General features: G+C 70.8%; 48 protein-coding genes, 1 rRNA gene, 4 pseudogenes and 1 riboswitch (1 of these 54 only partly in view). Of the genes and pseudogenes, 34 read left to right on the top strand and 19 right to left on the bottom strand.

Annotation, left to right across the window (positions count from 1 at the left end):
- The 11 genes from rrf to AC069T_RS23290 all read left to right on the top strand — a co-directional run.
- A 5S ribosomal RNA gene (rrf, locus tag AC069T_RS23240) occupies positions 1–95 on the top strand; the annotation flags it as partial.
- A gap of 150 nt (positions 96–245) precedes the next feature.
- A complete protein-coding gene (gene clsA, locus AC069T_RS23245) occupies positions 246–854 on the top strand; it encodes a cardiolipin synthase ClsA (protein ID WP_478784553.1) in 609 nt (202 codons plus the stop codon).
- A 110-nt stretch (positions 855–964) separates the two neighbouring features.
- Entirely contained in the window at positions 965–3,460 is a 2,496-nt protein-coding gene (locus AC069T_RS23250) for a mannose-1-phosphate guanyltransferase (RefSeq protein ID WP_358852767.1), read from the top strand.
- A 159-nt stretch (positions 3,461–3,619) separates the two neighbouring features.
- Positions 3,620–4,456, top strand: a complete 837-nt coding sequence (locus tag AC069T_RS23255) for a DUF881 domain-containing protein (RefSeq protein ID WP_478784554.1) — start codon at positions 3,620–3,622, stop codon at positions 4,454–4,456.
- Entirely contained in the window at positions 4,453–4,785 is a 333-nt protein-coding gene (locus AC069T_RS23260; RefSeq protein WP_003988855.1) for a small basic family protein, read from the top strand. The genes AC069T_RS23255 and AC069T_RS23260 overlap by 4 nt, the downstream gene beginning before the upstream one ends.
- 5 nt (positions 4,786–4,790) lie before the next feature.
- On the top strand, positions 4,791–5,666 hold the full coding sequence (locus tag AC069T_RS23265; protein ID WP_478784555.1) for a DUF881 domain-containing protein: 876 nt from the start codon (positions 4,791–4,793) through the stop codon (positions 5,664–5,666).
- Between the two features lie 61 nt (positions 5,667–5,727).
- On the top strand, positions 5,728–6,702 hold the full coding sequence (locus AC069T_RS23270; protein WP_478784556.1) for an FHA domain-containing protein: 975 nt from the start codon (positions 5,728–5,730) through the stop codon (positions 6,700–6,702).
- A 38-nt stretch (positions 6,703–6,740) separates the two neighbouring features.
- A complete protein-coding gene (ftsR, locus tag AC069T_RS23275) occupies positions 6,741–7,490 on the top strand; it encodes a transcriptional regulator FtsR (RefSeq protein WP_478784557.1) in 750 nt (249 codons plus the stop codon).
- 84 nt (positions 7,491–7,574) lie between these two features.
- The gene (locus tag AC069T_RS23280; RefSeq protein ID WP_006123076.1) at positions 7,575–8,048 is read left to right on the top strand and encodes a bifunctional nuclease family protein; all 474 of its coding nucleotides are present in this window, start codon (positions 7,575–7,577) and stop codon (positions 8,046–8,048) included.
- A gap of 218 nt (positions 8,049–8,266) precedes the next feature.
- Positions 8,267–8,899, top strand: coding sequence for a MerR family transcriptional regulator (locus AC069T_RS23285; RefSeq protein ID WP_478784558.1), 633 nt, complete (start codon positions 8,267–8,269; stop codon positions 8,897–8,899).
- A gap of 99 nt (positions 8,900–8,998) precedes the next feature.
- Positions 8,999–10,504: a DNA polymerase IV gene (locus tag AC069T_RS23290; protein WP_478784559.1), complete on the top strand. Its 1,506-nt coding sequence runs from the start codon at positions 8,999–9,001 to the stop codon at positions 10,502–10,504.
- On the opposite strand, the gene AC069T_RS23295 is transcribed toward AC069T_RS23290, so the two are convergent.
- A complete protein-coding gene (locus AC069T_RS23295) occupies positions 10,429–10,797 on the bottom strand; it encodes a PRC-barrel domain-containing protein (RefSeq protein WP_478784560.1) in 369 nt (122 codons plus the stop codon). The genes AC069T_RS23290 and AC069T_RS23295 overlap by 76 nt on opposite strands.
- A gap of 116 nt (positions 10,798–10,913) precedes the next feature.
- A riboswitch (glycine riboswitch) is annotated at positions 10,914–11,008 on the top strand.
- A gap of 180 nt (positions 11,009–11,188) precedes the next feature.
- Here AC069T_RS23295 and gcvP point away from each other — a divergent pair.
- Positions 11,189–14,074: an aminomethyl-transferring glycine dehydrogenase gene (gene gcvP, locus AC069T_RS23300; RefSeq protein WP_478784561.1), complete on the top strand. Its 2,886-nt coding sequence runs from the start codon at positions 11,189–11,191 to the stop codon at positions 14,072–14,074.
- Positions 14,075–14,172: 98 nt separating this feature from the next.
- On the opposite strand, the gene AC069T_RS23305 is transcribed toward gcvP, so the two are convergent.
- Positions 14,173–14,379, bottom strand: coding sequence for a DUF5999 family protein (locus tag AC069T_RS23305; RefSeq protein ID WP_358852776.1), 207 nt, complete (start codon positions 14,377–14,379; stop codon positions 14,173–14,175).
- A 404-nt stretch (positions 14,380–14,783) separates the two neighbouring features.
- Positions 14,784–15,368: a hypothetical protein gene (locus AC069T_RS23310; protein WP_478784562.1), complete on the bottom strand. Its 585-nt coding sequence runs from the start codon at positions 15,366–15,368 to the stop codon at positions 14,784–14,786.
- 490 nt (positions 15,369–15,858) lie between these two features.
- Here AC069T_RS23310 and AC069T_RS23315 point away from each other — a divergent pair, with 490 nt between their 5' ends.
- A complete protein-coding gene (locus AC069T_RS23315; RefSeq protein WP_478784563.1) occupies positions 15,859–17,376 on the top strand; it encodes a glutamate-cysteine ligase family protein in 1,518 nt (505 codons plus the stop codon).
- Between the two features lie 83 nt (positions 17,377–17,459).
- Here the strand turns inward: AC069T_RS23315 and AC069T_RS23320 are convergent, their stop codons facing one another.
- Entirely contained in the window at positions 17,460–19,223 is a 1,764-nt protein-coding gene (locus tag AC069T_RS23320; protein WP_478784564.1) for a substrate-binding and VWA domain-containing protein, read from the bottom strand.
- Positions 19,224–19,405: 182 nt separating this feature from the next.
- Here AC069T_RS23320 and AC069T_RS23325 point away from each other — a divergent pair, with 182 nt between their 5' ends.
- The gene (locus AC069T_RS23325) at positions 19,406–20,206 is read left to right on the top strand and encodes a CPBP family intramembrane glutamic endopeptidase (protein ID WP_478784645.1); all 801 of its coding nucleotides are present in this window, start codon (positions 19,406–19,408) and stop codon (positions 20,204–20,206) included.
- 146 nt (positions 20,207–20,352) lie between these two features.
- Here AC069T_RS23325 and AC069T_RS23330 read toward each other — a convergent pair.
- Positions 20,353–20,930 (bottom strand): annotated as a pseudogene (locus AC069T_RS23330) (TetR/AcrR family transcriptional regulator).
- Between AC069T_RS23330 and AC069T_RS23335 the strand changes: the two are divergent.
- A pseudogene (locus AC069T_RS23335) lies at positions 20,919–21,471 on the top strand (zinc-binding dehydrogenase); the annotation flags it as partial. The pseudogenes AC069T_RS23330 and AC069T_RS23335 sit on opposite strands and share 12 nt — an antisense overlap.
- Positions 21,472–21,524: 53 nt before the next feature.
- Here AC069T_RS23335 and AC069T_RS23340 read toward each other — a convergent pair.
- The 3 genes from AC069T_RS23340 to AC069T_RS23350 all read right to left on the bottom strand — a co-directional run bounded on the left by AC069T_RS23340 (position 21,525) and on the right by AC069T_RS23350 (position 23,635).
- Entirely contained in the window at positions 21,525–22,340 is an 816-nt protein-coding gene (locus tag AC069T_RS23340; RefSeq protein ID WP_478784565.1) for a PhzF family phenazine biosynthesis protein, read from the bottom strand.
- 144 nt (positions 22,341–22,484) lie between these two features.
- Positions 22,485–22,874, bottom strand: a complete 390-nt coding sequence (locus AC069T_RS23345; protein ID WP_478784646.1) for a VOC family protein — start codon at positions 22,872–22,874, stop codon at positions 22,485–22,487.
- 332 nt (positions 22,875–23,206) lie between these two features.
- Positions 23,207–23,635 carry a VOC family protein gene (locus tag AC069T_RS23350; RefSeq protein ID WP_478784566.1) on the bottom strand — a complete coding sequence of 143 codons (429 nt, stop codon included), beginning with the start codon at positions 23,633–23,635 and terminating at the stop codon, positions 23,207–23,209.
- A gap of 223 nt (positions 23,636–23,858) precedes the next feature.
- Here AC069T_RS23350 and AC069T_RS23355 point away from each other — a divergent pair, with 223 nt between their 5' ends.
- Entirely contained in the window at positions 23,859–24,497 is a 639-nt protein-coding gene (locus AC069T_RS23355) for a PadR family transcriptional regulator (RefSeq protein ID WP_478784567.1), read from the top strand.
- Between the two features lie 153 nt (positions 24,498–24,650).
- On the opposite strand, the gene AC069T_RS23360 is transcribed toward AC069T_RS23355, so the two are convergent.
- Complete coding sequence (locus AC069T_RS23360; RefSeq protein ID WP_478784568.1) at positions 24,651–25,079, bottom strand: type II toxin-antitoxin system Rv0910 family toxin; 429 nt, start codon at positions 25,077–25,079, stop codon at positions 24,651–24,653.
- Between the two features lie 181 nt (positions 25,080–25,260).
- On the opposite strand from AC069T_RS23360, the gene AC069T_RS23365 reads away from it, so the two are divergent.
- Entirely contained in the window at positions 25,261–26,271 is a 1,011-nt protein-coding gene (locus AC069T_RS23365; protein ID WP_478784569.1) for an EamA family transporter, read from the top strand.
- Positions 26,272–26,512: 241 nt separating this feature from the next.
- Positions 26,513–27,478: a DMT family transporter gene (locus AC069T_RS23370; RefSeq protein ID WP_478784570.1), complete on the top strand. Its 966-nt coding sequence runs from the start codon at positions 26,513–26,515 to the stop codon at positions 27,476–27,478.
- Positions 27,479–27,795: 317 nt separating this feature from the next.
- Here the strand turns inward: AC069T_RS23370 and AC069T_RS23375 are convergent, their stop codons facing one another.
- Positions 27,796–28,485, bottom strand: a complete 690-nt coding sequence (locus AC069T_RS23375) for a pyridoxamine 5'-phosphate oxidase family protein (RefSeq protein ID WP_478784571.1) — start codon at positions 28,483–28,485, stop codon at positions 27,796–27,798.
- Between the two features lie 36 nt (positions 28,486–28,521).
- Between AC069T_RS23375 and AC069T_RS23380 the strand changes: the two genes are divergently transcribed.
- Positions 28,522–29,853 (top strand): aminotransferase class I/II-fold pyridoxal phosphate-dependent enzyme, encoded by a 1,332-nt coding sequence (locus AC069T_RS23380; protein ID WP_478784572.1) that lies wholly within the window; start codon positions 28,522–28,524, stop codon positions 29,851–29,853.
- 12 nt (positions 29,854–29,865) lie between these two features.
- Here AC069T_RS23380 and AC069T_RS23385 read toward each other — a convergent pair whose 3' ends face one another.
- Complete coding sequence (locus tag AC069T_RS23385) at positions 29,866–30,846, bottom strand: DMT family transporter (protein ID WP_478784573.1); 981 nt, start codon at positions 30,844–30,846, stop codon at positions 29,866–29,868.
- A 74-nt stretch (positions 30,847–30,920) separates the two neighbouring features.
- Between AC069T_RS23385 and AC069T_RS23390 the strand changes: the two genes are divergently transcribed.
- Positions 30,921–31,826: a LysR substrate-binding domain-containing protein gene (locus tag AC069T_RS23390; RefSeq protein ID WP_478784574.1), complete on the top strand. Its 906-nt coding sequence runs from the start codon at positions 30,921–30,923 to the stop codon at positions 31,824–31,826.
- 30 nt (positions 31,827–31,856) lie between these two features.
- Here AC069T_RS23390 and AC069T_RS23395 read toward each other — a convergent pair whose 3' ends face one another.
- Positions 31,857–32,324: a pyridoxamine 5'-phosphate oxidase family protein gene (locus AC069T_RS23395; protein WP_478784575.1), complete on the bottom strand. Its 468-nt coding sequence runs from the start codon at positions 32,322–32,324 to the stop codon at positions 31,857–31,859.
- 135 nt (positions 32,325–32,459) lie between these two features.
- Between AC069T_RS23395 and AC069T_RS23400 the strand changes: the two genes are divergently transcribed.
- On the top strand, positions 32,460–33,110 hold the full coding sequence (locus AC069T_RS23400; protein WP_478784576.1) for a cysteine hydrolase family protein: 651 nt from the start codon (positions 32,460–32,462) through the stop codon (positions 33,108–33,110).
- A 35-nt stretch (positions 33,111–33,145) separates the two neighbouring features.
- On the opposite strand, the gene AC069T_RS23405 is transcribed toward AC069T_RS23400, so the two are convergent.
- Positions 33,146–33,616, bottom strand: a complete 471-nt coding sequence (locus AC069T_RS23405) for a Rieske (2Fe-2S) protein (protein ID WP_478784577.1) — start codon at positions 33,614–33,616, stop codon at positions 33,146–33,148.
- Positions 33,617–33,775: 159 nt separating this feature from the next.
- Between AC069T_RS23405 and AC069T_RS23410 the strand changes: the two genes are divergently transcribed.
- From AC069T_RS23410 to AC069T_RS23440, 7 genes and pseudogenes are all read left to right on the top strand, one after another.
- Positions 33,776–34,531 carry a HipA family kinase gene (locus AC069T_RS23410; RefSeq protein WP_478784578.1) on the top strand — a complete coding sequence of 252 codons (756 nt, stop codon included), beginning with the start codon at positions 33,776–33,778 and terminating at the stop codon, positions 34,529–34,531.
- Positions 34,528–34,911: a DUF3037 domain-containing protein gene (locus AC069T_RS23415; protein ID WP_478784579.1), complete on the top strand. Its 384-nt coding sequence runs from the start codon at positions 34,528–34,530 to the stop codon at positions 34,909–34,911. The genes AC069T_RS23410 and AC069T_RS23415 overlap by 4 nt, the downstream gene beginning before the upstream one ends.
- A 206-nt stretch (positions 34,912–35,117) precedes the next feature.
- Positions 35,118–35,879 (top strand): 3-oxoacyl-ACP reductase FabG, encoded by a 762-nt coding sequence (gene fabG / locus AC069T_RS23420; RefSeq protein WP_476755644.1) that lies wholly within the window; start codon positions 35,118–35,120, stop codon positions 35,877–35,879.
- A 17-nt stretch (positions 35,880–35,896) separates the two neighbouring features.
- A complete protein-coding gene (locus tag AC069T_RS23425) occupies positions 35,897–36,658 on the top strand; it encodes an SDR family oxidoreductase (protein WP_478784580.1) in 762 nt (253 codons plus the stop codon).
- Between the two features lie 186 nt (positions 36,659–36,844).
- Positions 36,845–38,428, top strand: a complete 1,584-nt coding sequence (locus tag AC069T_RS23430; RefSeq protein ID WP_478784581.1) for an ABC transporter substrate-binding protein — start codon at positions 36,845–36,847, stop codon at positions 38,426–38,428.
- Between the two features lie 104 nt (positions 38,429–38,532).
- A complete protein-coding gene (gene ung, locus AC069T_RS23435) occupies positions 38,533–39,216 on the top strand; it encodes a uracil-DNA glycosylase (protein WP_478784582.1) in 684 nt (227 codons plus the stop codon).
- Positions 39,217–39,360: 144 nt separating this feature from the next.
- Positions 39,361–39,879, top strand: a pseudogene (locus AC069T_RS23440) (hypothetical protein); the annotation flags it as partial.
- A gap of 1,005 nt (positions 39,880–40,884) precedes the next feature.
- Here AC069T_RS23440 and AC069T_RS23445 read toward each other — a convergent pair.
- Complete coding sequence (locus tag AC069T_RS23445) at positions 40,885–41,475, bottom strand: TetR/AcrR family transcriptional regulator (protein ID WP_478784583.1); 591 nt, start codon at positions 41,473–41,475, stop codon at positions 40,885–40,887.
- A 123-nt stretch (positions 41,476–41,598) separates the two neighbouring features.
- Here AC069T_RS23445 and AC069T_RS23450 point away from each other — a divergent pair, with 123 nt between their 5' ends.
- Both AC069T_RS23450 and AC069T_RS23455 read left to right on the top strand, forming a co-directional pair.
- Complete coding sequence (locus AC069T_RS23450) at positions 41,599–42,816, top strand: FAD-dependent oxidoreductase (protein ID WP_478784584.1); 1,218 nt, start codon at positions 41,599–41,601, stop codon at positions 42,814–42,816.
- Between the two features lie 29 nt (positions 42,817–42,845).
- Positions 42,846–43,751: a Gfo/Idh/MocA family protein gene (locus AC069T_RS23455; protein ID WP_478784585.1), complete on the top strand. Its 906-nt coding sequence runs from the start codon at positions 42,846–42,848 to the stop codon at positions 43,749–43,751.
- Here the strand turns inward: AC069T_RS23455 and lnt are convergent.
- Complete coding sequence (lnt, locus tag AC069T_RS23460) at positions 43,675–45,249, bottom strand: apolipoprotein N-acyltransferase (RefSeq protein WP_478784586.1); 1,575 nt, start codon at positions 45,247–45,249, stop codon at positions 43,675–43,677. The genes AC069T_RS23455 and lnt overlap by 77 nt on opposite strands.
- Positions 45,250–45,408: 159 nt before the next feature.
- Positions 45,409–45,990, bottom strand: a complete 582-nt coding sequence (locus tag AC069T_RS23465) for a nuclear transport factor 2 family protein (RefSeq protein WP_478784587.1) — start codon at positions 45,988–45,990, stop codon at positions 45,409–45,411.
- Between the two features lie 68 nt (positions 45,991–46,058).
- Here AC069T_RS23465 and AC069T_RS23470 point away from each other — a divergent pair, with 68 nt between their 5' ends.
- Positions 46,059–46,694, top strand: a complete 636-nt coding sequence (locus AC069T_RS23470) for a DUF4291 domain-containing protein (protein WP_478784588.1) — start codon at positions 46,059–46,061, stop codon at positions 46,692–46,694.
- A 50-nt stretch (positions 46,695–46,744) separates the two neighbouring features.
- Complete coding sequence (locus AC069T_RS23475; RefSeq protein ID WP_478784589.1) at positions 46,745–47,485, top strand: SDR family NAD(P)-dependent oxidoreductase; 741 nt, start codon at positions 46,745–46,747, stop codon at positions 47,483–47,485.
- 128 nt (positions 47,486–47,613) lie between these two features.
- Here AC069T_RS23475 and AC069T_RS23480 read toward each other — a convergent pair whose 3' ends face one another.
- Complete coding sequence (locus AC069T_RS23480) at positions 47,614–47,793, bottom strand: hypothetical protein (RefSeq protein ID WP_358852806.1); 180 nt, start codon at positions 47,791–47,793, stop codon at positions 47,614–47,616.
- 563 nt (positions 47,794–48,356) lie between these two features.
- Between AC069T_RS23480 and AC069T_RS23485 the strand changes: the two genes are divergently transcribed.
- Entirely contained in the window at positions 48,357–49,037 is a 681-nt protein-coding gene (locus tag AC069T_RS23485) for a carboxymuconolactone decarboxylase family protein (RefSeq protein ID WP_478784590.1), read from the top strand.
- A gap of 223 nt (positions 49,038–49,260) precedes the next feature.
- Positions 49,261–49,368, top strand: a pseudogene (locus tag AC069T_RS23490) (transposase); the annotation flags it as partial.
- A 585-nt stretch (positions 49,369–49,953) separates the two neighbouring features.
- Here the strand turns inward: AC069T_RS23490 and AC069T_RS23495 are convergent.
- Positions 49,954–55,875 (bottom strand): hypothetical protein, encoded by a 5,922-nt coding sequence (locus AC069T_RS23495; protein WP_478784591.1) that lies wholly within the window; start codon positions 55,873–55,875, stop codon positions 49,954–49,956.
- 48 nt (positions 55,876–55,923) lie between these two features.
- Positions 55,924–57,237: the 3' portion of a hypothetical protein gene (locus AC069T_RS23500; protein WP_478784592.1), read on the bottom strand. 852 nt of this gene lie beyond the right edge of the window; the window shows 1,314 of its 2,166 coding nt (coding positions 853–2,166); its start codon lies beyond the right edge, outside the window; the stop codon is at positions 55,924–55,926.

The following is a 57,237-nucleotide window of genomic DNA, read 5'->3' on the forward strand; positions in this document are numbered from 1 at the left end:
AAACGCCCGGTTACATTCCGAACCCGGAAGCTAAGCCTTACAGCGCCGATGGTACTGCAGGGGGGACCCTGTGGGAGAGTAGGACGCCGCCGAACTTCTTTTAGAGCTCCGGCTCTTGGGCATTTCGCCCAAGAGCCGGAGCTTTTTTGTTTCCCAGCGGCGCCCGCACCCCTCCGCTTCGCGGCATGAGAGCTGCGGGTAAGGTCAGGGAGCATCGTCGGCTCGTTCCCACAGGAGGCCCCCGGGTGGAGGTCCAGGAGACCCGCGTCCAGACAGACCGGGTCCTCACCATCCCGAACATCCTCAGCATGGCGCGTCTCGTTGGCGTGCCCGTCTTCCTGTGGCTGATCCTCTGGCCCGAGTTCGGGGGACCGAAGAGCGACGTATGGGCCCTCCTGGTGCTCATGTTCAGCGGTGTCAGCGACTACCTGGACGGAAAGCTCGCCAGGCGCTGGAACCAGATCAGCAGCCTCGGCCGGCTGCTCGACCCCGCGGCCGACCGGCTCTACATCCTGTCCACCCTGGTCGGCCTCACCTGGCGGGAAATTCTTCCCCTGTGGGTGACGGCCGTACTGCTGGCGCGCGAGCTGGTCCTGCTGGTCATGGTGGGCATCCTCAGGCGCCACGGCTATCCGCCGCCGCAGGTCAACTTTCTCGGGAAGGCGGCGACCTTCAACCTGATGTACGCCTTCCCGTTGCTGCTGCTCAGTGACGCAGACGGCTGGATCGCGTCACTCGGAGCTATTTTCGGATGGGCGTTCACCGGATGGGGTACAACCCTCTACTGGTGGGCAGGAGTCCTCTACGTGGTTCAGGTCCGCCGTCTTGTCACGGCGGACACCATGGCCGATTGAGCTCGCCCATTGCGCGGCTGAAGTGCTCGTTGGCCCGCCGACGGAATGTGCGGGACAATTTGGACGGGTGAAGTCGGCATGACCGTCTCTTCAAGGAGGACGCTTCCGACATGAAGGCCGTCGTGATGGCCGGAGGCGAAGGCACACGCCTTCGCCCTATGACCTCAAGCATGCCCAAGCCGCTCCTGCCCGTGGCGAACCGCCCGATCATGGAGCACGTGCTGCGGCTGCTCAAAAGGCATGGGCTCAGTGAGACCGTTGTTACCGTCCAGTTCCTGGCCTCGCTGGTCAAGAACTACTTCGGGGACGGCGAAGAGCTCGGGATGGAGCTCACCTATGCCAACGAGGAGAAGCCACTCGGTACCGCCGGGAGCGTCAAGAACGCCGAGGAAGCGCTGAAGGACGACACCTTCCTCGTCATCTCCGGCGATGCGCTGACCGACTTCGACCTCACCGACCTCATCAACTTCCACAAGGAGAAGGGCGGGCTGGTCACCGTCTGCCTGACCCGGGTGCCGAACCCGCTGGAGTTCGGCATCACCATCGTGGACGAGGAGGGCAAGGTCGAGCGCTTCCTCGAGAAGCCGACCTGGGGCCAGGTCTTCTCCGACACGGTGAACACGGGTATCTACGTCATGGAGCCCGAGGTCTTCGACTACGTCGAGGCCGACGTCTCCGTCGACTGGTCCGGTGACGTCTTCCCTCAGCTGATGAAGGAAGGCAAGCCCATCTACGGCTACATCGCCGAGGGCTACTGGGAGGACGTCGGCACCCACGAGAGCTATGTGAAGGCGCAGGCCGACGTCCTGGAGCGCAAGGTCGACGTCGAGATCGACGGCTTCGAGATCTCCCCGGGCGTGTGGGTGGCCGAGGGTGCCGAGGTGCATCCCGACGCCGTGCTCAGGGGCCCGCTCTACATCGGCGACTACGCCAAGGTGGAAGCGGACGCGGAGATCCGCGAGCACACCGTCGTCGGCTCCAACGTCGTCGTCAAGAGCGGCGCCTTCCTGCACAAGGCCGTCGTCCACGACAACGTGTACATCGGGCAGCACAGCAACCTGCGCGGCTGCGTGGTCGGGAAGAACACCGACATCATGCGCGCCGCGCGGATCGAGGACGGCGCAGTCATCGGTGACGAGTGCCTCGTCGGTGAAGAATCGATCATCCAGGGGAACGTACGCGTCTACCCCTTCAAGACGATCGAGGCCGGCGCCTTCGTCAACACCTCGGTGATCTGGGAGTCGCGCGGGCAGGCGCATCTGTTCGGCGCCCGCGGTGTCTCCGGCATCCTCAACGTGGAGATCACCCCGGAGCTCGCCGTGCGCCTTGCGGGGGCCTACGCGACGACTCTCAAGAAGGGCGCCACCGTCACCACGGCCCGTGACCACTCCCGTGGTGCGCGTGCGCTGAAGCGCGCGGTCATCTCAGCGCTGCAGGCCAGCGCCATCGACGTACGCGACCTGGAGAACGTACCGCTGCCGGTGGCCCGGCAGCAGACCGCCAGGGGCAGCGCCGGCGGGATCATGATCAGGACCACGCCCGGTGTACCGGACTCGGTCGACATCATGTTCCTCGACGGTGACGGCGCCGACCTCTCCCAGGCGAGCCAGCGGAAGCTGGACCGGGTGTTCGCACGGCAGGAGTACCGGCGTGCGTTCCCGGGCGAGATCGGCGATCTGCACTTCCCGGCCAGTGTCTACGACTCGTACACGGGCTCCCTGCTGCGGAACGTCGACACCACCGGTATCGCCGAGGCCGGGCTGAAGGTCGTCGTGGACGCCTCGAACGGCAGTGCCGGGCTCGTGCTGCCCAGCCTGCTCGGCAAGCTGGGCGTCGACGCGCTGACCATCAACCCTGGTCTCGACGAGTCGAGGCCGACGGAGACGGCGGAGACGCGCCGCTCCGGGCTGGTGCGGCTCGGCGAGATCGTGGCGTCCGCGCGAGCCGCGTTCGGCGTGCGCTTCGACCCGGTCGGCGAGCGTCTCTCGCTCGTCGACGAGAAGGGGCGGATCGTCGAGGACGACCGGGCCCTGCTCGTCCTCCTCGACCTGGTGGCCGCGGAGCGGCGCAGCGGGCGGGTGGCGCTGCCGGTGACCACCACGCGGATCGCCGAACAGGTGGCGGCGTACCACGGGACGCAGGTCGAGTGGACGACGACGTCACCCGACGACCTGACCCGGGTCGGCCGCGACGAGACGACGATCTTCGGCGGTGACGGCCGCGGCGGCTTCATCATCCCGGAGTTCAGCAGTGTCTTCGACGGCACCGCCGCCTTCGTCCGGCTCCTCGGGCTGGTGGCGCGTACGCAGCTCACGCTCAGCCAGATCGACGCCCGGATCCCGAAGGCGCACGTGCTCAAGCGTGACCTCGCCACTCCGTGGGCCGTCAAGGGGCTCGTCATGCGGCGGGTCGTAGAGGCGGCAGGCGATCGCTCTGTCGACACGACCGACGGTGTGCGGGTCGTGGAGGCGGACGGCCGCTGGGTGATGGTGCTTCCCGATCCCGCGGAGGCGGTGACGCATCTGTGGGCCGAGGGCCCCGACGACGCGTCGGCCCAGGCCCTGCTCGACGAGTGGGCGGCGATCGTGGACAGCGCCGGGCGCTGAGCCGAGGGGCGTGCCGGACAAGTGCCTCCAAGGGGGCCTGTCCGGCACGCCGGTGGGGCCATTCGGAGGTAGCCGTCGCGACGTGCGACGATGTGCGGCATGCCGCAGCAGCCCCCCGTTCGGAGCACCCCCGCGCGACCCGCGCGTCCGGATGCCTCCATGTCGCTGCTCACCAACGTCATGGATCACAGCCTCGACGACGGCTACGCCGAGGCGGCCGCGCGGAAGAAGTCCGACGGCGCCGGCGGCATGCCGAAGACGCTGCGGGCGAAGCTGGGTCTCGCGGCCGGTCTGGTGCTGGCGGGACTGGTCGTCACGGTCGGTGCGGCGCAGGCCCGCGTGGCCGCCCCCGTGGTCGCCAAGGAGCGCCAGGAACTCATCGACCGCATCGAGAGCGAAACGGCGACCGCGGACAAGCTGGAAGACGCCGTCGACACCCTCCGTGACGATGTGAGCGCCCGGCAGCGCGAGGCGCTGAAGAAGGACGGGGGCGGCGACCAGGCCGACCTGATGGGCATCCTGTCGGGCGCCACCGCGGTGCACGGACCCGGCGTGAAGCTGGTCGTGAACGATGCCAAGGACGCCTCCTCGGGCGGCAACGGCGATCCGCGCGAGACGTCCGACTTCTCCGACACGGGACGCGTCCGGGACCGGGACATGCAGCGCGTCGTCAACGGACTGTGGCAGTCGGGCGCCGAGGCCGTCTCCATCAACGGGCAACGGCTGACGGCGCTGTCGGCGATCCGCGCCGCGGGTGACGCGATACTGGTCGACAACAAGCCGCTCGTGCCGCCGTACACGGTGCTCGCCGTGGGGGACGGCAGCCGGCTGAGCACGAAGTTCCAGAACAGCGCGGACGGGCTGTATTTGCACGCGTTGCAGGAGAACTTCGACATCCGGACCGGCATCTCCGTAGAGGATGACCTCCGGCTGCCCGCGGCACCGAGTGTGATCGTACGAACAGCAGAGCCGAGCACAGAGAAGGGCACATCGTGATCGCCGTACTGGGCCTCGTCGTGGGAGTCGTGGCTGGACTGTTGGTCCGGCCCGAGGTCCCGGCCGTCGTCGAGCCTTACCTTCCGATCGCCGTCGTGGCGGCACTCGACGCCGTGTTCGGTGGCCTGCGCGCGATGCTCGACGGCATCTTCGACGACAAGGTCTTCGTGGTCTCGTTCCTGTCGAACGTGGTGGTGGCCGCGCTGATCGTCTTCCTGGGCGACAAGTTGGGCGTCGGCGCCCAGCTCTCCACGGGCGTGGTGGTCGTCCTGGGCATCCGGATCTTCTCCAACGCCGCGGCAATCCGCCGGCACGTCTTCCGGGCGTGAGGCCGATGAGCGACGAGGACAAGACACCCAAGGATTCCGGCCCGCCCGAGAGTTCGGAGCACCGCCTGCGCAGGGAACTGCCCGAGGAGGTCCCGGCGGCGCCGGCGCCGCCGGGACCGGAGACGGTCCAGGAGGAGCGGACGAAGGAAGGCCCCTCGCTGACCGGCCGTCAGAGGCTGGCCAAGGGGCTGTGGCCGCCCCGGGTGACCCGCGCCCAACTCATCGTGGCGCTGCTGCTGTTCGGCCTCGGGTTCGGTTTGGCCGTGCAGGTGGCGTCCAACAGCGACAGCGGCAGCGCCCTGCGGGGTGCCCGTCAGGAAGACCTCGTACGCATCCTCGATGAACTCGACGACCGTACTCAGCGTCTTGAGGACGAGAAGCAGGGGCTGGAGGACCAGCGCACCGAGTTGCGGAACAGTTCGAACCAGGCCGAGGAGGCCCGTAAGCAGACGGTCGAGAAGGAGAAGCAACTCGGCATTCTCGCGGGCACGGTGGCGGCGCAGGGACCCGGCATCACGGTGACCGTCGACGACCCGAAGGGGACGGTCCAGGCGGACATGCTGCTCGACGCGATCCAGGAGCTGCGTGCGGCCGGGGCGGAGGCGATCCAGGTCAACGGCGTGCGGGTGGTCGCCGACACCTATCTGACGGATTCCGGCGGCGGGGTGAGCGTCGACGGGAACAAGATCAACCAGCCCTATCGTTTCAAGGTCATCGGCAAGCCGCAGGACCTGGAGCCGGCGCTCAACATCCCCGGAGGTGTGGTGCAGACGCTGGAGAAGGAGCAGGCCACCGTCACGGTGGAACGCTCGACGAAGATCGTTGTGGACGCCTTGCGAGCGGTGGAGCGGCCTGACTACGCTCGGTCGTCCTCCCCGTGAGTCCCCGGCGCATGGGGGCTGTCGGGCCAGGGCATGAGGTTGCGGGGGGTCGGCGCACCGATTGGGTGGTGCGTGGTGGAAACTGTCAGGTGGATACGGACGTTGTGAGGATGTCCGGGTCGACCGGTGTGTTCAATCAGGGTTCGTCCTGCCCCACGGGCGGGTCTGTTTCGGTCAAGGGGAATCGCCCGTGAAGTTGTTTGCGAAGTTGTTCGGCAAGAGCGCACGAGAGGGCAGCGACAACGCGACTGCCCGCCACCGCGCCCCGCGCCCCGCGGACGGGGAGGCGCAGAGCGCTGACCGCCCGCTGTTCCGGGATCAGGTCGCTGGTCCGGGTGGTGACATGTCCGGTGGCCAGGGCGCGCCGTCTGTTGACCCTGCCGCGTCCGGCCGCATAGGTTTCGGGGATCCGTCGACCTCGGGTACGGGTGGGGGGTACGCCTCCGGCCCGTACGCGTCACACGCCCCTGGGGGGCAGCCGCGGCAGGAGGACCCGTCCATGTCGGCCCTGGTTTGCACGAGGTGCGGCAACCGCAACGCGGAGAACAGCCGCTTCTGCTCCAACTGCGGTGCGCCCCTGCGGGGCGGTTCTCCCGCGGAGCGTCCGTCCGAGACGACCTCGACGATCTCCATCTCCGGCCTCGAGGCCTACGACTCCGAGGTGACGGGCCAGACGCAGTCGCCCGCGCTCTCCCCGGAGGCGCAGGCGGCCGTCGACGCACTGCCGCTCGGCTCGGCGCTCCTCGTGGTGCGCCGCGGCCCGAACTCGGGCAGCCGCTTCCTGCTGGACGGTGAGCTGACGACGGCGGGGCGTCATCCGCAGAGCGACATCTTCCTGGACGACGTGACGGTGTCGCGTCGCCACGTGGAGTTCCGTCGCGCCGCGGACGGCTCGTTCACGGTGGCCGACGTCGGCAGCCTCAACGGCACGTACGTCAACCGGGAGCGGATCGACCAGGTCGCCCTGTCGAACGGTGACGAGGTGCAGATCGGCAAGTACCGGCTGGTCTTCTACGCGAGCCAGCGGAGTATCTGACCGCCCGAACTCCGTCCGGGGGGACCCAGGGAAGGTCCATGCTTCACACACCGAGCGGCGGTGCCGGCAGCGGTACCGCCGCCGCGGACATGATGAGCATCGGCGCTGTGCTGAACGTGCTGCGCGACGAGTTCCCCGAAGTGACCGTCTCCAAGATCAGGTTCCTGGAGACGGAGGGGCTCATCGAGCCGCAGCGGACCCCGTCGGGGTATCGCAAGTTCAGCCCGCACGACGTCGAGCGCCTCGGTCACGTCCTGAGGATGCAGCGCGACCACTATCTGCCGCTGAAGGTCATCCGGGAGCACCTGGACGCCCTGGAGCGCGGCGAGGACGTACGCCTGCCCGCCCTGGGGCGTCAGCGCGACGTGGGCGACGGTGAACGGCTCGGAGAGCTCCTCGTCGAGCCGGAGCCGCCCACGGCGGCGCGCATCGGCCGCGACGAGCTGCTGGCCGCCGCCGGGATCGGTGAGCCGGAGCTGGCGGAGTGGGAGTCGTACGGGCTCGTCACTCCACTGCCGGACGGCGGCTACGACGCCGAGACGGTCACGGTCGCCGCGCTCGTGGTCGAACTGGGGCGCTTCGGGATCGAGCCGCGGCACCTGCGGGCGATGAAGGCCGCCGCCGACCGTGAGGCCGGTCTCGTCGACCAGGTGGTGTCCCCGCTGCGGCGCCACCGCAACCCGCAGACCAGGGCTCATGCCGAGGCCCGTACCAAGGAGCTGGCAGGGCTCACGGCGAAGCTCCATGCCGCTCTGGTGCAGACCGCGCTGGGTGTTCGACTTCCCTGAGCGGGGGCGTTCGCCCGTGGCGGATCGTCCACCCGTTCTGTGCCCGACTACCCAAACGTCCCGGGCACGGCCTAGGGTTACTGTGTGAACGAGCTCGATGTCGTAGGTGTCCGGGTCGAAATGCCCTCCAACCAACCGATCGTGCTCCTGCGCGAAGTGGGAGGCGACCGCTACCTCCCCATCTGGATCGGGCCGGGGGAGGCGACGGCCATCGCCTTCGCGCAGCAGGGCATGGCCCCCGCGCGACCGCTGACCCACGACCTGTTCAAGGACGTGCTGGAGGCCGTCGGCCAGGAGCTCACCGAAGTGCGCATCACGGATCTGCGTGAGGGCGTCTTCTACGCCGAGCTGGTGTTCGCCAGCGGGGTCGAGGTGAGCGCGCGGCCGTCCGACGCCATAGCGCTCGCGCTGCGCACCGGGACGCCGATCTACGGCAGCGACGGGGTGCTCGACGACGCGGGTATCGCGATCCCGGACGAGCAGGAGGACGAAGTGGAGAAGTTCCGCGAGTTCCTCGACCAGATCTCTCCCGAGGACTTCGGGACCAACAGCCAGTGATGCCCCCGAACGGGGAGAGCCACGACCGGCAATTGCCGAAGGCCGGTGACGCGTCCTACGGCCCGTGGGGAGCGCATTCGGCTAGCCTTTCCCCGCGGTGGGGCACGGTAAACCACTCCTAGGGTGATTATCACCCGGCGTGCCGAGTGTGGCGATCGTTGACGCGCCCCGGGCGACTGCCTACCGTCGGGAAGGGCAGTTCAAGGACGGAGGTCGGCGTGAGAAGCAGCGGCGACGGTACGGCTGGGGGTGCCCCCGGACGCAGTCTGGGGGAGAGCGGCCCGTACCCGCTTCACGGCAACGCAGCCGGCCCCGCTCCACAGCGGCCGACACCGGTGCCGGACGAAGAGACGGTTTCCGCGGAGATCGGGTACCGCGGTCCCACGGCGTGTGCGGCGGCGGGTATCACCTACCGGCAGCTGGACTACTGGGCGCGCACCGGCCTGGTCGAGCCGAGTGTGCGACCGGCCCACGGCTCGGGGACGCAGCGTCTCTACAGCTTCCGGGACGTCGTGGTCCTGAAGATCGTCAAGCGGTTCCTCGACACGGGCGTTTCCCTGCAGAACATCCGCACCACGGTCCAGCACCTGCGTGAGCGCGGGTTCCGGGATCTGGAGCGGATGACGCTGATGAGCGACGGCGCGACGGTCTACGAGTGCACCTCGCCGGACGAGGTGCACGCGCTGCTCCAGGGAGGCCAGGGCGTCTTCGGGATCGCCGTGGGGGTCGTCTGGCGGGACGTGGAGGCTGCGCTGTCGCAGTTGCACGGCGAGCGGGTGGACACCGGCGAGACCCTCGTCGGACAGAACCCCGCGGACGAACTGGCCCGGCGGCGCAACCGAGCGGTCTGACGGCACCCGGTCCCGCCCGTGCTCCGGCGACGGACGGCGCCTTCGGCGGTGCCCCTGCCCGACGGGGCATTGTCAGTGGCGTAGGGCAGCATCGGACAGGTGAGAACCACGCCCACGATCCTGCATCTCGACATGGATGCCTTCTACGCCTCGGCCGAGCAGGCGGCCAAGCCGAGCCTGCGCGGAAAGGCCGTGGTCGTGGGCGGGCTGGGCGTGCGTGGCGTGGTGGCCACCGCCTCGTACGAGGCGCGGGTGTTCGGGGTGCACTCGGCGATGCCCATGGCGCAGGCGCGCAGGCTGGCACCCCACGCCGCCTATCTCGTGCCGCGCTTCGAGCTCTACCGGCAGGTCAGCGAGCAGGTGATGGGTCTGCTGCGGGCGCTGTCGCCGCTCGTGGAGCCGCTGAGCCTGGACGAGGCGTTCGTCGATCTGGAGGCCGGGGGGACGGCCTGGGACGAGACCTCGGCGCGGCTGGTGGCCGGGAAGCTGCGCGCGGACATCAGGGCCGTCACGGGGCTGACCGGATCGGTGGGGCTCGCCGCCTCCAAGATGCTTGCCAAGATCGCCTCGGAACAGGCCAAGCCCGACGGCCTCGTGGTGATCGAGCCGGGTTCCGAGCGGGCGCTGCTCGGGCCCCTGCCGGTGCGGACGCTGCCCGGCGTGGGGCCCGCGACCGGGGACCATCTGCGGCGGGCCGGGATCACCACGGTCGAGGAGATCGCCGAGGCGGGCGAGGACGAGCTGGTGCGGCTGGTGGGCAGGGCGCACGGGCACGCGCTGTACGCGATGGCGCTGGCGCACGACGAGCGGCCCGTGGTGGCCGAGCGGGAGGCGAAGTCGGTGTCGGTCGAGGACACCTACGAGGTGGACATCCATGACCGCGTGCGGGTCGCCGCGGAGGTGCGGCGGCTCGCCGACCGGTGTGTGCGGCGGCTGCGAGGCGCCGGGCGCTCGGGGCGGACCGTGGTGCTCAAGGTGCGGCGGTACGACTTCTCCACGCTGACCCGGTCCGAGACGCTGCGCGGGCCCACGGACGACCCCTCCGTGGTGCGCGAGGCCGCCGCCCGGCTGCTCGACGCGGTGGACACGACCGGCGGGGTGCGGCTGCTGGGCGTCGGGGTCACCGGGCTTGCCGACTACACGCAGGAGGACCTGTTCGCCCAGGCGCAGGCCGCCGCCGGGGAGCTCCTGGCGCAGGAGCAGGCCGAGGACGAGGGGGCGCGGGAAGCGGTCGGGGAGCCGGCCCGGCCGGCCGAGCGGCGCTGGCCCGCCGGGCACGACGTACGGCACGCCGAGTACGGGCACGGCTGGGTCCAGGGCAGTGGACTCGGGCGGGTGACCGTGCGGTTCGAGACGCCGTATTCGGAACCGGGGCGGGTGCGGACGTTCCGGACCGAGGATCCCGCGCTGGAGCCGGCGGACCCGCTGCCCCTGGTAGCGGGGGCCCCGGAGACCGCGGTCCCGGCGGAGGCCGCTTGGCCGGCGCCGGGCGGGACGGATGCGGAGGAGGTGTCCGGGGGGCGGGCCGGTCAGGCCTCGTCCGAACCGGCGAGCGTGCCGAAGTCGCGGTCCGTCGGGGGAGGGGACGCCAGGTCGAGCCCGTAGTGGTGGTACAGCTGGAGTTCCTGTTCCGGAGAGAGGTGGCGGCCGACACCGAAGTCGGGCGCGTCCTTGATGAGGGCCCGGTCGAAGGGGACCCGGAGCGTGCCCTCCACGACCTCGCTGGGCTCCAGCGGCACGAAGGCGTCCCGGCTGAACAGACCCGTGCGTATGGCCGCCCACTCGGGCATCCCGGTGGCGTCGTCGAGGTACACCTCGTCGACCGTGCCGATCTTGGTGCCCTTGCGGTCGAACGCCTTGCGGCCGATCAGGTTGCGCGGATCGATGTCGGTCTGCACGGGCCCTCCTCGTGGGCGCAAAACTCATCCGTAAGCACTACGAAAGAGCACATTCAGGAAGGTGGCCACTCGAAAGCCCGTGCGCTGTCCTCGCTGGTAGGCTGGCAAACGGCTGCTGACCCCGTGCGGGAGAGTCCTCCGGCGAGACCGGAGGCGCCGAAGGAGCAAATCCTCCCCGGAATCTCTCAGGCACACGTACCGCACGGACGAGGTCACTCTGGAAAGCAGGGCGGGTGTCGTCGGCTCCCGTCCTCACCGACGGTGAAAACCGGTTCGTCAGCCAAGGGCGGGCCGGTGAAGCTCTCAGGTTGAGATGACAGAGGGGGAGGCCGTCGGGGTACCCGCGTCGTGGTACCCCCCGAAGGTCGCGTCAGACCAGGAGGCCTCCGCAATGACCGCCCATCGCATTCCGCTCTCCGAGCTCGAACAGGGCATTCCCTTCGAGCAGCGCCACATCGGGCCCGACCACGAGGCCCAGGCCAAGATGCTCGCGCAGGTCGGATACGGCTCGCTCGACGAGCTGACGGCCGCCGCGGTGCCGGACGTCATCAAGAACGCCGATGCGCTCGAGCTGCCCGGAGCCCGCACCGAGGCCGAGGTCCTGACCGAGCTGCGCTCCCTCGCGGACCGCAACGAGGTACTCGACTCGATGATCGGCCTCGGCTACTACGGCACCTTCACGCCGCCGGTGATCCTGCGCAACGTCATGGAGAACCCGGCCTGGTACACCGCCTACACCCCCTACCAGCCGGAGATCTCGCAGGGCCGCCTGGAGGCGCTGCTGAACTTCCAGACCGTGGTCGCCGAGCTGACCGGCCTGCCGACGTCCGGCGCCTCGCTGCTCGACGAGGGCACCGCCGCCGCCGAGGCGATGGCGCTGTCCCGGCGCATGGGCAAGAACAAGAAGGGCCTCTTCCTCGTCGACGCGGACGCCCTCCCGCAGACCATCGCCGTCATCGAGACCCGCGCCGAGCCGACGGGCGCCGAGGTCGTGGTCGCCGACCTGAGCGCGGGCATCCCGGCCGACGTCGCCGGCCGGGAGATCAACGGCGTACTGGTCCAGTACCCGGGTGCCTCCGGTGCCGTACGCGACATCAAGCCCCTGATCGACCAGGCGCACGAGCTCGGCGCGGTGGTCACCGTCGCCGCCGACCTGCTCGCCCTGACCCTGCTCACGGCGCCCGGCGACCTCGGTGCCGACATCGCGGTCGGTACCACCCAGCGCTTCGGCGTCCCGATGGGCTTCGGCGGGCCGCACGCCGGTTACATGGCGGTGCGCGAGAAGTTCGCCCGCAGCCTGCCGGGCCGGCTCGTCGGCGTGTCCGTCGACGCGGACGGGCACAAGGCGTACCGCCTCGCCCTGCAGACCCGTGAGCAGCACATCCGCCGCGAGAAGGCCACCAGCAACATCTGTACCGCCCAGGTGCTGCTCGCCGTGATGGCGGGCATGTACGCGGTCTACCACGGCCCCGAGGGACTCAGGACGATCGCCCGGCGTACGCACCGCTACGCCACGATCCTCGCCGCGGGCCTGGAGGCCGGCGGAGTGGAGGTCGTCCACGGCTCCTACTTCGACACGCTGACCGCGCGGGTGCCGGGCCGGGCCGCCGCGATCGTGGCCGCCGCCCGCGAGGGCGGGGTCAACCTGCACCTCGTCGACGCCGACCACGTGTCGATGGCCTGCGACGAGACCACCGGGCGCAAGCAGCTGGGCGCCGTCTGGACCGCGTTCGGCGTCGAGGCCGACATCGAGGCGCTGGACGCGTCGGCCGCCGACACGCTGCCCGAGGCGCTGCTGCGCACCGACGACTACCTCGCGCACCCGGTCTTCCACCTGTACCGCTCCGAGACCGCGATGCTGCGCTACCTGCGCAGGCTCTCCGACCGGGACTACGCGCTCGACCGCGGCATGATCCCGCTGGGCTCCTGCACGATGAAGCTCAACGCGACCACCGAGATGGAGCCGGTCACCTGGCCGGAGTTCGGGCAGCTGCACCCCTTCGCGCCCGCCGAGCAGGCGCAGGGCTATCTGACGCTCATCCGTGAGCTGGAGGAGCGGCTCGCCGAGGTCACCGGGTACGACAACGTGTCGCTGCAGCCCAACGCCGGTTCGCAGGGCGAGCTCGCGGGTCTGCTCGCCGTACGCGGGTACCACCGTGCCAACGGCGACGCGCAGCGGACCGTCTGCCTCATCCCGTCCTCCGCGCACGGCACCAACGCCGCCAGCGCCGTGATGGCCGGCATGAAGGTCGTCGTCGTCAAGACCGCCGGGGACGGCGAGATCGACGTCGAGGACCTGCGGGCCAAGATCGAGCAGTACCGCGACGAACTGTCCGTACTGATGATCACGTACCCCTCCACGCACGGCGTCTTCGAGGAGCACGTCACCGACATCTGCGCCCAGGTGCACGAGGCGGGCGGGCAGGTGTACGTCGACGGCGCCAACCTGAACGCGCTGGTCGGCCTGGCCAAGCCGGGGCACTTCGGCGGCGACGTCTCGCACCTGAACCTGCACAAGACGTTCTGCATCCCGCACGGCGGCGGCGGTCCCGGCGTCGGACCGGTCGGCGTACGCGCGCACCTCGCGCCGTACCTGCCGAACCACCCCATGCAGCCCGCGGCCGGCCCGAAGACCGGTGTCGGCCCGGTCTCGGCCGCGCCCTGGGGTTCCGCCGGGATCCTGCCGATCTCCTGGGCGTACGTCCGGCTCATGGGCGGCGAGGGCCTCAAGCGGGCCACGCAGGTCGCGGTGCTGTCCGCGAACTACATCGCCAAGCGTCTCGAGCCGCACTACCCGGTGCTGTACACCGGACCGGGCGGACTCGTCGCGCACGAGTGCATCATCGACCTGCGGCCGCTGACCAAGGCGACCGGTGTGAGCGTCGACGACATCGCCAAGCGGCTGATCGACTACGGCTTCCACGCGCCGACGATGTCGTTCCCGGTGGCGGGGACGCTGATGATCGAGCCGACCGAGTCCGAGGACCTGGTGGAGCTCGACCGGTTCTGCGAGGCGATGATCGCCATCCGCGCCGAGATCGAGAAGGTCGGTTCGGGCGAGTGGCCCGCCGAGGACAACCCGCTGCGCGGCGCGCCGCACACAGCGGCGGCGCTGGGCGGCGACTGGGAGCACGCCTACAGCCGTGCCGAGGCGGTCTTCCCGGGCGGTGTCTCGGCGGCGGACAAGTACTGGCCGCCGGTGCGCCGGATCGACCAGGCGTACGGCGACCGCAACCTGGTCTGTTCCTGCCCGCCGCTGGACGCCTACGACGAGTAGCCACCGCCGGGCGTACGTCGGGGCCGGTTCGGAGAGTGCGTCTCCGGGCCGGCCCCTCCTCGTGCGCGGCGGCTGTCGCAGCCGGCCGCTGGTGCGGCTCAGGCGGCCGTCATCACCTGTCCGGTGCCCAGGGGGCGGTGCGGGGCGATGATCTGACCGTCGGGCAGGAGCTCACCGGTGTCCTCGAAGAGCACGACGCCGTTGCACAGCAGGCTCCATCCCTGTTCCGGGTGATGCGCCACATGGAGGGCGGCTTCCCGGTCGGCGGAGTCGGCTGTCGGACACGGTGGCTGGTGCTGGCACATGGATGGGATCTTTCGCTGGGTCGTGACGTGTGAGCTGGCTGTCGTATCTGTCCTGCGGCTCGGAACGCTGTCCATGGCCGCCCCCCGTCGACAAGTCGGTCTGGTACCAGTGTTGCCCCACGGGCGCCGATCCGCAGGGATTTGGCAGCAGCACTTCTCACAGGTTCATGACGCATCACCCGTGCGGACGGTTCACTCCAACTGCACTGTCCCTTCGGGTGGTTCGGGATGGCCGGATGGGGCTAGTCCGGACGGGGAATCGGGGCCGGGTGACTCGTACGAGCGCGGGGGAGCACGGAAGAGCGGAGTGTCCCGCAGGGCAGCGGAGTGCCCCGCAGCCGGGTCGACGGCTGCGGGGCACGGGGCGTGACGGCGAGCTGCCGCCGAGCTGGGCCCGGGCTTCCCTAGGCGGGCGAACCGAGCAGGGGTGCGGGTGTCACCCGGTGGGTGAGGACGGGCAGGAGTTCGGCGACGCGGTGCGGACGGTGCGCCGCGATGCCGGGCGGAGCGGGGGCCAGCGGCACCAGCAGGTCGGTGGCGAGCGGGTGCCCCGTGCTGCTGTCCGCGGCGCAGTCGCCGTGCAGCCACAGCGTGAGCATGTAGAGCTCGGGCACGGACAGGAGCCGCGGCTGGAAGGTCTGCTGCATGTTCTCCGCCTGGCGCAGGGCGCGCTCGGTGGAGGTGACGTACGGGCCCTCGAAGAAGTGGGAGAAGGTCCACCCGTCGGGGGTCAGCATCGTCTCGGCGGCGGCCACCGCGCGCTCGCCGCAGCGGATCAGAAAGCGCCAGCCGGTGAGGCGGGTGGCGGTGGCGCCGGCGGGCGCGATCCGGTCAAGGACGTATACGGGCAAGGGGAGTTCGGGAGACACCGGTCCCTGGACGTTGCGCAGGGACGGGGTGCGCGCCTCGCGGACAGCGGTGGGGGAACCGAGTGCCGTGAGGACAGAGCGCAGGGCGGGCGCGGGAGCCGGGGGGACATGCAGCGGCATGGTGGGTCGCCTCTCATTCGACAGGCACGGTGGCGCGAGGGCGGGGGCGGACGACACTGTCAGCTCTCGGGGTCAGAGGGGCGGATGCGATGACAGCGTGCGCCTACTCTCTGCCTCGTTTGCGGAGTTTATACGACACGTGTTCACACAATGTTTCAGCTAGCTGTTCCGGGGATGAAGAACAAGCGCCTATTCGGTCGGCGAAAGGCGAGTTTGATCCCTGTTTCGCGCGGGCCGCGCGGAGCTGACCTCGAAATACCGCGTCCAAGTGGTCGGCCGGTTCTCGTCGGCGTTTATCACGAGCGCGAACCGGCGTGAAACTGCGCGCGGCACCATGCCTGGTGAATGTGCCCCGGGGTACTCGGCCCCAGCCTAGCGGGCCCGGGGCCGGGCCGGGACGTTATGGATCGCGATGCCGGGGCATCATCCACCGTGACCGTGTACCAGAGCGGCCGGAGCATCGGCCTACCCATCCGAGGAGGGAACTTCGATGGGAGAGAAGGTCGTGGCGGGGTCGTTCGACCTGTCCGATCGACAGCGCTACCGCAGCAAGCTCCAGGAGTGCCTGACGGGACTCGAGAGGTTGCTGGCGGAGGAGCGCTTCGAGCGTCCGCGGAATCTGATGGGCCTGGAGATCGAGCTGAATCTCGCGGGACCGGACGGCATGCCGCGGATGATGAATGCCGAAGTACTCGACAGGATAGCGAGCCGGGATTTCCAAACAGAACTCGCCATGTTCAATCTGGAAGTGAACATAGCGCCACACCGATTGGCGGGGCGGGTTTTCGACCAGCTCTCCGAAGAGTTGAACACGTCCCTCGCGTATGCGCACCGCAAGGCCAAGGAGGTCGACGCCGGAATCGTGATGATCGGCATTCTGCCGACCCTCGGCCGCGACGACCTGGTGTCCTCGAACCTGTCGGACGTCGACCGCTACACCCTGCTGAACGACCAGATCGTGGCCGCCCGGGGTGAGGACTTCGCGCTCGACATCGACGGGGTGGAGCGTCTCGTCTGCACGTCGAGGTCCATCGCACCGGAGGCGGCCTGCACCTCCGTACAGCTGCACCTCCAGGTCACCCCGGGGCGGTTCGCCGACGTGTGGAACGCCGCGCAGGCGATCGCCGCCGCGCAGGTCGCGGTTGGCGCCAACTCGCCGTTCCTGTTCGGGCACGAGCTGTGGCGGGAGTCGCGGCCCCCGTTGTTCCTGCAGTCCACGGACACCCGGCCGCCGGAGTTGCAGGCCCAGGGGGTGCGGCCGCGGACCTGGTTCGGGGAGCGGTGGATCTCGTCCGCCCACGACCTGTTCGAGGAGAACCTGCGCTACTTCCCGGCGCTGCTGCCGATCTGCGACGACGAGGACCCGCTGAAGGTGCTCGACGGCGGCGGCATCCCGAAGCTGTCCGAACTGGTCCTGCACAACGGCACCGTCTACCGCTGGAACCGGCCGGTGTACGACATCGCCGACGGCGTGCCGCATCTGCGGGTCGAGAACCGCGTGCTGCCCGCCGGTCCCACGGTCACCGACGTCATCGCCAACACGGTCTTCTACTACGGCCTCGTGCGGGCGCTGGCCGACGAGGCGAAGCCGGTGTGGACCCGGCTGCCGTTCGAGGCCGCGGCGGCCAACTTCGACGCCGCGTGCCGTGACGGCATCGACGCCCGCCTTGAGTGGCCGCAGCCGGGCCGGCACGGCGGGACCGCCAAGGTGGACGCCGTCGACCTGGTCCGCGACGAGCTGCTGCCGCTGGCGGCGGCCGGGCTGGACGCGTGGGGCATCGAGCCCGCCGACCGGGACTTCTACCTCGGGGTGATCGAGGAGCGGTGCCGGCGCCGGGTCAACGGCGCGAGCTGGCAGGCGGCCACCTTCCACCTGGCGACGGAGAAGGGGCTCGGCCGGGAGGCCGCACTGGCCGCGACCACCAAGCGGTACTCCGAGCTGATGCACGCCGGGCAGCCGGTGCACACGTGGCCGGTGGGGCTGCCGGAGCCGGTGCCACTCGGCTGATCTCCGACGGGTGCGGCCGCGCCCCCGCGCCCCCGAGCGGGCTCCCGGGGGCGCGGCGCCCCCGGCGGACGCCCGGGCGGCGGTCAGGCCCGGCTGCCCGCCTCCACGATGGCCTCCAGGATCACCGCCTGGATCTGGGACGGATCGCTGACCCGGTGGCCCGAACCGCCGGTCACCGCGGCGATCTGCTCGGCCTCCTCCTCGTCGGCCTCCGGGCCCACGGCGATCGCGATCAGCGGGACCGGCCGGTCCGGGTCGGCGAGCTTCTCCAGCGCGTCGACCAGGCCGGAGCGCGAGATGCTTCCCGGATCCTGGTTCACCCCGTCGGTCAGGACGACCAGCGCGTTGAACTTTCCCCGCACGTACGACTCGGTGGCGGCCCGGTACGCGGCGAGCGTCGTGTCGTACAGGCCGGTCGCGCCGCCGGGCACCGGCTCCAGAGCCCTGAACGCCGCGGACAGACGGTCCCGCTGCGTGCCGCCGCTCACGCGGTGCCCGAGCCGCTCGGTCGGCACCAGCACGCGGTAGTCACGGTTCCCGTCGAGCTTCGTGGAGAACGCCCACAGCCCGATCTCGTCCTCGGCGGTGAACGTGGCGAGGGCCCGCACCAGGGACGCTTTGGTGACGTCCATGCGGGACCGGCCGGTGCCGGGGAGCTTCTCCGTCATGGACGCGGAGGCGTCGACCACCGTGGTGACGCGCGCACTCTGCACGGTGACCCTCCACATGCCCAGGGCCTCCCGGAGTGCCTTGGCCGTCGCCGGTTCGGGCGCGGGCTCCGCGTACGGCTGCGGGGAGCGGCCGCCCGCCGCGGTGACCAACGTGTGCGGGGCGGTGTCCGGCTCGGGACGGAAGCCGTGCCGCTCCAGGATCCGGCGTCCCTCGGGCTGGCTCATGAGGGTCATGAACCGGAGCGCGGCGCGGCTCTCGTCGGTGGTCAGCCGCGCCTCGTCGACAAGCGCGAAGGGGTGGTCGAGCCGCGGCGAACCGTCCTTCGGATAGAACAGGTCGAGGTCCGTGCCGCCGCCCGCCGCGGTGTTGTGCGCGAACACCGCCTGCTCGGAGAGGACCAGCGCCCGGTTGTGCCCCGGGTCCCCCCGCTCGGTGACCAAGGGGTCGCGGGGCAGGGTGTCCAGGACCCGGCTGTCGCTGTCCGCGATGCGCTGCGACAGCCCCTTCGCCAGTGCCGCGCCCCGGGTGCCGCCGCCCTTCGTGCCGGCCGCCGCGGCACTGAGCCGGGTGAGCGCGAGCAGCCCCGTCGCACTGTGCGCGGGGTCGGCCGCCCCGAGCCGCGCACCGCCGTCCCGCGTCGTCGCAGCGGCCAACTCGGTCCAGGTGTACGTCTTGTCGGGCCACCCGAGCGATCTGGCGACCGCCGGGACCATGGCCACGCCGACCGGCGAGGAGGCGACCGTGCCCGCCCGGGTGACCCGGGTCGCCCCGCTGTCGCCGGTGACGCGCTGCACCCACAGGTCGGAGTCCGGCACCCACACCTGCACGTCGGACGTCCCGCCCGAGCGGAGCGCGTCCGTGACCCGGTACGCCTCGCGTGCCGTCACGGTGATGTCCAGACAGTGCCCGTCGGAGGTGACGTTGTCGGCGCGGGCGTGGTCCGCCGCTTCCCGCAGGGCCGGGGCGATGTCCGGGGAGGCGGCGACCTCGAGACGGACCGCCTCGTCCCGGCAGGAGGATCCGAAGGCGAACAATCCGCCGCGCACCGCGGCCGCGGTGCCCGCCGCGACGGTGAGTACGAGGACGGTGGCGACGGCCACGTTGCGGCGGCGGGCGCGGAGGCGGGGGTCGGGGGCACCCGCTCCGTACTCGTCGGGCAAGCTGTGACGTCCCATGGCGGTTGCCCTCCCTGATGAGCCCCGAGCCGTGAACAGCCGTATGGCAGGACACGAGGGAGGTACGCCTCGACGGTGCCCGTCCCCCCGACGGCCTGTCGCGCACGGTCTTCGCAACTTCTTTCGAGACCCTAGCGGGGTGTGTACGGGGACGAGGCGGGATTGCTCAACCGAAGGAGTGACTGCAGGTGGAGGCAGGGGCGGTGGCCGGTTCCTTTCCCGAGAGGCGGTTGTCACGACGGATTCTCCGGGACGAGACCTTGCTGGTCCTCGGGCTCTCGCTCGGCGCGAGCGGGGTCTCCGCGCTGATCAGCTTCGTCGGATCGGTCACCAAGCCGGGGGGCCTCAAGGACCAGGCGGCCACCCTGAACGCCTCGGCCGCGCCGGGACGTCCGTGGCTCGATCTGGCGTGGCAGCTGTTCGGCATCGCGTCGGCGCTGGTGCCGGTGGCGCTGGTGGCCCACTTCCTGCTGCGCGAGGGGGAGGGGCTGCGCACGCTCGGGTTCGACCGGACGCGTCCCTGGCCCGACCTCGGTCGCGGCACGGCGGTCGCGGCGGTGATCGGCAGTACGGGCATCGCCTTCTACCTGGCCGCCCGGGGCCTCGGCTTCAACCTCACGGTGGTGCCCGAGGCCCTGCCCGACGTGTGGTGGAAGTACCCGGTGCTGATCCTCTCCGCCCTCCAGAACGCGGTCCTCGAAGAGGTGATCGTCGTCGGCTACCTGCTGCGCCGCCTCGGGCAGTTGGGGTGGACCCCGGGCACGGCACTGGTGGCGAGCGCGGTGCTGCGTGGCTCGTACCACCTCTACCAGGGCGTCGGCGGGTTCCTCGGCAACATGGCGATGGGCCTGGTCTTCGGCTACCTCTACCGGCGCTGGGGCCGGGTCGGACCGCTCGTGGTGGCCCACTCGCTCCTCGACATCGGGGCGTTCGTGGGATACGCGCTGCTGGCGGGCAGGGTGGGGTGGCTGCCGACCGCGTGAGTGCGTCCGGCGTCCGGCGTCCGGCGTCCGGCAAGGGTGCGCGGCCCGAGCAGGTGAGCATGACCGTGGGGCGTACGTGATCTCGTACGCCCCGTCCGCTCGCCGCCGTACGAGGTGCGCCGGGATCGTGGCCGGCGCCGTCTCACCTACGCCGGGGGCGGTGTCCCCCCGGTCTCGCCGCCCGGCGGACGGGTCAGGATCGCGCTCGCCACGACATCGAAGAGGTGAGCGGAGCGGGGGGCGAGCGAGGGCTGATCGCTGAGCCACGCTAGCGCCGCTACCAGCGCGAACAGCTCGGTGCCATCGATGTCGGTCCGCGCCGTGCCCGCGGCCTGGGCTCGGGTGAGGAGCTGCGCACGGCCGCCCGCAGGATGACGCAGGAGGCGTGGAGTGCGGACTCGGTGTCCTCGATGGCGGATGCCGTCAGTTCGGTCACGCCCCGGTACTCGGTCGTCCAGCCGACGCAGTCGCGCAGCCACGAGACGAGGGCGTCTTCGGGCGAGTCCGACGTCACGAGCTCGCCAGCCCGTGCCGTCAGCTCGTCGAAGTTCGTGCGGAGCAGGGCCTCGAGGAGCGCCTCGCGCGTCGGGAAGTGACGCAGCAGCGTCGCGAGCCCGACATCGGCCCTGCGCGCGATGTCGCGCAGCGACACGTCGACGCCCTGCCCGGTGATGGCGGTGCCCGCTACGGCGAGCAGGTGGTCGCGGTTCTCTTCGCGCTGCAGCTGGCGAAGTGGAGGGGCGCACGTGTCATCGCGGTGGCCTCGGGCGGAGATGAGGCGTTCCTGCGCGACCTAGGGCCTGTCGTTTGGATCAGGCTGGCTGTGACCGACGACAACGCCGCAGATGTGCGTGCCAGACCCCGCGACGCCGGCATGATCCAAACGACAGGCCCTAGGCGCCGACCGGTTCATCGACTACACCAGAAGCCGTCCCGAGGAACTCGTGCGCGACGTCGACCTCGTCCTGGACACCGTGGGCGGTCCCGACAGCAGGCGTTTCCTGCGTACGCTCAACCGGGGCGGAGCCCAGTTCCCCGTCCTTCCCGGGGACTTCGACGAGGAGGAGACCGCGAAGCTGGGCGTCACCGTCTCGAGCGCCCAGGTCCGCTCGAACGGCGCGCAGCTCGCCGAACTGGGACGCCTTCTCGACGCGGGCACGGTTCGTGTCGCCGTGGACAGCACGTTCCCGCTCGCGGATGCCGGGGCGGCGCACGAGCGCGCCGCCCGAGGGCACATCCGGGGCAAGATCGTGCTCACGGTCGCTCAGGAATGGCCGGTTCATAGCGGCGACATGTGCCGGTGTCCCCCGGGACCTCTTCACTCCGCCGGGCACAGAACCCCGTCGATGACGGTGACCGCGCGGCCGGTGAGCAGGGTGCGGTCGCCGCGCAGTTCGGTGCGGACGCGGCCCGAGCGGGGTGACGCCTGGAGGCCCGTCAGGTCGGGGCTGCCGAGGCGCGCGGACCAGAACGGCGCGAGGGCCGTGTGGGCGCTGCCGGTGACCGGGTCCTCGTCGATGCCGACGTTGGGGAAGAAGCAGCGGGAGACGAAGTCGTAACCCTGGGAGGGGTCTTCGGCGCGGGCGGTGGCGATGATGCCGCGCTCCGAGTACCGCGCGAGGGCCCTGTGGTCCGGGGTGAGGCCGAGGACCGTCTGCTCGTCGGCGAGTTCGATCAGCAGGTCGCCGATGTTCGGGCCCGTGTCGAAGGCGCTGAGAGGCTCCGCGCCCAGGGCTTCGGCCACGCCGTCGGGGATCCCGGCCGCGGTGAGCGGGGCGGTCGGGAAGTCCAGGGTCAGGGAACCGTCCTGTCGGGGCGTCGCGATGAGCACGCCGCTGCGGGTCGCGAAGCGTACCGGCCCCGCGTGGGCGCCCGTGGTGTGCAGCACGTGTGCGGCGGCCAGGGTGGCGTGACCGCACAGCGCGACCTCGGTGACGGGGGTGAACCAGCGCAGGGCCCAGTCGGCCTCGCCGCCCTCGGCCAGGCGGTGGACGAAGGCCGTCTCGGCGTGGTTGACCTCGCGGGCGACGTCCTGGAGCCAGGTGTCGTCCGGGAAGGCGTCGAGGAGCAGGACCCCGGCCGGGTTGCCGGCGAAGGGGCGGTCGGTGAAGGCGTCGACGATTCGAATGCGCATGACGGTGACGCTAGTCGCCGACCGGGGCCGCGGGCCAAGGCCAATCCGGCGGCGCCGGCCCGTTCGGCGCGGAGACCGGTCCTCGGCGTCCTCGCGTGAGGAAGGGGGCCGGGCGGCGGGAGAGGGCGGGCCGGTCAGGTCAGGTCAGGTCAGGTAGTCCGCGCGTCCCTCGTCATCGAGTTCGAAAGGGCCGTCGGGGATGATGCAGAACTCGTTGCCCTCGGGGTCGGCCATCACCAGGAAGCCGCCGTCGGCGTACTCCTCCAGCCGGCGCCCGCCGAGCGCCTCGACCCGCTGCTGCTCGGCGGCCGGATCGGGGGAACTGACATCGAAGTGCAGGCGGTTCTTGCCCGACTTCGGCTCGTCGGTCCGCTGGAAGCCCACGCCCAGGCCGTTCTCGCGCCGCAGCCACACGTAGGGCCCCATGCGGCCCACCACCGGCCTGCCGAGGAGCTCGGACCAGAACGCGGCGAGCCGTTCGGGGTCAGCGGCATCGACGATGAGGGCATTGATCTGCACGGGTGTGCTCACCATGCCCTGATCATCTCTCAAGGTGCACGGGTGCACGGGTGCACGGGTGCACGGGTGCGCGGGTGCGCGGGTGCGCGGGCGTCGCTGATCAGGCGTCATGCGCGGGCAGCGGACGCAGCGCCGGCCGGCGTTCGAGCAGGCGGCAGGCCGGGGCGGAGCTGAGGTGCCGACGGCGTGCAGGTGATCGTGCTCGCGGGTCATGTCGGCGACCACGTCCAGGCGGTGGACGAGCCGCTCACGGGCGGAGACGTAGCCCCAGTCGAAGTCCTCGGCGGGCATGCCGTCAGCTCGTGCTTCCAGAGCGGGCGATAGGGCGCCGCTTGCGTTCGGGGCTTTCAGTCGATACAGAACTCGTTGCCCTCGATGTCGAGCATCGGGATGCACGCATCGTTGCCGTCGTACAGCGTTTGCACGTGTACCGCGCCAAGCGGGACCAGCCGGGCGCATTCGGCCTCAAGTGCGGCGAGGCGCTCCTCCCCCACCAGTCCGGTGCCGACCCGCACATCAAGATGCACCCGGTTCTTGGCGGCCTTCCCCTCCGGGACGCGCTGGAAGTACAGCCGCGGGCCCACACCTGAGGGATCGACGCAGGCGAACCAGGAATCCCGCTGCTCAGGTGGCTGCGAGACCTTGAAGTCATCCCAAGTGGCAAACCCCTCCGGCGGCGGCGGTACGACGTACCCCAACACCTCGCACCAGAACCGAGCGAGGCGCTCAGGTTCTGCGCAGTCGAAGGTGACTTGGAACTTCCTGATCGACGTCATCGGCCCACCATATTGGCGTGTGCCGTTCACCCACATCCCGGTTTCCGCAGCCTACGGGGCGAGGTCTCGCATGACATGAGCAGCGCATGACATGAGCAGCGTCAACGGGCAGATCACCTGAGACGACGAGCGCCGGGGCGAGCTGGAGAGGCTTGTCAGGGCGAGCGTTCCGATATATCGTTGACGCATCGCGACCGATCAACGATGGAATGGAGTGATTGCGATGCGTTCCCATGGACAGGAATTCGGCCACGAACACGGACATGGACACCACGGCGGGCCCGGCCATCAAGGGCGGGGCGGCTTCGAGGGGCGGCGCGGGGCTTTCGGGCCCTTCGGTCCCGGTGGTCCCGGCTTCGGCGGACCGGGCTTCGGCCCCGGCCCCTGGGGTGGACGGGGCGGCCGGGGCGGTCCGCGGGGCAGGGCACGGCGCGGCGACGTACGCGCGTCGATCCTGGCCCTGCTCAAGGACCGGCCCATGCACGGCTACGAGATGATCCAGGAGATCGCCGAGCGCAGCGGCGGGGCGTGGAAGCCCAGCCCGGGTTCGGTCTATCCCACCCTTCAGCTGCTGGAGGACGAAGGCCTGATCGCCAGCGAGACCGAGGGCGGCAAGAAGCTGTTCTCACTCACCGAGGCCGGTCGTTCCGCGGCCGGCGAGGGTCCCGACGCGCCCTGGGAAGAGGCGGGGCGCGGGGTCGACTGGGAAGCGCTGAGCGAGATCCGGCAGGCCGGTTTCGGCCTCATGGAGGCGTTCGGCCAGGTCTGGAAGACCGGTAGCAAGGAGCAGCGCGACAAGGCGGTCGCGGTCATCAACGAAGCCCGCAAGAAGCTGTATCTGATCCTCGCCGACCAGGACTGACGGCCGGCAGTGGTGCACCCCCGGCAGGGCACAGCGGCTCTCCGGCCGTACGTCCTCGCGCCCCGGCCGGCAAGTGCGGCGCCCCGTGGAACTTCTCCACGGGGCGCCGTTCGTCGTGGTCGCCGACGGGGGCGGGGAGCGGCGGTACTCGCCTCAGGCCACCAGCCCGGTCAGTTTGCGCAGTGACTCGTGCAGCGCGGCCGTCGCCGAGTCCTTGAGCCTGCCCGCCATCAGGGAGACGGCGGCGCCGGTGAACGCACCGTCGATACGGACCGTCGTCGCGTCTCCGTCGGGGATCAGCGTGTAGCGGGTGGCCACGATGACGGCCATCGGGCCCTTGCCCCGGATGGCGAGCGTGCGCGCCGGTTCCAGCTCCTCGACGGTCCACTCGACCTCGGCCGGGAAGCCCATGAGCTTCATGTTCTCCACGAACGTGCCGCCGACGGCCAGGACTTCGGGGGTGCCCTCGGGGAAGCTCGTGTGCGTGGAGTTCCACTCCCCGTACGACGAGAAGTCCGTGAGCCGCGCCCACACCTTCTCGGCGGGCGCCTCGATGCGTGCCTCCGCGCCGACTTCGGCCATGCGACCACCCCTTCGCGTCGGGCGCTGCGCCGGGCACAGCGACGGTGTCGCGGAACGTAGCCGCAGGGACCCGAACATTCAATACTGATGAACCGTCAGTACGCGCGGAGTGCTGCTTGCCGGTCCAGCGTACGAGACAGGTGTCATCGGGGGTGACGCTCATGACCGGGCCTGTCATCATGTGCCGGTGCGTACGTCTCGGAGCAGTGAGAATCACCGTGGCAGGGGTTTCGGACTGGGCCTCGCCCTCGTGTCCGCGGTCGCCTTCGGCGGATCGGGTGTCGCGGCCAAGCCGCTGATCGAAGCGGGCCTCGACCCGCTCCACGTGGTGTGGCTGAGGGTCGCGGGCGCCGCCCTGGTCATGCTGCCCCTCGCCGTACGCCATCGCGCCCTGGTCCGGCAGCGCCCCGCCCTGCTCGTGGGGTACGGGCTGCTCGCCGTGGCGGGTGTCCAGGCCTGCTACTTCGCCGCGATCTCCCGCATCCCCGTGGGCGTCGCGCTGCTCGTCGAATACCTCGCCCCCGCCCTGGTGCTCGGCTGGGTGCGCTTCGTCCAGCGGCGGCCGGTGACGCGCGCCGCGGCCCTGGGTGTCGTCCTCGCGGTCGGCGGTCTCGCGTGCGTCGTCGAGGTGTGGGCGGGACTGAGCTTCGACCTGCTCGGGCTGCTGCTCGCGCTCGGCGCCGCCTGCTGCCAGGTCGGCTACTTCGTCCTGTCCGACCAGGGGAGCGACGCGGGCACCGACGCCCCCGACCCGCTCGGCGTCATCGCGTACGGGCTGCTGGTCGGCACCGTCGTCCTGACCGCCGTGGCCCGCCCCTGGACCATGGACTGGTCGGTGCTCGACGGCAGCGCGGACATGAACGGCACGTCCGTCGCCGCCGCGCTGCTGCTCGGCTGGATCGTGCTGATCGCCACCGTCGTCGCGTACGTCACCGGAGTGGTCTCCGTGCGCACGCTGTCACCGCAGGTGGCCGGAGTGGTGGCGTGCCTGGAGGCGGTCATCGCGACGGTGCTCGCCTGGGTCCTGCTCGGCGAGCACCTCTCGCTGCCGCAGATCGTCGGCGGTGGGGTGGTGCTGGCGGGCGCCTTCATCGCGCAGTCGTCGGCGCCCGCGAAGACACCCGACGGGCCCGTCGCCGCCGGGGCGGGCAGCGAGGAAAGGGAGTTGTCCGCGCGCGGCACGGCCGCCTAGTGTGCCGATCATGCACTCGGACGCACGCGTTCTCCCGCCTCCGGCCGCCTGAGGCGGGCCCCCGGATCCACCCCCGGCGTACCGCCGGGCGGATCGGTGCTGCCCGCAGAAGAAGTCCGAGGACCACTCCGTGCGCCCGCGCCGTGTCCCGGCACGGCCGCCGTCGCACCCATGAGCCGGGTGCCGCGGCCCGTGGCGACGTGGTCCTTTCCGAGCTTCTGCGAATCCGCGGAGAGAACACGTGTCGAACACTGCCTCAGGCCTGCCCGTCGGGCGGGGCCTGCTCTATCTGATCGTCGCCGGTGCCGCCTGGGGCACCGCGGGCGCGGCCGCCTCACTGGTCTACCTGGCCAGTGACATGGGGCCGGTCGCCCTGTCCTTCTGGCGGTGCGCGGGCGGGCTCGTCCTGCTGCTCGCCGTGCGTCCGCTGCGTCCGCGTGCGACGGCCGCCGTACGCGAACCCCTCGGCCGCAAGGCGCTGCGGACCGGCGTCACCGGTCTCGGACTCGCGGTCTTCCAGACGGCCTACTTCGCCGCCGTCGACGTCACCGGACTGGCGACGGCCACCGTGGTCACCCTCGGGTCCGGGCCCGTGCTCATCGCGCTCGGCGCACGACTGACCATGGGGGAGCGGCTCGGCCGCGGGGGCCTCGCCGCCGTCGCCGGGGCACTCACCGGCCTCGCCGTCCTGGTCCTCGGCAGCGGGGAAGCCGCCGTACGGCCCCTTGGCGTCCTGCTCGCGGTCGCGTCGGCCGCAGGCTACTCCCTGATGACGCTGCTCACGCGCTGGTGGGGCCGTCATGGCGAGGTGGACGCGGCCGGTACGACGGTGGGGGCGTTCGGCGTGACGACCCTGTGCCTGCTGCCCTTCGCCCTGGCCGAGGGCCTGCTCCCGCACACCGGGCAACCCGCCCACGTCGTGGCCCTGTTGGCGTACATCGCCGCGATCCCGACGGCGCTGGCCTACGCGCTGTACTTCGCCGGCGCGGCCGTGGTCCGGTCGGCCACCGTCTCGGTGATCATGCTCCTCGAACCGGTGAGCGCCGCGGTCCTCGCGGTCGGTCTGCTGGGTGAGCACCTGACCGCGGCGACGCTGATCGGCACGCTGGTCATGCTCGGATCGGTCGCGGGGCCGGCGGTGGCCGAGGCGCGGGACGCGGGAGCGGCCACGCGCGGGGCGAGCGCGGAGGAGAGAGCGCCTGTCTGAGCCGGACCTTGGGGGCCTGCGGGACAGCGGGTGTGCGAGGCGGCGGGTGCGGCAGCTCCGGGTGCGGGCCGTTCGGCCTGTGCCCGGAGCCTGCCGGCCGAGCCTGCCGGCCGGTACCCTCCGGCCGGAGGTGCGCCCGCCCGTCCGTGCCCGACGTCTGTCGGCGGCCCGGAGAGCGCCGCGCCTGTCACCCGCGGCCGCAGCCTCCCGGGCCGGGAGGGCCATGCCCCACTGCCCGTGCCCCGGGGTCGTCCGGCCGGGGGAAAGGTCTCACCCCCGGCGCCCGTGACCCCGTACGCCGCACCGGCGGCCCCACGTCACAAGGCCGCCAGGTAGTCGGGCAGCCCGATGCCGGGAGCCAGGTCGGCGGCGGGGACCGGCGTGCCGTAGCCCTTCGCCAGGGGAAGCACTCCGGTCCAGTGGGGGAGTGACAGGTCCTCGGGCTCGTCGTTCGGGCCGCCGGTGCGCAGCTTCGCCGAGACCTCGTTCAGGTCGAGGCGGATCACGGCGGTTGCGGCCTGTTCCTTGGCGTTGGCCGGCCGGGAGTCGCGGGAACGGCCGGGCACCACGTGATCCATCAGCGCGTCGAGGGCGTCCCGCTTCTCGTCGGGGTCGGTCACCTGCTGGGCGATGCCGTGCACCATCACGGAGCGGTAGTTCATCGAGTGGTGGAAGGCGGACCGGGCCAGGACCAGACCGTCGACGTGGGTGACCGTCACGCATACCGGCAGCCCGGGGTCCGCCTGGCCGGCCATCCGCAGCGGGCGCGAGCCCGTCGAACCGTGCAGGTACAGCCGTTCGCCGACGCGCCCGTACAGGGTCGGGAGCACCACGGGGGCGCCGTCGCGGACGAAGCCCAGATGGCAGACGTAGCCCTCGTCGAGTATCGAGTGCACCAACTCCCGGTCGTAGGCCGCGCGCTCCCGGGAGCGGGTCGGGACGGTGCGGTCGGTCGGGGTGTAGGCAGCGGACTGCGCCGTCCCTGGCTGGGTGCTCGTCTCCGACATTTGCGGCCTCCATTGCACTAGTGCATAATCTCTTTTGTGCTAGGAGAGTATCGGATCGAAGGGCGCCGCGCAGCCGAGATCGCCGCGAGCGTGGAGCGCGGGGTGGGTGCCGGTGATCTGGAGCCGGGGCAACTGCTGCCGCCGATGCGGGAGTTGGCGGCCGGTCTCGGCGTCAATCCCAACACCGTCGCGGCCGCCTACCGCACGCTGCGCGAGCGTGGGGTCATCGAGACCGCGGGGCGCCGCGGCAGCCGCGTGCGCGCCAGGCCCGCCACCACCGGACGGGAGCGGGTCGGTGTCCGGGTGCCGCCCGGTGTGCGCAACGTGGCCGACGGCAATCCCGATCCCGCTCTGCTGCCCGGCCTCGCCGAGGCGTTCGCGGCGGCCACCGCCCGGGCGGACCGCGAGCCGGTCATGTACGGCGAGGGCGCCGTGGACCCCGAACTGGCGCGGCTGGCCCGCGCCGAACTGGACGCGGACGGCGTGCCGGACGGGCCCGTCGTCGTCACCTCCGGTTCGCTCGACGCCGTCGAACGGGTCCTGGCCGCCCACCTGAAACCCGGAGACGCCGTCGCCGTCGAGGATCCGGGCTGGGGCAGCCTCCTGGACCTGGTGCCCGCGCTCGGGCTGCACACCGTTCCGGTACGCGTCGACGACGAGGGTCCGGTCCCCGACGACGTGCGGCGCGCGCTGGAGGGCGGCGCGCGGGCTCTGATCGTCACCGGCCGGGCGCAGAACCCGACCGGGGCCTCGGTGACCGCCACCCGCGCGCGTGCCCTGCGCTCGGTGCTTCGCGCGCATCCCCGGACGCTGCTCGTCGAGGACGACCACGGCCATCGGATCGTCGGCCTGCCACTGCACCCGCTCGCAGGCGTGACGCACCACTGGGCCCTCGTCCGCTCCGTGGCCAAGGCCTACGGTCCCGATCTCCGGCTCGCCGTCCTGACCGGGGACGAGGTCACGGCCGACCGGGTGCACGGACGGCTGCGGCTGGGGCCCGGCTGGGTGAGTCTGCTGCTGCAGCGGGCCGTGGTGCACCTCTGGACCGACGGCGCGGTGGACGCCGCGGCCGTCGCGGCGGCCTACGGGCGGCGCCGGGACGCGCTGATCCGGGCGCTGGCGGAGCGCGGTGTCGCGGCGCACGGACGCAGCGGGATGAACGTGTGGGTGCCCGTCCCGGACGAGACGGGGGCGGTCGCGCGGCTGCTGCACGCGGGCTGGGCGGTCGCGCCCGGCGCCCGCTTCCGGATGAGCGCGCCGCCCGGCATCAGGATCACGGTCTCCCCGCTCGGCCCCGAGGACATCGGGCCGGTGGCGGACGCCGTCGCCTCCGCCGTCGGTCCCGCGCCGGAGCGCCGGTACGTGTGATGTCCCCGCAGGTCACGTCTGTGCCGTCGCCCGGCGGGGCGGCGCAGGCGAGCGGTCACCTCCGCGTCGCGGCCGGGCCTGCGTGAGCGCGGCGCCGGCGAGGACGATCACCGCGCCGACCGGTGTCGACCAGGCCAGCGACTCGCCCAGGACGGCGACACCCGCGGCGGTGGCGATGACCGGGATGAAGTACGTGACCATCTGGGCCGTCGTCGGGCCGACCTCGGCGACCAGGCCGTACTGGATGAGCACGGCGAACCCTGTGCCGAGCGCGCCCAGCGCGGCGATCGCGAGCAGCGGGACCAGCGGGAAGCGGGTGGGGAGCGTGGTGAACAGCGGCGTGACGAACGCCAGTTGGACAGTGGCGAGGAGCAGCTGCGCGCCGGTCATCGACAGGTGCGAGGCGCCCGTACCGGCCAGGGTGCGGCGGAGGTAGATCCAGCCGACGGGATAGCTGAGCGAGGCGGCCAGCGCCATCGCGGTGCCCCTGGCGTCCAGCCCGCTGAAGCCCTGCCAGGCACCGAGCACCGTCAGTACGCCCAGGAAGCCGACACCGAGCCCGGCCACCCGGACCCGGGTCGGCCGGTCCTCCGAGAGGGCCACCATGGACAGGGCCATGCCCCACAGCGGCGAGGTCGCGTTGCAGATGCCCGCCAGCGTGGACGGGATCGTCAGCTCCGCGTAGGCGAAGAGCGAGAACGGCAGCGCGTTCAGCAGGAAGGCGGCGACCGTGAGATGGCCCCACGTGCGGGCGCCACGCGGCAGCCGCTCCCGCTTCACCGCCATCGCCGCCGCGAGCACCGCGGTCCCGAACAGCAGCCTTCCGAAGGTGACCTGGAAGGGCGCATACCCCTCGGTGCCGACCTTGATGAGAAGGAAGCTGAAGCCCCAGACGAGGGAGAGGGCCCCGAAGCGGAGCCGCCAGTCGAGGGCCGCGCGGCGGGGCGGGGCGGACACGGGGGCGGGGGTTCGACGGGTGGTGACGCTGCTCATGGACGTAACGATGAGGCAGCCGATCTCGTAGCACAAGCGAGACTTTGCGAGCAATATCTCGTAGCATCGCTTACATGTTGAATCTGGAGCGCCTGCGTACCCTCGACGCGCTGGCCCGGCACGGTTCGGTCAGCGCCGCAGCCGAGGGACTGCACGTGACGACCTCGGCGGTCTCCCAGCAGATGTCCAAGCTGGAGCGGGAGGTGGGACAGCGGCTGCTCGCCAAGAACGGGCGGGGGGTGCGTCTCACCGACGCGGGACGGCTGCTCGCCGACCATGCCGCGCGCATCCTCTCCCAGGTCGAGCTCGCCCAGGCCGACCTGGAGGCACAGCGCGGCCAGGTGGCGGGCGAGCTGCGGCTGTCCGCCTTCCCGACCGCCGCGCGCGGGCTGTTCCCGGCCGCGCTGGCCGCCCTGCGGCGCGACCACCCCGGGCTGCGCGTGCGTTCGTGCGAACTGGAACCGGAGGCCGGAGTCGCCGAAGTGGTGCGGGGAGATCTCGATCTCGCCGTGGTGCTCGACTGGTACAACAAGCCGATGCCGCTGCCCGACGGCCTGGTCAAGGCGGCCGTCCTCGACGACCCCGCAGATGTGGCGATCCCGGCCGGGCACCGGTTCGCCGACCGCGCCGAGGTGGACCTCTGCGAGTTCGCCGAGGACGAGTGGATCACCTGGGGCCAGGGCGAGTTCTGCCACGAGTGGCTGATGTTCACCCTGCGCTCCAAAGGCGTCGAGCCGCGCATCGGCCATCGCGCCGCGGAGACGCACACCCAGCTCGGCCTGGTCGCCGCGGGCCTCGGTGTCTGCATCGCCCCCCTGCTCGGCCGGCACCCCGTGCCCCGTGGGGTCGTCATGGTTCCGGTGAAGCAGCGGGTGCGGCGGCACGTGTACGTCGTGTGGCGGGCGGACGCCGACCGGCGCCCCTCGATCCGGGCCGCGGTGGAGGCGCTCCGCGAGGCGGGCCGCGCCGTCGCCTCCTGACCGACGGCGCCCGGACGGCGGCGGATCCGGCTACAGGGACGCCAGTTTGCGGAAGTCCCAGGACGCGACCGCGTCGGGAGTCAGCCGCATCCAGGCGTGGCGGCCGTCGTGCGGCAGTTCGTCGACGCCGAAGTTCTTCCGCGCGAACAGCCGCTCCACGCCCGCCAGTTCGGAGCACGGCTCGCCCGTGCGCGGCACCTCGCCGACGAACTCGACGGTGCCGGACAGTTCGGCGCCGCGCAGTTCGCCGTACTCCTCACCGGTGTCGACGACGACGGCGACGCGCGGATCACGGCGCAGATCGGCCCACCGCTTGCTGCGGGTGATCGAGTACAGCCAGAGCGAGGTGCCGTCCCAGGCGAACCAGAGAGTGCTCACGTGCGGAGCGCCGTCCGCCGAGACCGTGGCGACACGGCAGGTGCGCTGACCGGTCAGAAACTCGTCCAGCTCGTCCGGCGTCATCATGATCTTCCGGCCCCGGCGCTGAGTGACGGCCATGCGGTCCCCTTCTTCCCGGACGTGCCCGCCACACCAGGCGGCTGACGGTGCGTCAGCACAGCATGAGGCGTCTTCCGTCCGCACGCAATGGTCGTTAGTCTCGCCCGCTCCGGCCGTCCGTGACCAGGGGGAGCCATGCCGTCGTACGAACAGCTCCGCGAACTCCTCGATCCCGCGTCCACCGTGCTGCTCACCGTCGAGTGCCAGCAAGGCGTCGTCGGCCCGGACAGCGCGCTGCCCGAACTCGCCACGGTGGCCCGCTCGTCGGGAGCGCTCATGAACGTCGCCCGGCTGGTCGCCGCCGCGCACGAGGGCGGCATCCAGGTGATCCACGCGATCGCCGAACGGCGGCCCGACGGACGGGGGGCGGGCCGCAACGCCCGGATCTTCCGGGCGGCCGAACGGCTGCCGGTGCAGCAGCTCGCGGGCACCACGGCCGTGCGCGTCGCACCGCCCGTGGAGGTGGCCGAGGAGGACATCGTCGTACGGCGGCTGCACGGACTGTCGCCGCTCTCGGGCACCGACGTCGACCCGCTGCTGCGCAACCTGGGCTGCCGCATCCTGGTCGTCACCGGTGTCTCCGCCAACGTGGCCGTACCCAACGCGGTGTTCGACGCGGTGAACCGGGGTTACACGGCCGTCGTGCCCGCGGACGCCATCGCGGGGGTACCCGCCGACTACACCCCCCTGATGATCCGGCACACGCTCGCCCTGGTCGCCACCCTCACCACCACCGACGACGTGCTGGCCTGCTTCCGGCGGATTCGCCGCGTGCCGCGGGCCTGAACGCGCGGCCGGCCCCCCGACCGGCCGCGCGCCGGTCAGGCGAGCTTGATCGCGTCGCCGTCCACGGAGATCTCGGCGGCGGCCAGCGGCTCGGTCGCCGGGCCCTTCTTGACGCTGCCGTCGGACGCGGAGAACTGGCTCCCGTGACACGGGCAGTTGATGATGCCGTCCGAGATGCCCTTCACGGCGCAACCGCGATGGGTGCACTTGGCGGAGAACGCCTTGAACGTGCCCGCCGTCGGCTGGGTCACCACCACACCCTGGTCCGCGAAGACCTTGCCGCCGCCCTCCGGGATGTCGGCGGTCTTGGCCAGCACGGTCCCGGCGGCCGCACCGTCACCGCCGCCGTCCTTGCCGCCGGGCTGCGCCTGGGAGGAGTCGGACTCCTTGTCCTGCGATCCGCACGCGGTCAGCGCGACGGCGATCCCGGCCGCCCCGACCGCCGAGACGACGGTACGGCGGGCCGGCCCCGGGACGGGCGCGGTCTCAAGCGATTCGCTGGTCATGCTGACGTTCCCTTCAACGAACACGGCTTCGGTCCACCCAGGGGTACGTTCCGCCCCGGCACCCCGTTCAGACCGGCGGACGCCCGCCCGCCGGGACACCCCGGCGGGGCGCCCACCCGGCGCCCCCGGCCGTCCGGAACACCCCAGTAGCCTGGGGCGATGCTCAAGGAAGTGATCGCGACCCGCTACATCACGCCCCTGCGTGAGGGCGGCTCGCTGCCGGGACTGGTCGAGGCCGACGACCTCGGCACGTACGTCATGAAGTTCACCGGTGCCGGGCAGGGCCGCAAGACGCTCGTCGCGGAGGTCGTCTGCGGCGGACTGGCCCGCCGGCTCGGCCTGCGGGTCCCCGGACTCGTCACGATCGACCTCGACCCCGTGCTGGGCCTCGGCGAACCGGACCAGGAGGTGCAGGAACTCCTCAAGTCCAGCGGCGGCCCCAACCTCGGCATGGACTACCTGTCCCGCGCCCTCGGTTTCGACCCCCTCGCCTTCGAGGTGAGCCCCGAGGAGGCCGGCCGGATCGTCTGGTTCGACGCGCTGGTCAACAACGTCGACCGCAGCTGGCGCAACCCCAACCTGCTGGTGAGGCAGGGACAGCTGTGGCTCATCGACCACGGCGCCACCATGATCTGGCACCACAACTGGCCCGGCGCGCGGGCCTCGGCGGCGAAACCGTACGACGCCTCCGACCACGCCCTCGCCCCGTTCGCCCCCGACATCGCCTCCGCCGCGGCCCGGCTCGCTCCTCTCGTCACCGAGGAACTGCTGGCCGAGGTGACCGCCGAGATCCCCGGGGCGTGGCTGGCCGGCGAGCCCGGCTTCGACTCGGCCGACGCCCTGCGCCGCGCCTACGCGGAGCCGCTCCTGACCCGCGCCGCCGACATCCACGAGCGCATCGAGGGGGCCGAGTGAACGGGCGGGACGTCTTCGAGTACGCGCTGCTGCGGGTGGTGCCGCGGGTCGAGCGCGGCGAGTGCTTCAACGCCGGCGTGCTGGTGTACTGCCGTGCGCAATCCTTCGTCACCGCCCGCACCCATCTGGACGAGGCCAAGCTGCGGGCGCTCGACCCGGCGGCGGACGTTGCCGGTGTGCGGGCCGCGCTGCGTGCCGTCGAGGGAGTCTGCGCCGGAGGAAGAGCCGCAGGCCAGGCGGCCCACGACGACGCCGGGCGGCGCTTTCGGTGGCTGATCGCGCCGCGCTCCACCGTCGTCCAGCCGGGGCCGGTGCACACCGGCCTCACGGCGGATCCCGGCGCCGAGGCGGAGCGGTTGCTCGGGCTGCTGGTGAGGTAATGGATCACATGCGGGCGGTGTGCCGTTGACACCGCGTGCCAGGGCTTCTAGCGTCACGTCTGCTGAGGGTACTAAGCGGTCGCTCACCGGACGGGCGTACCGTGAGAGCCGCAGGCCTCTCAGGACTCCCGCGGCCCCCGCAAGGGCGCCGAGGGTGCCGAGACAGGCATGACGACAGGCTTTTCCAAGGGCGAGGAGAACCAGCAATGTCCACCACTGAGCAGCGCGTCGCCGTGGTCACCGGTGCAGCGCGCGGCATCGGGGCCGCGACCGCCGTACGACTGGCGGCCGAGGGCCGTGCCGTCGCCGTGATCGACCTCGACGAAGCCGCGTGCAAGGACACCGTGGAGAAGATCACCGCCGCCGGTGGCACAGCCATCGCCGTCGGCTGCGACGTCTCCGACGAGGCCCAGGTCGAGGCCGCCGTCGCGCGGATCGCCGCGGAGCTCGGAGCCCCGACGATCCTGGTGAACAACGCGGGCGTGCTCCGCGACAACCTGCTGTTCAAGATGGACGTGTCCGACTGGGACACCGTCATGAACGTGCACCTGCGGGGCGCCTTCCTGATGTCCAAGGCCTGCCAGAAGCACATGGTGGACGCCAAGTTCGGCCGGATCGTCAACCTGTCGTCGTCCTCCGCCCTCGGCAACCGCGGGCAGGTCAACTACTCCGCCGCCAAGGCCGGTCTGCAGGGCTTCACCAAGACCCTCGCCAAGGAGCTCGGCAAGTTCGGCGTCACCGCCAACGCCGTCGCCCCCGGCTTCATCGTCACCGAGATGACCGCGCAGACCGCCGCGCGGGTGGGCATGGACTTCGAGGAGTTCCAGGCCGCCGCCGCCACCCAGATCCCGGTGCAGCGCGTCGGCCGCCCGGACGACATCGCCAACGCGATCGCCTTCTTCACCGGCGAGGAGGCCGGCTTCGTCTCCGGCCAGGTCATGTACGTCGCCGGCGGACCCCTCAACTGAAGCCGGGAGACACGGACATGACCACACCTCCCGAACTCTCCGGCAAGGTCGCGCTCATCACCGGCGGAAGCCGCGGCATCGGCTACGGCGTCGCCGAGGCCCTGATCGCCCGCGGTGACCGCGTGTGCATCACGGGCCGCAACGAGGACTCCCTGAAGGAAGCCGTCGAGGCGCTCGGCTCGGACCGCGCCATCGGCGTCGCGGGCAAGGCGCACGACGAGGCCCACCAGGCTGTCGCCGTCGAGCGCACCATGGAGGCCTTCGGCCGCGTCGACTACCTGGTCAACAACGCGGGTACGAACCCGGTGTTCGGGCCGATCGCGGAGCTGGACCTCAACGTGGCGCGCAAGGTCTTCGAGACCAACGTCGTCTCGGCCCTCGGCTTCGCCCAGCAGACCTGGAAGGCCTGGCAGAGCCAGAACGGCGGTGCGATCGTCAACATCGCCTCCGTCGCGGGCCTCGCCCCCTCGCCGTTCATCGGCGCGTACGGCATCAGCAAGGCCGCCATGATCAACCTGACCGTGCAGCTGGCGCACGAGTTCGCGCCCAAGGTGCGGGTCAACGCCATCGCCCCGGCCGTCGTGAAGACCAAGTTCGCCCAGGCCCTGTACGAGGGCCGGGAGGCGGAGGCGGCCGCCGCCTACCCGCTCGCACGGCTCGGTGTCCCGTCCGACATCGGCGGCGCCGCCGCCTTCCTCACCTCGTCGCAGTCGGACTGGGTCACCGGTCAGACGCTCGTCGTCGACGGCGGGATCTTCCTGAACGCCGGAGTCGCCTGACGGTCGTGCCGACGCGGGCGCGCCTTGACAGAAGGGGCGCCCGCGTCGACGTCCGCGCCCGCACGGAGGCATGACAACGTAGTCACATACGCGCTGATCAAGTGCCCCGCCGGAACGCGGTTCCACCGGCGGGGCACTGCGGTATCGTCTGCCGACCCTTGGTACGGCAGATCGAGGAGCGTGCGCGTGTTCAATCGGAACCGATGTCTGCGTCAGCTGGCGGCGGTCACGTCCATATCCCTGGTGACCGGGTGCGGAGTCCTGTCCACGGACTCCTCCAGCGACAAGGGGCCGATCGTCGTGGGTACCACCAGTGCGCCCAGCACGCTGGATCCTGCCGCCTCCTGGGACGGTTCCTGGGAACTGTTCCGCAACATCTACCAGACCCTCCTGAGCTACCCCTCCGGGGCGAGCGCACCGGAGCCCGACGCCGCCGAGAGCTGCCGGTTCACCGACGACTCCAACCGCGTGTACCGGTGCGTGCTGCGCAAGAACATGAAGTTCTCCGACGGTGACAAGCTCGACGCGCGCGCGGTCAAGCACTCGATCGACCGGATCCGGAAGATCAACGTGGCCGGCGGCCCGGCCGGCCTGCTGGGCAGCCTGGACCGCGTCCAGGCGCTGAGCGACCGCGAGATCGTCTTCCACCTCAACAAGCCGGACGCCACCTTCCCGTTCGTCCTGGCCACGCCCGCCATGTCGATCGTCGACCCCGACGACTACCCCGCGGACTCGCTGCGCAAGGACGGCAAGGTCTTCGGGTCCGGGCCGTACAGCCTCCAGTCCTACGAGGAGGGCAAGGAGGCCGAGCTCGTCAGGAACGACCACTACGACGGCTTCGCCGAGCGCAAGAACGACGCGGTCACCATCCGCTACTTCCAGGACTCGGGCCATATGCTCCAGGCGCTCAGGGACAAGGAGATCGACGTCACCTTCCGCGGTCTCGCCTCCAAGGACATCGTGGCGCTCCAGCGGCAGCGGGCCAAGGAGGAGGGTCTCCAGCTGGTGGAGGGCTCGGGCACCGAGATCAGCTACCTGGTGTTCAATCCGAAGGACCCCTGGGCCAAGAAGCCCGAGGTCCGCAGGGCGATCGCCCAGATCGTCGACCGGCCGGCGATCGCGCACAAGGTCTACAAGGACACCGTCGACCCGCTGTACTCCATGGTCCCCAAGGGCCTGGTCGGACACACCACGGCCTTCTTCGACGACTTCGGTGAGCCCAGTACGTCCAAGGCCCGCAAGATCCTCTCCGAGGCCGGCATCACCGAGCGGGTCCCGCTCACCCTCTGGTACACGACCGACCGCTACGGCTCCGAGACGGCACCGGAGTTCGAGGAGCTGAAGAACCAGCTCAACGCCTCCGGCCTGTTCGACGTGAAGGTCAAGGGCCGCCCCTGGAAGACGTACGAGGCGGGCTACCGCAAGGGCGAGTACCCGGTGTTCGGGCGCGGCTGGTTCCCGGACTTCCCGGACGCCGAGAACTTCATCGCGCCCTTCGTGGGCGAGCAGAACGCCCTCGGCACGCCGTACGAGTCGCCCGAGATCACCGGGGTGCTGCTGCCCGAGTCCCGCCGCGAGAGCGACCGCGGGGCCGTGACCGAGGAGTTCCAGGAGGCGCAGCAGATCCTGGTGGACGACGCGCGCCTGCTGCCGCTGTGGCAGGGCAAGCAGTACGTGGCCGCGAGCGAGGAGATCGCGGGCGGGGAGCGGGCGCTGGACCCCTCCACGATCATGACGATGTGGGAGCTGCACCGCAAGACGAGCTGGTGACCGCGGCGCCGCGGGGGGCCGTGTGACCGGGAGCGGGGCCGATTGTCAGTGGTCGCCTGTAGGTTCTGAGGCCTGGAAGTGACCGCACATCGGAGGAAGTTGACGTGACCGACATTGCCATGCTGCCCGAGTCCTGGCGCGACGTCCTGGGCGAGCAGCTGCAGCAGCCCTACTTCAAGGAACTCACCGAGTTCGTTGAGGAGGAGCGCGCCAAGGGTCCCGTCTATCCTCCGCGCGAGGAGGTCTTCGCCGCGCTCGACGCGACGCCTTACGAGCGGGTGAAGGTGCTGGTCCTGGGCCAGGATCCCTACCACGGCGAGGGCCAGGGGCACGGACTGTGCTTCTCCGTCCGTCCCGGGGTGCGGACTCCGCCCTCGCTGCGCAACATCTACAAGGAGATGAAGGAGGAGCTCGGCACCCCGATCCCGGACAACGGCTATCTGATGCCGTGGGCCGAGCAGGGCGTGCTGCTGCTCAACGCGGTGCTCACCGTGCGCGCCGGGGAGGCCAACTCGCACAAGGGCAAGGGCTGGGAGAAGTTCACGGACGCCGTGATCCGTGCGGTGGCCGACCGTCCCGACCCGGCCGTCTTCGTGCTCTGGGGCAACTACGCGCAGAAGAAGCTCCCCCTGATCGACGAGGGGCGGCACATCGTCGTGAAGGGCGCCCACCCCTCGCCGCTGTCCGCGAAGAAGTTCTTCGGCTCCCGCCCCTTCACGCAGATCAACGAGGCGGTCGCCGCGCAGGGGCACGAGCCGATCGACTGGCGGATCCCGGACCTCGGCTGACGGGGGAGGGGGCCGGAGGTGCCCGCGGCGGAGCCCGCCCGGGCGTCACCGGCCTGGCGCAGCGCTGCCCGGAGCCGCCTGACCGTGATTGCCGGTGCCTGCGGTTAGCGTCGTGGAAGAGGGGCGACGAGCTTGGAGGACGCGGTGGCGGAGCAGCAGGAGCAGGCGGCACCGGACGCGATGATGACCCGGATCGGACAGGCCGTCATGCTCCACCACGGCGGTGACCGCGAAGAGGCCCGGGGCCGTCTCCTGGACCTGTGGGCGGAGATCGGCGAGGACGGCGACCCGCTGCACCGCTGCACGCTGGCGCACTACATGGCCGACACGCAGGACGACCCCTCGGACGAACTGGCCTGGGATCTGCGCGCACTGTCCGCGGCCGAGGAGCTCACCGACGGCCGGATCGCCGAGCACCACCGGTCGCTCGAGGTGCGGGCGTTCTATCCCTCGCTGCATCTGAACCTGGCCGCCGACTACGTGAAGCTCGGCCGCTCCGGTGCCGCCCGCAGTCATCTGCGCCGGGCCCGGAGCGCGGTCGGGGCCCTCGGCGACGACCCCTACGGGGACGGGGTGCGGGCGGCGATCGGCCGCCTCGAGCTGAAGCTGGGTGAGGAAGGCGGGCCGCAGGAGAACCGGGACTCCGCGCCGGGCCCTGGTCCCTCCTGGGGCGCCGGGCCTGCGCGGGGGCCCGGGCACGGCTCCGGAACCGCTCCGGGGTCCCCGCCCGGTGGCGGCCCGACGGGTGAGACCCCGAGGCCACCGCGCCAGGGGCGGCCGTAGCCGGGGGCGCTTGAGCGGTTCCCGGGGGGAGACAGGGGCGGCCGCTGGGAGGTCGGGCGGCCCCTTCTGTGGTCGTTTCCCGGGTGAACGGCCCGGACCGGGCAGGGCGGCGCCGATCCCGGCGCGGCCCTGCTCCGCGTACGGCCGAGGGGCCTTCGTGCCGTCGGGGTGGCGGTTGCCGCCACCCCTCGGCGTCAACGCCCGTACGTGCCTTTGCAGATGACCGCTTGCGGGCTGTCCGGTGCCCAGCCTCCGTACTTCCTGCCGAGCGCGCAGATGTCCGCCTTCTTCGCGTGTCCCCGGGATCCGGGCGGGACGGGGGCCGGGGCGTCGGGCCGGTGCCGTTCCGGCGGCGCGTTCTCGTGCCGCGGACGGGGAGGGTCCGGAGGTGGCGCCGCCGGGGCCGCCGTCCGGTGCGGCGCCGCCGGGACCGGCGAGGGGTGCCGGGACGGGCCGACGCGTTCCAGGGCCTCCCGGGCCGGGGCCTGTACGACACGCGGCGCGGTGCTGCCGTCGGGGCGGGCCGCCGACGGCGGGGACGGCGCGGGTGGCGGGCCCGGAACGGGCGGTCGCTGAACCGTCATACAACCCGAGAGGGCCGAGACAGCCACGGTGACCAGGAGCGTTGCGGTGGTCGTCGTTCGATGCACCCACGCAACTCTGGTCGGTCCTGGCCTCTTTGGGGAGCGGACAGGCGGAGGATGCCCCGCACGGGTGAGCCATCGGGCCGGTTCCCTGGCCGCCCGGCCATCCGGCCATCGGGGCGACGCCTCGGCCTGTCCGGCCGGCTCTCGCGGGGCGGCCGGGCTCCAGTCGCCAGTCGTCCCTGGGCCGGTGCGACCGGGTGACGGCCTCCGGGGCCTGCGTGCACGCGGCCCGGCGTCGTCAGCCGCCCAGCATTCCGTGCAGCAACTCGCGCAGGCTGTCCCGCAGTTCGTCGGCGGTCGGCGCAAAGGCGTGGAACGCGCCCGCCACGCACGAGAACATCAGCCCGTCGCACCATGCCGCCAGCGACAGCACGTGCCGCGCCGGTGCCGGTGAACCGGCCGCGGTGACCAGCGCGGCCAGCGGATCGCGGAAGCGCTGTCCGGCCGCGTCGAAGAACGTCCGCAGCTCGGGGCGCCGGGTGGCCTCCAGGGCCAGTTCGTAGCGGGCGATCAGCAGCTCGTGGTGACGGGTCAGGTACCGGTGCAGCGCGAGGGCCAGTCCGTCGGCGAGCGCGTCGAGACCGCCGCGGGGGTCGGGCAGATCCTCGGGCAGGAGGACCTGCGCCTCGCGTTCCGCCAGCCGGCGGACGGCGGCTTCCAGGAGCGCCAGCCGGGTGCGCGCCTGGTTCGACGTCGACCCCTGCGGGAGCCCCGCCGCCTCGTCGACGGCCCGGTGGGTGAGGCCCCGCATGCCGCGCTCGGCGAGGAGGGCGAGCGCGGTGTCGGCGATGAGTTCGGTGCGGGAGGCGCCGGTGCTGCGTACGGGCATGAGAACAACCTACCCGCGTCACTACATCTGTAGTAACGTCGAGCCCACGGGTACTACAGATGTAGTGAAACGGGAGACCGGCGGCCGGGCTCCGCGTCCCGTGGAGAAGGGCGAGGTGGAGTCATGGCACGGTCGTCGCACGCCGTCGTGGTCGGGGGCGGCATCGGAGGCCTCACCGCGGCGGTGGCCCTGCACCGGCGCGGCTGGCGGGTCACCGTGCTGGAGCGGGCCTCCTCCCTGGCGCCCCTCGGTGCCGGAATCTCCCTCGCGCCGAACGCCCTGCGCGCCCTCGACGTCATCGGGCTCGGCGACGAGATCCGCGATCTCGCCGCCTGGCAGGGTGACGGAGGTCTGCGCAACCCCGGTGGACGCTGGATCTCGCGGGTCGACGCCACCGCCCTGGCCGAGCGCTTCGGCGGCCCCCTCGTGGTGCTGCACCGGGCCAGTCTCATCACCAGCCTCGCCGCACGCCTCCCCGGCGGATGCATCCGGACGGGGGCCCGCGCGACCCTCGCCGACCCCGGCGGCACCGGCCGTCCGGCCCGCGTCCGCACACCGGACGGCGAGCTGGAGGCCGACCTGGTGGTGGCCGCCGACGGCATCAACTCCGCCGTACGCGGGGCGCTCTTCCCGCAGCATCCCGGGCCCGTCTACTCCGGGTTCACCACCTGGCGCGTCGTCATCCCGGTACCGGGCCTGCGCTTCGCCTCGCACGAGACCTGGGGACCGGGGCGCCTCTGGGGCACGCATCCGCTCAAGGACGGCAGGATCTACGCGTACGCCGCCGCCGTGACCCCGGCGGGACAGCGCGCCCGTGACGACGAGAAGGCGGAACTGCGGCGCCGGTTCGGCGACTGGCACGACCCCGTCCCCGCCGTCATCGACGCGGCTGGTCCCGCCGACGTCCTGCGGCACGACGTCCATCACATCGCCGACCCCCTGCCCGCCTTCCACCTCGGCCGGACCGCGCTGCTCGGCGACGCCGCGCACGCCATGCCGCCGACCCTCGGCCAGGGCGGCAACCAGGCCGTCGAGGACGCCGTCGTGCTCGCCCACCACGCCGGTCCGCCCGGAGCCGGCCGGGAGCTGTCCGGCCTCGCCGCGTACACCGCGGACCGCAGGCCCCGTACCACCGCCATCGCCCGCCAGGCCGTCCGGATCGCCCGGCTGAACATGATGCGCAGCCGCGCCGGTGCCGCCGTGCGCGACACCGCGATCACCGTCCTCTCCCAGGTGGGACCGGGACTGTTCCTGCGCGGCTTCGACGGCATCGCCGACTGGCGGCCGCCCGGGCGGCCGTATGCTTCCGGCGAGGTACGGAGCCCCGAGCGGACTCCCTGACATCGCCCGCACTCGTCGAGGAGACTCCCGTGAAGGTCGGCTGCATCGGACTCGGTGACATCGCACGCAAGGCGTATCTGCCGGTGCTGTCCACCCAACCCGGGATCGAGCTGCACCTGCAGACGCGCACGCCCGCGACGCTCGCCGAGATCGGGGACAGCCTCCGTCTCCCGGCCGCGCAGCGGCACACCGACCTGTCGGAACTCCTCGCCCAGGACCTGGACGCGGCCTTCGTGCACGCGGCCACCGTCGCCCATCCCGAGATCGTGACGAGGCTCCTGGAAGCGGGCGTACCGACGTACGTCGACAAGCCGCTCGCCTACGAACTCGCCGAGTCCGAGCGCCTGGTGCGGCTCGCCGAGGAACGCGACGTGAGTCTCGCCGTGGGCTTCAACCGGCGCCACGCACCCGGCTACGCGCAGTGCCTCGAGCACCCGCGGGAGCTGATCCTGCTCCAGAAGAACCGGGTGGGACTGGCCGAGGCGCCGCGCACGATGATCCTCGACGACTTCATCCACGTCGTGGACACGCTGCGGTTCCTGGTGCCGGGCCCGGTCGACGACGTCACCGTACGGTCCCGGTCCGAGGCCGGCCTGCTCCACCACGTCGTGCTCCAGCTCGCCGGGGACGGCTTCACGGCGCTCGGCGTCATGAACCGGCTGAGCGGATCCACCGAGGAGATCCTGGAGATCTCGGGCCAGGACACCAAGCGGCAGGTGGTCAATCTCGCCGAGGTCATCGACCACAAGGGGCAGCCGACGGTGCGGCGGCGCGGGGACTGGGTGCCGGTGGCCCGGCAGCGCGGCATCGAGCAGGTGGTACTCACCTTCCTCGACGCCGTACGGGCGGGAAAGGTGCTCAGTGCCCGGGACGCGCTGGCGACCCATGAACTGTGCGAGCGGGTCGTACGCGCGGTCGAGGAGCCGTCCGCCTGAGCCGCGGCGACCTCAGGCACTCGGTCACGCCGAGCGCGGCCAGCACCAGCAGGGCCGCGTGCACCGGCCAGTCGCCGAGACGGACGTACGGCGTGACGCCACGGGCCAGCGGCACCTCGTAGACCGCCGAACCGCTGGTGCCGGCGCCGAGCCGGGAACCGACCCGCTCGCCGCTCGGCCCGTAGACGGCGGAGACACCGGTGAGTGTGGCGTGCAGCATGGGGCGGCCGGTCTCGGCGGCCCGCAGCGCCGCCAGCGAGGCATGCTGTGCGGGCGCCCAGCTGTGCTGGAACGACGACGTCGACGACTGCGCGACCAGCACCTCGGCGCCGTCCTCGGTGAGACGGCGGCTCATGTCGGGGAACGCCGACTCGAAGCAGACCATGGGGCCCACGCGCAGCCCGTGCCCGACGTTCATCACCACCTGCTCGCTGCCGTTGCGGCGGTCCTCGCCCGCCGCCTTGCCGACGGAGGTGGCCCAGCCGAGCAGCGAGCGCGCCGGTATGTACTCACCGAAGGGCACGAGCCGCATCTTGTCGTACCGGTCGCCCGTCGGGCCCTCGGGACCGACGAGGACGGAACTCTTGTATATGCCGGGGCGGTCGGAGCGCCGGGCGTCCACGTTCACCAGGATGTCGGCGCCGGTGAGCCGGGACAGGGCGGTGAGCCGGCCGGCCAGGTCGGGGCGGTCGGCCAGGTCGAAGCCGACGCTGCTCTCGCCCCAGACGATCAGATCCGGCTTCCGGCCGGCGAGCTGCCGGGTGAGTGCCTCCTCGCGGGCGAAACGCTTCTCGCCGCTGTCGGCACCGTCGACGACTCCGGGCTGGACCACGGCGATCCGGACGCCGCCGTCCGCGTCGGGACGCGGCGACCACACCCAGGCGGCGGACGCCGCGGCCGCCGTGGCCAGCAGTCCGGCCAGGGCGGGGATCCGCGACTCGCGCACCGAGACGAGCGCGGCCAGGGCGACGTTGAGCGCCACCACCAGGAAACTCAGCAGCCAGACGCCGCCCACCGAGGCGAGCCGCAGCGCGGGCTCCACCTGCCACTGGCTCGAACCGAGCAGCCCCCACGGGCCGCCCAACCCCTGCCAGGACCGGACCAGTTCGACCATCAGCCACCCCGACGGCAGCACGACGAGCGCACCCGCCAGCCGGCCGGGCGCGGGCGCCCCGGCCAGGAACCGGCGCACCAGCCAGCCCCACGGCGCCCACAACGCACCGAGCAACGCCGCTATGACGACCGTGAACACATGCAGGCTCGGCAGCAGCCAGTGGTGCACGGCCAGCATGAAACCGAGCCCGCCGAGCCAGCCGTCGTACGCCGCCCGCCTGCCGGTGGGTGCCGTGCGGATCAGCAGGATCCACGGCACCAGGGCGACGTAGGCGAACCACCACAGGGAGGGCGCCGGGAACGCGAACATGGGCAGCGCGCCGGCCAGGAGAGCCGCGGCGCCGCGCCACCGGCGGGAGGTGAGCCGGTCACCGGTCATGCTCATACGGTCTCCCTCTCCCCGTTGCGTGCCTCCCCAGTCTGCCCAGCGGAATGGATCTCAGACAGCTCGGGTGCCGACGGCTCGGCGCCCGGGTGTTCGCGCAGGTGAGTGTCTCGGCTGGGCGACCGCACCGGTAAGGGGCCCCGTTGTCGGGGCGGCCGCTCAACTGCCGTCGGCGGGCCGGTCCTTCGGCTCGGCGGGCCGTCCGGCGGGGGCGCCTGGTGGTTCGGCCCGGCCGGCGTGCCGCTGCGGCTGCTCGGAGGACGGGGCCGCGAGGGTGCGCCACTTCTCGTGGACGACCACCTCGCTCAGGCGCCACCCGTCGGACGTACGCAGCAGCCCGAAGTCGTACCGCCCGCCGCAGACGAAGTCCGGCTGCCCGGAAGGCACCGCCGCCGTGGAGCCCGCGTCGCGCTGCGCGAACCGCATGGGGTTGACGTAGTCGGCCCGGACGCGGGCCGTGTCGCCGGTGTCCTGCTCCAACGGTTCGAACCGGACCCGCCGGTTGACGATCAGATGCTGCCGCACGGAGAACAGCCCCATGCTCCGGGCGAGCCACCCGACGATCTGCGCGGCGTCCCCCTCGATGCCGCCGGCGGACCGGTAGTCGGCACGGCCTCCCGGAGCGAACAGCGCTCGGTACGCCTCCCAGTCGCCGTCGTCCACGGCCACCGCGTAGTCGGTGATCAGTTCGTCCACGGCCAGCCGGTCCATCACGGTCGCGAGCTCCACACGCTGCGTCATCGGCTCAGTGTTGGCCACCGGAGAGGATCAGCCAAGGGGCGTGCGGGGTTATTCGCTGGCCTCGGTACATGGGCGCGGCGGATCATGTTCCCGTGAACGACCGAATCCCGCCGACACGGCCCGCGTTCCAGGTCCGCGCCCGGCACACCCCGTCCACCCTGACCGTCTACCAGGCCTACCCGCCGGGGATCGGCGGGCCCGCGGCACGGGAGGGCCGGTTCCCGTCGACGTGGAAGCGCGACCGGATGACATGGATCAAGCCGTCGTTCCTCTGGATGATGTACCGCTGCGGATGGGGTACCAAAGAGGGCCAGGAGACCGTGCTGGCCGTCGAGATCAGCCGCGCCGGGTTCGTGTGGGCGCTGCGGAACGCCTGCCTGTCCCACTACGTTCCGGAGCTGCACGAGGACCAGCAGGCCTGGAAGCGGCAGTTGAGGCAGGCTCCCGCGCGGGTGCAGTGGGACCCGGAACGGGACCTGCGGCTCGCCCCGCTGCCGTACCGCTCTCTCCAGCTGGGTCTGGCCGGCGAGGCCGCCACGCGCTACGCGGACGAGTGGATCGTGGGCATCGAGGACGTGACGCCGCTCGCCGGTGAGATCCACGCGCACGTGCGGGCCGGTGAACCGGAGCGCGCGGCGGGCCTGTTGCCCGAGGAACCGCCGTACCCCCTCGACGAGGAGCTTCTCGCACATCTGCGCGCGTAGGGTGGTCCGGCGGGGACCGCTCGGTCCCCGGGCGTCACGAGGAGACACGCATGGCACGTCCCGTCACGGTCGTCACGGGCGGCAGCCGGGGAATCGGAGCCGCTACGTGCGTGCGCCTCGCGGCGGACGGGCATGACGTGGTGCTCGGCTACGTGAGCGACGGCGCGGCGGCCGAGCGGACCGCCGCCACCGTGCTTGCGGCGGGGGCGCGTTGCGTCACCGTCCGCGTGGACACCGCCGTCGAAGCCGACGTGGACCGTCTCTTCGACACGGCGGCGGAGCGGCTCGGGCCCGTGACGGGACTGGTCAACAACGCCGGTGTGACGGGGCCCCTCGGCAGGCTCGCCGACGCGGACCCCGCCGACCTGCGGCGGGTGGTCGAGGTCAACCTCCTGGGCACGCTGCTGTGTTCGCGCCGGGCCGCCGGGGCGATGGCCGCACGGGGTGGCGGCGTCATCGTCCACGTCTCCTCCGCCGCGGCCACGCTCGGCAGCCCCGGCGAGTTCGTCCACTACGCGGCGACGAAGGCGGCCGTCGACGCTCTCACGCTGGGGCTCGCCAAGGAGCTGGGCCCGGACGGCATCCGGGTCAACGCCGTCGCCCCGGGCATGATCGACACCGAGATGCACGCGGCGATGGGGGACCCGGGCCGCGCCGAGCGGGCGGCCGGGTCGATTCCGCTGCGCCGGGCGGGCCGCGCCGAGGAGATCGCCGCGGCCGTCGCGTGGCTGATGTCACCGGATGCCTCGTACACGACCGGGGCGGTGCTGCGGGTGGCGGGCGGACGCTGAGCTGCACGCCGACGGGGAGGGGGTCTCGGCCCGCGGGGCACCGGGACTTCGCCCCGGGGACGCCGGGGGAAGCGCGGAGGGCGGCGCGGCCGGACCGCTCGCCCGGCTTCTCGGCGGGACGCCTGCGGTCAGGCCGCTTCGACGACCTCTTCGCGGATCGCCGCGGCCCACTCCACGACCAGGAGCGCGTACTCCGCCCGCTCCTGTGCCGACAGGGAACCGCCCGTACGCATCCACAGGGCGCGAATCTGCTCGTTTAACTCGGCCGCAGACCGCACGGAACCAGGGGTCATGGAATCGGGGGACATGCGCACCAGCCTAGGCGCAAGGACTGACGCTGCGCTACCGGACGGCTACGCAAGCCGTATGTGGTTGGTCACGGTGGATCCTGGTGAAACCTGTCCGTCCGTGGTGCGGGGGCCGGCCGTCTCGGGCGTCGGCCCATGCACGGGACCGGGCCGACAGCGGCTGGAGGGCGGTGACCAGGTGGTCGGCCAGGGGTGGGAGCCGCCGGGTGGACTCGTCCGACGGTGCCGCGACGCCCGCTTCGCGGAGTTCCGTGCGGCGGGTGGACAGGACGCTCGTGGATCTCAGGGGGCGGGGCGTGCGGCGGGAGTGCGTGCCCGGCAGGCCGAGGGGGCGGAGTGGGCCGGGGGTGCCGGCGCAGCCAGGGCGGCTCGCCTCCGGTGCTGTGGTCAAGTGGGTGCCTCGCGGGCCGAGTTGCTCGCTTCCCGCCCTGCGCTGCTGTTTTCGCGGTGCGTGAGCACGCGGCATGAGCCAGCGTATCGACGGCGTCACGCCCCTCTACGACCAAGAGACCGGCCGCGCGTTGAGCCGATAAATGCCGCCCGGTGTCGCCCGGGAGCCACTGATGCTCTTCAAGGTGCTGGAGCGCCATCCCGAACTCGCCTCGCGGATGCGCGCGTTGGGTGCCGGTCTCCTCGTCCGGGGCCACTGGGACGCGGACCGGGAACTCGTGATTGCCCGCCTCGCCGCCCGCTGCGGCTGCGCCTACGAGTGGGGCGTGCACATACCCACGTACGCCGAAGCGGCCGGACTCACCGCCGAGCTGGTCCCGCTCACCGTCTCCGGCGCCTCCGACGACCCGGCCCGGTCGCCGCGGCAGGCCGCGCTGCTGCGTGCCGTCGACGAACTGCACGCCACGGCGCGGCTCAGCGACCCGGCCTGGGAGGGTCCGCGGGCCCATCTCGACGAGGCCGAGGCTCTGGAACTCCTCGTCCTCACCGGCTGGTACCGGACCATCGCCTACGTGGCCAACGGACTGGACATCGAACTCGAGCCCTGGGCCCTCGACTCCCCGAGCCGTGAGCCGCTCCGGAGCCGGAAGCCGCCGCGGCCGTCCTCACGACCGGCCCCGGTCGGTGCTCGGGCGGGCGCCGGCCCGGGGGCTTGCGCAGACCGCGCGGGCCCTGTGCCGGCCGGCGGCACCCGGGCCGGACCCGGCCGGAGGGCCGGGGTGAGGCCTTCCCCGGTCAGCCCGCGGACTCGGCCGCGTGCGGGCTCAGTGCCCCCGTCGCCACGAGCGCGATGATGACGATGCCCAGCACGATCCGGTACCAGACGAACGGCATGAAGCTCTTGGTGGTGATGAACTTCATGAACGGGTTCATAGGTCGAGGTCGTGAGTGCTTTGACCTGCTGTTTCCGCCACTCTTCAAGATTGAATGGGAGAGAGGGGGCACCGTCCAGCGTTCTCCTCGCTCGCCACGAAGCGCAGCCACCGGGTTTGCAGCGAATCGGCAATCTCCTGCTCCATGCGTCACCTGTGCGAACGCGGTCTGACCGGGGTCCGGCTCGTCATCGGCGATCACCACCTGGGCCTGGTCAAGGCCATCCGCAAGGTCACTGGCGGCCTGTGCCACCCAGGAGGCGGTCGGGTGGGCTGTCGCGCCCAGGATGCGGATGCGCCGGCCGGCGGTGATCGCCGCCGAGAAGATACGTATGATCGTCTGGATCAACGGTTGCGCCGACGCAAAGCCCGGCCAGCGTCCCTACCTGCTTCTATCCGACCCGCTATCTAGCCTTGCTTAGCCTTCACTTGCTCTGGCTAGCCCTGATGGGGAAGATCCGTCTCCCATGGGGGACAGGGAACGGCCCCTGGCGCACTCGCCGGGGGCCGTTCGCGCGAGACCGGGTCGGGGCGTCCGTCCATCCGGGGGGCCTTGACCCAAGGCCCCAACATGGACTGCGGGGCCGTGTATGACCTTGTGCGGGCCGGCCACTGTCCCGGTGGGGTGTTCCCCACCAGGACAGTGGCCGGCAATAGAGGGCACTCTCAGGTAACTTCGCGGCGAGGCTGGCAGACGTCCGTCTATAGGTCCGTGAGATCCATTCGAAGGGCAATGGCACGCGCTCCGACCTCTTACCAGGGTCGGCTGCCGCTCTTGGACAACCGCCGTTCGCCGACGACGTACAGGTAGCGATGTTTTTGCAGGTCGCTGCGATGGTTAGCGCGGTCCGTGTGCACGCCAGGCCGTAGCGATGGTTGTTTCCAGCGAGGAGTCGTCGGTGCCGGGTGTCTCGGTCAGGGCTGACAGGTGGCGCAGGGTGGCCAGAGCGCCAGCTGCGTCAGGGTGGTCTGAAGCGAGGAGGTCGACGAGGTCGTCTTCGGATAGGGGCTCGTCGAGTTCGGACAGGTCCTGCAGGATGCCCTGCAATGCCGGGTCGGTGAGGGCGGCTGCTTCCAGAAGCTGGTTGGCACCGGCGGGTGTGGCGAGGGCGTCGTGCAGGGTGCGGCAGATGTCCGGTGCGCTGTGCCTCGTGGAGGCCAGTTCAGCGGCTTGATTGAGTAGCAGCGGCCAGCCACCGGTCGCGGAGAAGAGCCGCCGACGGTCTTCCGGGGCGTTGAAGGCGGTCAGGACATCGGTGGGGGTGACCCAACTGCGGATGCCGTCGATGGTGGCGCGCTGCAGGGGAACAAGAATGTCCTCTTCCGCATAGTGCGACAGGACCTCAAGGTGATCGCGGTTACCGGCGTCAATGAGGGCGATGACGCACCGGGTGACTCCAGAGGCGGGCTGGCGGGTGATGGCGTCGCGCAGAGCGGTATCGACGCGGTCGGGCTTGAAGTGCCGCATGTCGCTGACGATCAGGCGGTGAGGGTTTCGGGCCTTGCCTGCGCTCAGCGCCTGGCGGTAGGCGTGGCCTGTGGTTGGTTTGATCAGGGGTGCCAGCTCGCTGGGGGTACGTTGCTGCTGGTCGGCCAGCGCGGTGGTGACGTCATCGAGGCAGGTGGCGTCGGTGCCGAGCACGATGCGCAGTGCGTTATTGCGGCGTACCAGACTTGCGATCTGCTGTTCCGTCAGGGGACTGATACGGGCGCCGGGAAGCGGTCGCCGAGCTTGGCTGATGGATAGACGGGTGGAGGTGTCGTTGGGGTCGTGAGCGTGCAGTTCTTCCTCGATGGCGTCCGGGGTACCCAAAAGCCGTAGGACGTTGGATGAGCGCAGGCGCCAGCCGTCACGTTCGGAGGCCAGAATTCCCAGGCCCACCATTTCTTCCAGTAGGACACGGAACTCGTCGGCCGTGTGGTGCGTGAAGCTCTCGGGCCACCATTCGGCGCATTGCTGGCGCAGGGCGCGCGTGCTCATGCTGTGTTCGACACCGTGTGTGTGGGCGTTGTGCGCGATGAGTAGTGCGATGACCTTGTAGCGGGGGTCGAGGTTGAGGTTGAGGCGCACGGTGTCGCGGATACGGCGGCGCAGGTCCGGTGAACCGATGACGCGTTCGAGGATGTCGTTGTCGATGGTCCAGGGTGGCCCGTCGGGCGTTCGGCTGGCCAGCGCTTCGCTGACGAGGGCCTCGCCGGCGACCTGCAGGAGTTTCGGGTGGTAGTTGCAGTAGGCCAGTAGGCGGTGGATGAGGCTGTCGTGTGCGAAGTTGATCCCCAAAACCTCTGCGGGCTCCTGCAAGAGGCGGTAGGCAGGGCCGGGGGATAGGGGGCCGATGCCCAGTGCCCTGCCGAAGTGCGCTTCGGCGAGGGGTTGGTTGGGGAGGCCAGCGAAGCGTTGGACCTGATGCAGCCCGGCGAAGACAGGCTTGAAGCGGCGTTCGGTCGCGCTCATCAGGTCGCGCAGGCGGGTGGTCTGAGGGAAGCCGGCGTCGGCTTCGGCATCGAAAAAGGAGTCGCACTCGTCGAGCAGCAGCAGCAACCGCCTGGTCCGGTCTTGATCGAGCCAGGCCGTGATGGCATCCCTAACACGACGAAACGCGGTGGAGGCGCGTCGGCCGGGGGCCTGACCGATCCCTGCCCGACCCAGCTCGGTGGAGATCATGTCCCAGATTTCCTCTGTTCCCGAGGCCAGGCTGCTGGGCAGCGGCAGGTAGAGCGCGACATGCCCTTCGGTGAGGGCGTGGCGGCGACCGGCAGCTCGTAGGAGCGCCGACTTTCCCAGCCTGCGCCCGCCGTACAAGAGACTGACACCGTGCTGGTCGGTTACGGCGGACAGTTCCTCGGCGCGACCGTAGAACATCTCCTCCGGCACAGCTTCGTTGGCGTCGGGGGTGTAGGGATTGATGGCGCTGAACGGGGCCAGGATGCGTTCGGTCAAGGTGAACTGGCCACTGCCACGGGAGGCCAGGTAGGCCAGGGCGGCGGCGTCCAGGACCAGGACGGGTTTGGCGGGATGTTCGGCGCACGCGGCGGCTAGGGCTCTACGTTGCGCGGGAGACAGGGTGCCGATGAACGCGATCATGACGGGGATGGAGCTGGGGTCTTGCTGGACCCAGGCGATGAGTTTGGCAGCATCGGTGACCTCGGACGTCATCAGCAGCCGAAGTCGGCCGTCTGCTTGGGTACCGAAAGCAGGCAGGTGAACCTTGCCGATCAGTGTCACGTCACGCAGATCGACCCACCGGCGCAGGTTTGAGGCGACAGGCAGGCCGGGATCGGCTTCGCGCTCGTATTCGATCCCTGCCAGACGCAGGGCCGGGCTGAGCACGTAGGTGTTGGTGCGGACTTGGGCCCACCGGGTGGCGACGTGGTGCCAGGCGGTCAGTGCGGCCACGGCGATTTTGCGATCGCCGGGGGATAGGGGGCCGAAGTCCAGAGGACCCAGGCTGGTGCCGTTCTCGGCTGCGGTGATCACCGTGGGGGTGATGCCATCGGCCAAGGCCTGTGGGACCGCAGGGAAGAAGGCATCGAAGTCGGCCAGCGCGGTGTGCTGTGCACGGGGTGGTGTGTTTCCCTCGCGCGCCGCCAGCAAATACTCTTCGGCCGTTGCGAGGTCACCCTCGACGATCAGCTGTCGTACAGCGTCGGTCAGCTGGGTGGGTGCGTCAGCCTCGTTGAGCTCGACGGTGGCTCTCTCCTGCAGCGACCGAGCGGCCTCGGCACCCAGAGCGGTGAGTTCTTCGCGAATGGCCGCACACTCGCGGCGGACAGCACCGAGAGCATCGCCGGCCAGCGCGCTGCGCGCGGCTTCCATTCGGGCGGTGATCCGGGCGCGCCCATGCTCGGGTACCTGGCCCAGTCGGGTAGCGGTGTCGATATCGCGGGTCAGTTCGCCGTGCAGGGTTTTGATCGCGCTGCCGCTATGGGCGCGCCGGGTGTGCAAGGTGGCACGCAGTTCGTCTGTAAGCCCTGGGGGAGCGGTGTCGGCTTGTTCCAGCGCGTCCAGGGCGATCCGGGCGACGGCGTAGTTCTCGCGCTCGATACTCGTACGTACTGCTTGAGCCCAGTCTGCGCGGTCGGCAGCTGACACGTCGTCCAGCGTCGGGGTACGGGACGGGATCAGGCGGGAGCTGAGCTCCAGCTCAGGCGCGCGCAGCAGGTCGCTGTTCAGGACGGTGGACGGTTCAGGCTCGGTACCGGTGAGAGTTCCTCCAGCCAACAGCCGCGCTGTCGTCTCAAGGCTCGCCAAGCAGCTGCGTGCCGCGGCCGAGGCCAGAGACTTCGGGGCAGCCTCGGCCAGAGTGGTCAGCTCACCGGCCATGCGCTGGCGATGCGGTTGGACCGCCTCGTGCAGGAATGAGAGAGGATCGGTTGCACGGGGCTGGGTCTGAGCGATAAGGACCAGCCACTGCTGGACAACGTCCAGAGAATTGGCGGCGTACTGCAGGATCCGCGAGCGGGCAGCGTTCTTAAGTTTCCGGGATGTGCCTCGGATTGCTTTGTCGTCAGCATCCAAGAAGGCGGACAGCGCCCCAGGCGCGCCCAGATCTCGCAGTTGCTGCCGGGTAACAGATGCCAGGTCCCGCCGGTCGTCGGCGACTGAGTGCAGCAGGGTGCCGATCCGGCCGCTGGGCGCCCACCACTGTTCGGCGAACTGTTTGGCTCGCAGGTTGCTGAGGTTGAGGCCTGTACGCAGTTCGGCGCGGGCAGTGTCGCAGATGACGGCGAGGTCATCACCAGTATCGGGGCGTGCAGCCAGGACATTGAGAGTGGTTCGTCCAGACAGCTGTCCTCGGGCGGAGGCGTTGCCGATCGCGGTAGCGACCGCGCTTGTTCCGGGTAGTTCGTGCAGTTGCGCCGCGATCTTCAAAGCGAGTTCGCCACTGTCGGGATCTCCAGCGAGCAGCCCGGATCGGACGGCTGCGGCCAACACCACCAGCCGGTCGCCCAGGAAGTCCGGCACGCCGTGCTGCAGCTGCTCGGTCACCGCCGCACGAAGTTCATGGGCGCAGGCGCCTGTGTCGGAGCGCATGGCCTCGGCCAAGGCCAGGGCGCGCAGCGCCGAGGCGGTGGAGAGGTGGCCGAGGGCATGCGCCGCGTGGTGAGCCAGGGCCAGCTCGCCCCGCCCAGTCAGATCGGCAACGAGGGGAGAGGCAACAGGAGCAGCAGACGTATTTGACGTCGTACCTGAAGGCTCCGCCATGGTGTGAGTAACAGCCGGTTGCACTGGTACGGATTCCCGATCGACACCAACAGCGCAGTCCCCCGACGGCACAGGCGAGGGCGGTGCTGATTCGGAAGAACCAGCCGCCAGAACTCCCGGCTCGACGTCGACCGCCTGACGAGGCACTGGGACGAGTGCTGCATCAGCGTCTGGAGACACTTCGCCGTCGTTGGCAGGGATGCCACCTGGTTCCTGGAGGGGTGGAAGCTCGACGGGCGCAGATTCTTGTGGTGCCGGTTCGTGAAGGCCCTCCGGATCAGTCCCGTTCATCGGGTCGGAGCTGACGGGAACAGATGGAACGACAGCCTTGCCGCGCAGGATCAAGGTCAACACGGGCGCGATAGCCGGGGGCAGCGCCTGACGCAATTGTTCGGTCAGCGCGTCAGCACCATCGTCGTCGTCTGATTCCACCGCGTACGCCAGATCCGCGACTGTCGTTAGACATCCAACCTCTTGGACCTGTTGAGGCGCCCACTTGTCGACAGCCAACAAGGTCTCTGCGGCTGTACGAAGTTGTGCGATCGCGGGGTGTCCCACGGGACCGCTCGCCGCTGCGACGCGCTGCAAGATCTCCCGCAGTGCGTGATCCTGGCCAGCCGCAGCCCCCAATGTTTCCAGTGCTTCAATCAAGCTCGGAAGGTCCTGCTCCGGATGCGGTCCGGGCTCATGCAGTGCCCGCACAACTGCCGCGTGCACCTCATCGACAATCCGCGCTACCTCACCGACCGGTTTCAGTAGCCCACGGGGAACAATCCTGCCTGCCGCCAGCAAAGACGCAGCTTCGGATACGACCTGGGTGGCCGACGCGAAGGCATCCCGCAATCGTTCGGCCTGTGTCGTACAGGCTGCTGTGCTATCCAGATCGATGGTGCTGACAGGTCCACCCGTAACCGCGGCTCCATCTCTTTCCACGGGGGTGCCCGGCGGCCGAGAAACTGGTTTGGACGGCGTGCTGTCGACTGGACGGTTTCGATAAGCTTTTTCGAATGCCTGGCAAGCCCGCACAATGGCGTCGGCACCCTCGGCAGGCCACGACGACAGGGGATGGTCGCGCAACACCAAGTGCAGCAACGGGACCGCGAGATGTGTGATCCTCCACTGCACCAGACCGGTAAGCAGCAGTACGGTCCGGTCCGGAGCCAACTCCTCCAACCCGGAAAGGCCTTGATCGGAACCCTGTTCCAACCAGGTGAACAGTCCATCCAACATGCCGTCGAGCGTGGGCTGGGTGAGCGTGCCGACGATGTATTCCCGCTGAGTCCCTTCGCAGCGCCGCAGAGCTCCCAGCGCCTGCCGTACCGCATGGGTGCTTGGCTGCCCGACCGATGGAGTGCGCAACTCCTGCAGAATCGCCGTGCGGCTCTTACGACTGAGGCGTTCCAACATTGAGGACAGTTGCGCCTCGGTGACCAATGCCAGTACATCCCCGAGGGGGTCAGACAGTTCTGTGACGGCCTGCTCCAAGGCCAAATACTGGGTGCGCTGCGGCTCAATAAGCGTGTGATGCGGGGTGCGCGGCGTGCGGCGTGCCACAGGATTCCTTTCAGAAGTTCAGCTTCAGCAGTTCAGGCGTTCGACAGGTCAACGGCGCAGGTGCTGGTGCCAGGCAGGACCGTGTCCCTCGCCCCTGCGGTGGCCACGTACAAATGTGTGTCCCTCGGGCAGCTCGGTGTCGGCATCAGGGCCGTCAACCTCGATACGCCACCGGGCATATCGCGCACGTGCAGCGGGGGTGGCGTTGTGTCCCTCAGGCAGTCGGCGTTCCCAAGGACGCCGCCAGTGCCGTAGTTGCCGCGTGGCCGTATCGGCGTTGCTGACAATGGCCCGCTGTGCTTCCCGAGCCTCTTCGGTGTCGGGCCACCAGGTGAACACCTCCGGCAGCACACCGTCGTGAGCAACCGTCGTCCGGGTAAGGAGGCCAGCTGCCGTCATGTCCTCGCAGGTGTGGATCACCGTCCACAACAAGGGTGGCGTGACCACATCCGGACCGAACATTGCCGCGCTCAACTGCTGACCGTCCAACGACCGGGAGCGAGCCGTACCGATCCTGCCATCACGCAACAATGCCGCCACGATCAAGACCTCCAGTGCCGACACCGGCGGCCGATGCCCCCCGCCGATCGGCCGCTGCGTCGGCAGCCCGGGATCCACCAGGGAGGGGAAATCCAGTAACCCCCACGCCTCGGCCAGCAGCACCGGGTCGAAGCACCAGGCCAGGAGAGCGTCCCGCACCTGCACGGGAGCCGGTAGAAGCGTCGTGGTGACTATCAACTGCCGGCCACTACGCGCAGCAGCCACAGTGAGTTTGATGCCGGGATAGAAGGAATCCGGCCACTTCACGGATGCCAGCCAGCCGGGCTCCTGTTGCGTATGCTGCCGGGCTAGATCACGATCCAGCAGCTCGCCACTGTGATGTACCTCCAGTGTCAATGGTCCCTTGCCCAACAGTGACGGCACCGCATCAGGCAGCGGCAGCCGCCCGGCTGACAGGTCTGCCTCTGACAGAGCCACGGAAACCACCAGCAGCGCTTCGTCCAGATGCTCCACACGCACCACGGAGTCGATCTGCTTCGGCTTGGAGCTGTCCGTGGATTTGGCGACGTCAGGTCGGAGATGCTCAAGATGCCCCAAACCGGCGGGGACCAATGGGTCGCAGTCCACCACTACTGCGTCGACCGGCAGCGCTTGAGCCCGCCAGATGCCGCCCTGCTGCCAGCTGTCATCGATCCGCAAATCCACGTCGCGGCGCAGACTGCCTGCGGTGACCTGGAAGGCCAGCGCAAGGTTGGCATCAACCATTGCAGAGGCCGCGGCGGTGAGTTCCAACGCGTGCTCATCACCCGCCTCGTGTTCCCAGCCAACCAGCACCGGCCATACCGCGGTGTAGCGCGGAGA

This window comes from Streptomyces sp. NPDC043867 (assembly GCF_056435845.1).

Excerpts from the sequence above, each read along its gene's own strand:
- AC069T_RS23340 (WP_478784565.1), bottom strand. The coding sequence starts at position 22,340 with ATGCGCATTCGAATCGTCGACGCCTTCACCGACCGCCCCTTCGCCGGC.
- AC069T_RS23465 (WP_478784587.1), bottom strand. The coding sequence starts at position 45,990 with ATGACGCAGCGTGTGGAGCTCGCGACCGTGATGGACCGGCTGGCCGTG.
- AC069T_RS23265 (WP_478784555.1), top strand. The coding sequence starts at position 4,791 with ATGAGCGACGAGGACAAGACACCCAAGGATTCCGGCCCGCCCGAGAGT.
- AC069T_RS23390 (WP_478784574.1), top strand. The coding sequence starts at position 30,921 with ATGTTGAATCTGGAGCGCCTGCGTACCCTCGACGCGCTGGCCCGGCAC.
- AC069T_RS23385 (WP_478784573.1), bottom strand. The coding sequence starts at position 30,846 with ATGAGCAGCGTCACCACCCGTCGAACCCCCGCCCCCGTGTCCGCCCCG.
- AC069T_RS23310 (WP_478784562.1), bottom strand. The coding sequence starts at position 15,368 with ATGCCGCTGCATGTCCCCCCGGCTCCCGCGCCCGCCCTGCGCTCTGTC.
- AC069T_RS23315 (WP_478784563.1), top strand. The coding sequence starts at position 15,859 with ATGGGAGAGAAGGTCGTGGCGGGGTCGTTCGACCTGTCCGATCGACAG.
- AC069T_RS23355 (WP_478784567.1), top strand. The coding sequence starts at position 23,859 with ATGCGTTCCCATGGACAGGAATTCGGCCACGAACACGGACATGGACAC.
- AC069T_RS23360 (WP_478784568.1), bottom strand. The coding sequence starts at position 25,079 with ATGGCCGAAGTCGGCGCGGAGGCACGCATCGAGGCGCCCGCCGAGAAG.
- AC069T_RS23320 (WP_478784564.1), bottom strand. The coding sequence starts at position 19,223 with ATGGGACGTCACAGCTTGCCCGACGAGTACGGAGCGGGTGCCCCCGAC.
- AC069T_RS23445 (WP_478784583.1), bottom strand. The coding sequence starts at position 41,475 with ATGCCCGTACGCAGCACCGGCGCCTCCCGCACCGAACTCATCGCCGAC.
- AC069T_RS23255 (WP_478784554.1), top strand. The coding sequence starts at position 3,620 with ATGTCGCTGCTCACCAACGTCATGGATCACAGCCTCGACGACGGCTAC.
- AC069T_RS23250 (WP_358852767.1), top strand. The coding sequence starts at position 965 with ATGAAGGCCGTCGTGATGGCCGGAGGCGAAGGCACACGCCTTCGCCCT.
- AC069T_RS23485 (WP_478784590.1), top strand. The coding sequence starts at position 48,357 with ATGCTCTTCAAGGTGCTGGAGCGCCATCCCGAACTCGCCTCGCGGATG.
- AC069T_RS23405 (WP_478784577.1), bottom strand. The coding sequence starts at position 33,616 with ATGACCAGCGAATCGCTTGAGACCGCGCCCGTCCCGGGGCCGGCCCGC.
- gcvP (WP_478784561.1), top strand. The coding sequence starts at position 11,189 with ATGACCGCCCATCGCATTCCGCTCTCCGAGCTCGAACAGGGCATTCCC.
- AC069T_RS23350 (WP_478784566.1), bottom strand. The coding sequence starts at position 23,635 with ATGACGTCGATCAGGAAGTTCCAAGTCACCTTCGACTGCGCAGAACCT.
- ftsR (WP_478784557.1), top strand. The coding sequence starts at position 6,741 with ATGCTTCACACACCGAGCGGCGGTGCCGGCAGCGGTACCGCCGCCGCG.
- AC069T_RS23475 (WP_478784589.1), top strand. The coding sequence starts at position 46,745 with ATGGCACGTCCCGTCACGGTCGTCACGGGCGGCAGCCGGGGAATCGGA.
- AC069T_RS23395 (WP_478784575.1), bottom strand. The coding sequence starts at position 32,324 with ATGGCCGTCACTCAGCGCCGGGGCCGGAAGATCATGATGACGCCGGAC.
- AC069T_RS23345 (WP_478784646.1), bottom strand. The coding sequence starts at position 22,874 with ATGGTGAGCACACCCGTGCAGATCAATGCCCTCATCGTCGATGCCGCT.
- AC069T_RS23470 (WP_478784588.1), top strand. The coding sequence starts at position 46,059 with ATGGGCGCGGCGGATCATGTTCCCGTGAACGACCGAATCCCGCCGACA.
- AC069T_RS23305 (WP_358852776.1), bottom strand. The coding sequence starts at position 14,379 with ATGTGCCAGCACCAGCCACCGTGTCCGACAGCCGACTCCGCCGACCGG.
- AC069T_RS23480 (WP_358852806.1), bottom strand. The coding sequence starts at position 47,793 with ATGTCCCCCGATTCCATGACCCCTGGTTCCGTGCGGTCTGCGGCCGAG.
- lnt (WP_478784586.1), bottom strand. The coding sequence starts at position 45,249 with ATGAGCATGACCGGTGACCGGCTCACCTCCCGCCGGTGGCGCGGCGCC.
- AC069T_RS23450 (WP_478784584.1), top strand. The coding sequence starts at position 41,599 with ATGGCACGGTCGTCGCACGCCGTCGTGGTCGGGGGCGGCATCGGAGGC.
- AC069T_RS23410 (WP_478784578.1), top strand. The coding sequence starts at position 33,776 with ATGCTCAAGGAAGTGATCGCGACCCGCTACATCACGCCCCTGCGTGAG.
- AC069T_RS23375 (WP_478784571.1), bottom strand. The coding sequence starts at position 28,485 with ATGTCGGAGACGAGCACCCAGCCAGGGACGGCGCAGTCCGCTGCCTAC.
- AC069T_RS23425 (WP_478784580.1), top strand. The coding sequence starts at position 35,897 with ATGACCACACCTCCCGAACTCTCCGGCAAGGTCGCGCTCATCACCGGC.
- AC069T_RS23400 (WP_478784576.1), top strand. The coding sequence starts at position 32,460 with ATGCCGTCGTACGAACAGCTCCGCGAACTCCTCGATCCCGCGTCCACC.
- fabG (WP_476755644.1), top strand. The coding sequence starts at position 35,118 with ATGTCCACCACTGAGCAGCGCGTCGCCGTGGTCACCGGTGCAGCGCGC.